At 71.8% G+C, this 57671-nt stretch carries 49 protein-coding genes and 4 pseudogenes (1 of these 53 running past the window's edge); 25 read left to right on the top strand and 28 right to left on the bottom strand.

The window, feature by feature from the left end; genetic code table 11:
- Positions 1-139 carry the 5' portion of a TetR/AcrR family transcriptional regulator gene (locus tag B073_RS0106535; RefSeq protein ID WP_037811099.1) on the bottom strand. Its footprint begins 353 nt before the window's first position, so only the first 139 of its 492 coding nucleotides appear in the window; it begins with the start codon at positions 137-139; its stop codon lies off the left edge, out of view.
- A gap of 84 nt (positions 140-223) precedes the next feature.
- Between B073_RS0106535 and B073_RS0106530 the strand changes: the two genes are divergently transcribed.
- Complete coding sequence (locus B073_RS0106530; protein WP_018537283.1) at positions 224-1297, top strand: FAD-dependent monooxygenase; 1074 nt, start codon at positions 224-226, stop codon at positions 1295-1297.
- Positions 1298-1315: 18 nt separating this feature from the next.
- A pseudogene (locus B073_RS49235) lies at positions 1316-1636 on the top strand (carboxymuconolactone decarboxylase family protein); the annotation flags it as partial.
- Here the strand turns inward: B073_RS49235 and B073_RS0106525 are convergent.
- Positions 1528-3960, bottom strand: coding sequence for an NACHT domain-containing protein (locus B073_RS0106525; protein ID WP_018537282.1), 2433 nt, complete (start codon positions 3958-3960; stop codon positions 1528-1530). The pseudogene B073_RS49235 and the gene B073_RS0106525 sit on opposite strands and share 109 nt — an antisense overlap.
- A 159-nt stretch (positions 3961-4119) precedes the next feature.
- On the opposite strand from B073_RS0106525, the gene B073_RS0106520 reads away from it, so the two are divergent.
- The 5 genes from B073_RS0106520 (at position 4120) to B073_RS0106500 (ending at position 8134) form a co-directional block, all read left to right on the top strand.
- Entirely contained in the window at positions 4120-5181 is a 1062-nt protein-coding gene (locus B073_RS0106520; RefSeq protein WP_018537281.1) for a BTAD domain-containing putative transcriptional regulator, read from the top strand.
- A complete protein-coding gene (locus tag B073_RS0106515; RefSeq protein ID WP_037811071.1) occupies positions 5178-5906 on the top strand; it encodes a DUF6585 family protein in 729 nt (242 codons plus the stop codon). Before B073_RS0106520 ends, B073_RS0106515 begins: the two co-directional genes overlap by 4 nt.
- Before the next feature lie 142 nt (positions 5907-6048).
- On the top strand, positions 6049-6807 hold the full coding sequence (locus tag B073_RS0106510; RefSeq protein WP_018537279.1) for a PE-PPE domain-containing protein: 759 nt from the start codon (positions 6049-6051) through the stop codon (positions 6805-6807).
- Between the two features lie 267 nt (positions 6808-7074).
- Positions 7075-7470, top strand: coding sequence for a hypothetical protein (locus B073_RS0106505; RefSeq protein WP_018537278.1), 396 nt, complete (start codon positions 7075-7077; stop codon positions 7468-7470).
- 19 nt (positions 7471-7489) lie between these two features.
- The gene (locus B073_RS0106500; RefSeq protein WP_018537277.1) at positions 7490-8134 is read left to right on the top strand and encodes a hypothetical protein; all 645 of its coding nucleotides are present in this window, start codon (positions 7490-7492) and stop codon (positions 8132-8134) included.
- Positions 8135-8172: 38 nt separating this feature from the next.
- Here B073_RS0106500 and B073_RS0106495 read toward each other — a convergent pair whose 3' ends face one another.
- The 8 genes from B073_RS0106495 to B073_RS0106460 form a co-directional block, all read right to left on the bottom strand.
- Positions 8173-9306, bottom strand: a complete 1134-nt coding sequence (locus B073_RS0106495; protein WP_026247121.1) for a caspase, EACC1-associated type — start codon at positions 9304-9306, stop codon at positions 8173-8175.
- Complete coding sequence (locus tag B073_RS39280; RefSeq protein ID WP_018537276.1) at positions 9296-9676, bottom strand: effector-associated constant component EACC1; 381 nt, start codon at positions 9674-9676, stop codon at positions 9296-9298. Before B073_RS39280 ends, B073_RS0106495 begins: the two co-directional genes overlap by 11 nt.
- 35 nt (positions 9677-9711) lie before the next feature.
- A complete protein-coding gene (locus tag B073_RS0106485; protein ID WP_018537275.1) occupies positions 9712-10893 on the bottom strand; it encodes a hypothetical protein in 1182 nt (393 codons plus the stop codon).
- Complete coding sequence (locus B073_RS46250) at positions 10890-11852, bottom strand: hypothetical protein (RefSeq protein WP_051093933.1); 963 nt, start codon at positions 11850-11852, stop codon at positions 10890-10892. The genes B073_RS0106485 and B073_RS46250 overlap by 4 nt, the downstream gene beginning before the upstream one ends.
- A gap of 281 nt (positions 11853-12133) precedes the next feature.
- Positions 12134-13057 (bottom strand): SAM-dependent methyltransferase, encoded by a 924-nt coding sequence (locus B073_RS0106475; protein WP_018537274.1) that lies wholly within the window; start codon positions 13055-13057, stop codon positions 12134-12136.
- 121 nt (positions 13058-13178) lie between these two features.
- The gene (locus tag B073_RS0106470; RefSeq protein WP_018537273.1) at positions 13179-13535 is read right to left on the bottom strand and encodes a darcynin family protein; all 357 of its coding nucleotides are present in this window, start codon (positions 13533-13535) and stop codon (positions 13179-13181) included.
- A gap of 66 nt (positions 13536-13601) precedes the next feature.
- On the bottom strand, positions 13602-14681 hold the full coding sequence (locus tag B073_RS0106465; protein WP_018537272.1) for a bile acid:sodium symporter family protein: 1080 nt from the start codon (positions 14679-14681) through the stop codon (positions 13602-13604).
- Positions 14682-14909: 228 nt separating this feature from the next.
- The gene (locus tag B073_RS0106460; protein ID WP_018537271.1) at positions 14910-15773 is read right to left on the bottom strand and encodes an isocitrate lyase/PEP mutase family protein; all 864 of its coding nucleotides are present in this window, start codon (positions 15771-15773) and stop codon (positions 14910-14912) included.
- 377 nt (positions 15774-16150) lie between these two features.
- On the opposite strand from B073_RS0106460, the gene B073_RS0106455 reads away from it, so the two are divergent.
- From B073_RS0106455 to B073_RS0106445, 3 genes are read left to right on the top strand one after another with little or no spacing between them, the layout of a single operon-like run.
- Positions 16151-16903, top strand: coding sequence for an ABC transporter ATP-binding protein (locus tag B073_RS0106455; protein WP_018537270.1), 753 nt, complete (start codon positions 16151-16153; stop codon positions 16901-16903).
- A gap of 5 nt (positions 16904-16908) precedes the next feature.
- Positions 16909-18333, top strand: a complete 1425-nt coding sequence (locus B073_RS0106450; protein WP_018537269.1) for an FtsX-like permease family protein — start codon at positions 16909-16911, stop codon at positions 18331-18333.
- On the top strand, positions 18320-19558 hold the full coding sequence (locus tag B073_RS0106445; RefSeq protein WP_018537268.1) for a sensor histidine kinase: 1239 nt from the start codon (positions 18320-18322) through the stop codon (positions 19556-19558). The genes B073_RS0106450 and B073_RS0106445 overlap by 14 nt, the downstream gene beginning before the upstream one ends.
- A 31-nt stretch (positions 19559-19589) precedes the next feature.
- Here the strand turns inward: B073_RS0106445 and B073_RS0106440 are convergent, their stop codons facing one another.
- Positions 19590-20255, bottom strand: a complete 666-nt coding sequence (locus B073_RS0106440; protein ID WP_018537267.1) for a response regulator transcription factor — start codon at positions 20253-20255, stop codon at positions 19590-19592.
- Positions 20256-20366: 111 nt separating this feature from the next.
- Between B073_RS0106440 and B073_RS0106435 the strand changes: the two genes are divergently transcribed.
- On the top strand, positions 20367-21164 hold the full coding sequence (locus B073_RS0106435; protein ID WP_018537266.1) for an aminotransferase class IV family protein: 798 nt from the start codon (positions 20367-20369) through the stop codon (positions 21162-21164).
- Positions 21165-21263: 99 nt separating this feature from the next.
- Here B073_RS0106435 and B073_RS0106430 read toward each other — a convergent pair whose 3' ends face one another.
- From B073_RS0106430 to B073_RS0106420, 3 genes are all read right to left on the bottom strand, one after another.
- Positions 21264-22019, bottom strand: coding sequence for a Pr6Pr family membrane protein (locus B073_RS0106430; protein WP_018537265.1), 756 nt, complete (start codon positions 22017-22019; stop codon positions 21264-21266).
- A 53-nt stretch (positions 22020-22072) separates the two neighbouring features.
- The gene (locus B073_RS0106425; protein ID WP_018537264.1) at positions 22073-23887 is read right to left on the bottom strand and encodes a TIGR03767 family metallophosphoesterase; all 1815 of its coding nucleotides are present in this window, start codon (positions 23885-23887) and stop codon (positions 22073-22075) included.
- 151 nt (positions 23888-24038) lie between these two features.
- Complete coding sequence (locus tag B073_RS0106420) at positions 24039-24521, bottom strand: MarR family winged helix-turn-helix transcriptional regulator (protein ID WP_026247119.1); 483 nt, start codon at positions 24519-24521, stop codon at positions 24039-24041.
- Positions 24522-24633: 112 nt separating this feature from the next.
- Here B073_RS0106420 and B073_RS0106415 point away from each other — a divergent pair, with 112 nt between their 5' ends.
- Positions 24634-25386, top strand: a complete 753-nt coding sequence (locus B073_RS0106415) for a dienelactone hydrolase family protein (RefSeq protein WP_037811068.1) — start codon at positions 24634-24636, stop codon at positions 25384-25386.
- A 31-nt stretch (positions 25387-25417) separates the two neighbouring features.
- Here the strand turns inward: B073_RS0106415 and B073_RS0106410 are convergent, their stop codons facing one another.
- Positions 25418-31252, bottom strand: a complete 5835-nt coding sequence (locus B073_RS0106410; RefSeq protein WP_018537261.1) for a TIR domain-containing protein — start codon at positions 31250-31252, stop codon at positions 25418-25420.
- A 128-nt stretch (positions 31253-31380) separates the two neighbouring features.
- On the opposite strand from B073_RS0106410, the gene B073_RS0106405 reads away from it, so the two are divergent.
- Positions 31381-32568, top strand: coding sequence for an SLC13 family permease (locus tag B073_RS0106405; RefSeq protein WP_018537260.1), 1188 nt, complete (start codon positions 31381-31383; stop codon positions 32566-32568).
- 16 nt (positions 32569-32584) lie between these two features.
- Here the strand turns inward: B073_RS0106405 and B073_RS0106400 are convergent, their stop codons facing one another.
- The 3 genes from B073_RS0106400 to B073_RS0106390 are packed head-to-tail and all read right to left on the bottom strand — an operon-like array spanning position 32585 to position 35037.
- Positions 32585-33427: an inositol monophosphatase family protein gene (locus B073_RS0106400; protein ID WP_018537259.1), complete on the bottom strand. Its 843-nt coding sequence runs from the start codon at positions 33425-33427 to the stop codon at positions 32585-32587.
- Positions 33408-34067, bottom strand: coding sequence for a hypothetical protein (locus tag B073_RS0106395; protein ID WP_018537258.1), 660 nt, complete (start codon positions 34065-34067; stop codon positions 33408-33410). The genes B073_RS0106400 and B073_RS0106395 overlap by 20 nt, the downstream gene beginning before the upstream one ends.
- Before the next feature lie 19 nt (positions 34068-34086).
- A complete protein-coding gene (locus B073_RS0106390) occupies positions 34087-35037 on the bottom strand; it encodes a hypothetical protein (RefSeq protein WP_234025006.1) in 951 nt (316 codons plus the stop codon).
- 370 nt (positions 35038-35407) lie between these two features.
- Between B073_RS0106390 and B073_RS0106385 the strand changes: the two genes are divergently transcribed.
- The gene (locus B073_RS0106385; protein WP_018537256.1) at positions 35408-36931 is read left to right on the top strand and encodes a glycosyl hydrolase family 18 protein; all 1524 of its coding nucleotides are present in this window, start codon (positions 35408-35410) and stop codon (positions 36929-36931) included.
- Between the two features lie 306 nt (positions 36932-37237).
- Positions 37238-39931, top strand: coding sequence for a SpoIIE family protein phosphatase/ATP-binding protein (locus B073_RS39270; protein WP_018537255.1), 2694 nt, complete (start codon positions 37238-37240; stop codon positions 39929-39931).
- Positions 39932-40064: 133 nt separating this feature from the next.
- Here B073_RS39270 and B073_RS0106375 read toward each other — a convergent pair whose 3' ends face one another.
- From B073_RS0106375 to B073_RS46245, 3 genes and pseudogenes are all read right to left on the bottom strand, one after another.
- Positions 40065-41189, bottom strand: coding sequence for a hypothetical protein (locus B073_RS0106375; protein WP_018537254.1), 1125 nt, complete (start codon positions 41187-41189; stop codon positions 40065-40067).
- A 164-nt stretch (positions 41190-41353) separates the two neighbouring features.
- Positions 41354-41521: pseudogene (locus tag B073_RS47565) on the bottom strand (TetR/AcrR family transcriptional regulator); the annotation flags it as partial.
- 71 nt (positions 41522-41592) lie between these two features.
- A complete protein-coding gene (locus B073_RS46245; protein ID WP_158690095.1) occupies positions 41593-41988 on the bottom strand; it encodes a hypothetical protein in 396 nt (131 codons plus the stop codon).
- A gap of 345 nt (positions 41989-42333) precedes the next feature.
- On the opposite strand from B073_RS46245, the gene B073_RS0106360 reads away from it, so the two are divergent.
- From B073_RS0106360 to B073_RS0106325, 7 genes and pseudogenes are all read left to right on the top strand, one after another.
- A complete protein-coding gene (locus B073_RS0106360; protein WP_158690094.1) occupies positions 42334-42612 on the top strand; it encodes a hypothetical protein in 279 nt (92 codons plus the stop codon).
- 536 nt (positions 42613-43148) lie between these two features.
- Complete coding sequence (locus B073_RS0106350; RefSeq protein ID WP_018537249.1) at positions 43149-43328, top strand: hypothetical protein; 180 nt, start codon at positions 43149-43151, stop codon at positions 43326-43328.
- Positions 43329-43635: 307 nt separating this feature from the next.
- Complete coding sequence (locus B073_RS0106345) at positions 43636-44229, top strand: hypothetical protein (protein WP_018537248.1); 594 nt, start codon at positions 43636-43638, stop codon at positions 44227-44229.
- Between the two features lie 550 nt (positions 44230-44779).
- Positions 44780-45133 (top strand): annotated as a pseudogene (locus B073_RS47560) (IS110 family transposase); the annotation flags it as partial.
- A gap of 4 nt (positions 45134-45137) precedes the next feature.
- On the top strand, positions 45138-45695 hold the full coding sequence (locus B073_RS39265) for a hypothetical protein (protein WP_018537246.1): 558 nt from the start codon (positions 45138-45140) through the stop codon (positions 45693-45695).
- A 109-nt stretch (positions 45696-45804) separates the two neighbouring features.
- Entirely contained in the window at positions 45805-47445 is a 1641-nt protein-coding gene (locus tag B073_RS0106330) for an amidohydrolase (protein ID WP_018537245.1), read from the top strand.
- 354 nt (positions 47446-47799) lie between these two features.
- Positions 47800-48414 carry a GOLPH3/VPS74 family protein gene (locus tag B073_RS0106325; RefSeq protein ID WP_018537244.1) on the top strand — a complete coding sequence of 205 codons (615 nt, stop codon included), beginning with the start codon at positions 47800-47802 and terminating at the stop codon, positions 48412-48414.
- A gap of 153 nt (positions 48415-48567) precedes the next feature.
- Here B073_RS0106325 and B073_RS0106320 read toward each other — a convergent pair whose 3' ends face one another.
- Positions 48568-48978, bottom strand: coding sequence for a VOC family protein (locus tag B073_RS0106320; protein WP_018537243.1), 411 nt, complete (start codon positions 48976-48978; stop codon positions 48568-48570).
- Between the two features lie 99 nt (positions 48979-49077).
- Positions 49078-49470, bottom strand: a complete 393-nt coding sequence (locus tag B073_RS0106315; protein ID WP_199788110.1) for a helix-turn-helix domain-containing protein — start codon at positions 49468-49470, stop codon at positions 49078-49080.
- Between the two features lie 291 nt (positions 49471-49761).
- Here B073_RS0106315 and B073_RS0106310 point away from each other — a divergent pair, with 291 nt between their 5' ends.
- Positions 49762-50553 carry an SDR family NAD(P)-dependent oxidoreductase gene (locus tag B073_RS0106310; protein ID WP_018537241.1) on the top strand — a complete coding sequence of 264 codons (792 nt, stop codon included), beginning with the start codon at positions 49762-49764 and terminating at the stop codon, positions 50551-50553.
- 85 nt (positions 50554-50638) lie between these two features.
- Here the strand turns inward: B073_RS0106310 and B073_RS0106305 are convergent, their stop codons facing one another.
- Together B073_RS0106305 and B073_RS0106300 are read right to left on the bottom strand one after the other, a co-directional pair.
- On the bottom strand, positions 50639-51694 hold the full coding sequence (locus tag B073_RS0106305) for a RimK family alpha-L-glutamate ligase (RefSeq protein WP_018537240.1): 1056 nt from the start codon (positions 51692-51694) through the stop codon (positions 50639-50641).
- A gap of 990 nt (positions 51695-52684) precedes the next feature.
- On the bottom strand, positions 52685-53164 hold the full coding sequence (locus tag B073_RS0106300; RefSeq protein ID WP_037811065.1) for a DUF3574 domain-containing protein: 480 nt from the start codon (positions 53162-53164) through the stop codon (positions 52685-52687).
- Positions 53165-53628: 464 nt separating this feature from the next.
- On the opposite strand from B073_RS0106300, the gene B073_RS0106295 reads away from it, so the two are divergent.
- Positions 53629-54492 carry an LLM class flavin-dependent oxidoreductase gene (locus B073_RS0106295; protein WP_018537238.1) on the top strand — a complete coding sequence of 288 codons (864 nt, stop codon included), beginning with the start codon at positions 53629-53631 and terminating at the stop codon, positions 54490-54492.
- Between the two features lie 67 nt (positions 54493-54559).
- Here the strand turns inward: B073_RS0106295 and B073_RS0106290 are convergent, their stop codons facing one another.
- Positions 54560-54949, bottom strand: coding sequence for a VOC family protein (locus tag B073_RS0106290; RefSeq protein WP_018537237.1), 390 nt, complete (start codon positions 54947-54949; stop codon positions 54560-54562).
- Positions 54950-55154: 205 nt separating this feature from the next.
- Here B073_RS0106290 and B073_RS0106285 point away from each other — a divergent pair, with 205 nt between their 5' ends.
- On the top strand, positions 55155-56042 hold the full coding sequence (locus B073_RS0106285; RefSeq protein WP_018537236.1) for a LysR family transcriptional regulator: 888 nt from the start codon (positions 55155-55157) through the stop codon (positions 56040-56042).
- A gap of 150 nt (positions 56043-56192) precedes the next feature.
- On the opposite strand, the gene B073_RS0106280 is transcribed toward B073_RS0106285, so the two are convergent.
- The gene (locus tag B073_RS0106280) at positions 56193-56591 is read right to left on the bottom strand and encodes a GNAT family N-acetyltransferase (protein ID WP_026247116.1); all 399 of its coding nucleotides are present in this window, start codon (positions 56589-56591) and stop codon (positions 56193-56195) included.
- Between the two features lie 871 nt (positions 56592-57462).
- Positions 57463-57671 (bottom strand): annotated as a pseudogene (locus B073_RS39260) (IS110 family transposase); the annotation flags it as partial.

Genomic DNA, 57671 nt, shown 5'->3' with positions numbered 1-57671 from the left:
CCTTGGAGCCGAAGTGGTAGCCGATGGCGGCATGACTGACCCCGGCGGCCTTGGCGATGTCCCGGACGGTGGTGCGGGCCCAGCCGCGTTCGATCAGGCACTGCTTGGCCCCGGCCAGGAGATCCTCTCGGTTTCCCATGCCGCTCAGCATAGCGAAGGCTTGTCCAATCGGTTCATCCAAATGGTTTGACCAAATGGACAAGACCCGGCTACGGTCGTTCCCATGACGACGACAAAGGTTCTGATCTCGGGCGCCAGCGTGGCCGGTCCGGCCCTGGCCTACTTCCTGCGGCGCGACGGCCACGAGGTGACCGTGGTCGAGCGCGCACCGGACCTCCGGGACACCGGGTACGCGGTCGACTTCCGCGGCGCGGCGTTCGACGTGCTGGAGGAGATGGGCATCCTCGGCGAGATCCGCGGGCACGACACGCAGATGCGCGGCACGACCCTGGTCGACGCGACGGGCACCGAGACCGGGCGGCTCCCCGCCGAGGTGTTCGCCGGCGAGCTCGAAGTCCCGAAACGGGAACTGACCCGGATCCTGCACCGGGTGACCGCGGCCGATGTGGAGTATGTCTTCGACGACTCGATCAGTGCGCTCAGCCAGGACGACACCGGTGTCGCGGTCGAGTTCGAGCGGTCCGCGGCCCGGCGCTTCGACCTCGTCATCGGCGCGGACGGGGTCTATTCGAAGGTCCGCCGGCTCGCCTTCGGCCCGCACGCGGACACCCTGCGGCACCTGGGCATGTCCGGCGCCGGGTTCACCACGGCCAACCACCTCGGCCTCGACCGCAGCGGAGTGCTGTGCCAGGCGGGAAGCACGGCGATCTACGCGTTCAGCGCCGGCGATCCGGACACCCTGGCGGTCAGCCTGTCCTTCGCCACCGCCTCACCCGAACTGGACCGGCGGGGCCGTGAGGCGCAGGAACGGGCCGTACGGGAGGCGTTCGCCGGGCACGGCTGGGAAGCACCGCGCCTGCTGGCGGCGATGAGCGCGGCGGACGACTTCTACTTCTCCTCCACCTGCCAGATCCACCTCGACAGGTGGTCGCGGGGCCGGATCGCGCTGCTCGGCGACGCGGGGTACTGCGCCGCGCCCACCAGCGGCATGGGCACCTCCCAGGCACTGATCGGCGCCCGCACGCTGGCCCGGCAGCTGGCCCTGGCGGGCGGCGACCACCCGGCCGCGTTCGCCGCCTACGAGGCGGAGCTGCGGCCCTATGTCGCCGAGAACCAGGCAAAGGGCCGGGAGGGCGCGGTGGCGTTCGGAGGTGGGGAGATACCGGCGGGTGCGTAGGTCGCCTGGGCGTTCGGCGAGATGTACGCGCGGCGCGAGCTGCCCCCGCGTGAGCGGCAGTTGGTGACCCTGGGCGTGCTCGCCGCGCTCGGGGGCTGCGAGAGCGAGCTGGAGGCGCACCTCAACGCGGCGCTCAACGTCGGCCTGGCCGCCACCTGGGCTGACCGCCCCGACGCCGGTGCCGCGGCACGTCGTTGTGCCCGGTCCGGCGTCGGGGTTTCATCGGGATTTCACCGCGTTCCGCCAGGGTCGGCCTGTTCGCCGGGCTTGTCGGGGGACTCGGCGGGCCCGGGGGTCGCCGGGGCCCGGTCCGCGGGGTCGGGCCGCTGTGGGCGGTAGGCCGCGGCGAGGTGGTGTTGGAGGCGGGCGTGGCGGAACTGGTAGACGGCGCCGGCCTGGCGGAGGACACCTCGTTGGTAGGCGTCCTCCAGGAAGGCGACCACGGACCAGGGCAGGCGGCCGGTCAGTGGCAGCCAGATGCGGGAGAAGACCGTCCACTGGCCCCAGGACGTCAGGCTGAAGAGGTAGCCGAGGGCGCCGCCGAGTCCGCTGATGACGCCGAGTTTGAGTGCGGCGGTGAGGTTCCAGACGACCGGCCCCAGGAGCACCGACAGGGGTCGCATCACCAGCATGGAACCGAAGCCGACGAGGAGGCCGAAGGTCGGGGCCCAGATGAGGAGCTGGGTGGCGACGGTGCGGCCGTTGGTCCGCAGCAGGCTGACGGGATTGACGGCGGACCGGATGTCGAGGGGGGTTTCGAAGAGCGTCAGCAGACCGAAGGTGGGGCCGGCTGCCAGCGCGAACATCAGGCCGTAGATGAGGCCGTCGCCGAGGCTGCCGGCCAGGACGACCGGGAGGCTGATGTGGCGCAGGGCGCCGTTGATCACCCCGCGGACGAAGCCGTAGCCGGCGCCGAACACCAGGCCGCAGAGCAGCCCGATCGCCAGGCGGCGGAGGGGGCTCCGGCCGGTTCTGGCCTCCCGGCCGAATATCTTCATGCGGACGCCGGACGGCTGCACGGCCGCGTTCCTGGCCGCGACCATGAACCAGTACGCGATCCCGAACATCAGCCCGGAGAGGAGCCCGGCCACCAGGCCGTCCACGATTTGGAACGTGAAGGAGTCGAAGAGCGTGCCGACGACGCCGTCGACGAGCGCGATGGCCAGGCAGATCACCAACGCCGTCACCAGGGTGCGGGTGGTGCGGCGCATGCCGTGGCCGAGGCGCCACCATTCCAGGTTGGGGGTGTCGAGCCGGTTCAGGTGGTGGGCCAGGTAGCCGAGCCAGTACCGGGCGCGTTCCGGGTCCCAGGTGCGGAGCGGCCCGCTGCCGGGCTGGGGGTCGGGCCGTGGGCGGTAGACGGTGGTGGTGAAGTTGTCGAGGAGGTGGTCCTCCAGTTCCTCGGGGGTGCCGAAGCGCCGGGTGTCCAGCAGCGAGGACGGGTCGTGGTCCGGGGTGTTGCTGTAGACGGCGCGGGCGAGGGTGACCATCAGCGGGGTGGTCAGCACCGCGGCGAGGTTGGCGCCGGCCCGGCTGTCCGGGCGCTCGCGCAGTTCGTTCAGCACGGGGTCCCAGGCGGAGGCCGAGCGGTTCCGGCCGCGGGCCTTGCGGGTGGTGCGCGGCAGGTAGTCGGCCAGGTCGTCGAGGGTGAGGTCGGTCAGTTCCACCGCGGCGGCGGAGGTGAGCACGTCGGTCTCGGCGACCGCGGCGGCGTACTCGGACGGACGGCTGGTCAGCAGCAGCGGCAGCGTGGTGGCGTTGAGGGCTTCCAGTGCGGGGCGGCGCAGGCCGTCGGCGATCTCGTCGAAGCCGTCGAGTACGGGGAGGATGCGGCCGGTCTCGACGAGGGCGGCGGCCAGGCTCGGCCCGCCGGGGCCCGGGGCGGCGAGGCCGGGATGATCCCGCGTCAGCTGCATGGCCAGCCAGTCCCGGAGCGTGATGGCGGTCGGGTCCCATGAGCCGATGCTGAAGATCACCGGTACGGCATCGGCCCGGCCCCTGGACTTCAGGTGGTCCAGGACGAACCGCACGGTGAGGATCGTCTTCCCGGAGCCCGAGCGGCCCAGCACGACCAGCCGCCCGGACGGGATGCGCCGGTAGACGTCCACGATCGCGTCCAGTTGCCCGCTCAGGTCCAGCGGGTCATGGGTGCTCCCGGGCGGCATCCGGCGGATGTTGGCCCAGTGATCGGTCAGTTCCTCGGCGACCGGCCGCCAGCGCACCGGCAGTGGATAGGGGTCGTGGACCTGCCGCTGCTCCTCCTCGCGGCGCCAGCGGGCGGCCACCGTCTGGGCGACCTGTTCGGCGACATCGGCCAGGGTCTCGTGCAGCGGCGAAACCGATGGGCCCGCGGCGGCCAGTTCGGCGGGGGCGGCCGGCTCGGCGAAGGCCGCCGCTTCTACCGGAGGGTCGACTTCTTCCGGAGGGCCGGCGTCCGCGGTTCGGTGGACGGCGGACGCCAGTAGCCGCTCGCGTTCCTCGGGGCGCAGCCCGAGCGCGTCGGCGAGGAGCCGCACCGTGGTCACGCGAGGGTCGGCGCGCTCGCCGGTCTCCAGCCCACGGATGGTGCGGACGCCCACTCCGGCGCGCTCCGCCAACGCCTCCTGCGTCAGGTTCGCCTCACGCCGCAGTCTTTTCAACAGCGTGCTGAACTCACTGGTCACGAGTCACGGCCTTCCCCCGGCAATGTGTGTTTCCCCAGGTGAGGGACTCTAGCGCGGCCACCGGCCGGATACGGCCGGTCTGCTGGCCTGTCCGTTTCACCGCCCGGGGACCAGCGTCGACGGCAACTGCCCGACCGACTCACGTCTGGAGAGCCCGCAATGCCGACGACCGCGACCCTCGGTCGACCGACCGTCACCACGCTCACCCTTGAGGAGCGTGAGGTGCTCCAGGCGGTGGGCTACGGCCTGACGGACGGCGAGATCGCCTCCGCGCTCGCCCTCGCCGAGAACGCGGTCGACGCCCACCTCGCCCGGATCCTCGCCAAACTCGAACTGCGCGACCGGGCCGCCGCCATCGTCCATGCGTTCGACTGCGGGTTGGTCGAGCCCGGCCGGGGCCCCCGCGTGGCGGCCATCCCGAAGCAGCGGACCGCCGCCCGCCGGGCACGCGAGCCGCGGGTGCGGATCTCCGTCCTCGGGCCGCTGCGGGCATGGCGCGACGGCCAGCCGGTGGATCTGGGGCATCTGCGCCAGCAGGCCGTGCTGGCGGCACTGGCGCTGTGCCCGGACCGGACGGTCAGCCAGGAGGAACTGCTCGACGGGGTGTGGGGGATGGAACCACCGCTCACAAAAGTGGTGCCGGTGTACATCTACCGGCTGCGGAAGGTCCTCCAGGTCGAGCACGGCACGGAGTCGGTGATCCAGCGCGACCGGTGCGGCTACCGCCTCGCCCCCGGCGCGGTCGAGGTGGACGCGGCGCGCATGGAAGAGCTGGTCACCGCCGCCGGTGCGGCCGAGCGGGCCGGTGAACTGACCGAGGCGGTCCACGTCTGCACCCAGGCGCTGGACCTGTTCCGCGGGGAGCTGCTGGCCGGGCTGCCGGGGCCGTTCGCGGAACTGGAACGGCTGCGGCTCGCCGAGCGCCGGATCACCCTCGTACAGCGGAAGCTGGACTGGCAGCTGCGGCTGGGCCGGCACGCCGAGGCGGTCGGCGAGCTGTGGGCCCTGGCCGCGGCGCAGCCGTTGAACGAACCGATCGCCGCGATGCTGATGCGGGCGCTGTACCTCAGCGGACGGCAGGCGGAGGCGCTGACCGTGTTCGGCCGCACCCGCCGCCGGCTGGCCGACGAGCTGGGCGTGCTGCCGAGTCGGCTGCTGAGGCGGACGCACGAGATGATCGTGCGCGGGTCCGACGCCGGCCTCGCCGGGACCACGTCGTGACCCCACCGACGCCGCGTACCCGCGGTGAGGAACTGCTGTTGGCCCGGATCTCCGCGGCGGCCGGCCGTGCGCACCTCGGCAGGCGGCTGGCCACCTATACGGCGGCCGCGTACCGCTTCCGCGGACGGAACAGCCCGTTCCGGGCGATCCGGTACCTGACGGCCCTCGTGCGGTACCGCCGCCCCGGCCTGGCGAGGGCGGGCGCGGGCGCGCGACTGGATCTGTACGAGCGCGGCATGACCGTCGCCGTGAAGGGACGGATCCATGTCGTCCGCTACGACACCACCTCGGTGTTCCCGCACCGCACCCGGCCGCCGCACGACGCGCCCCGCCTCGGCATCACCCTCACCTACACGCTCACCGACATCGACCGGAAGCGGTTCGTGCTGGAGGGCAAACCGGGGCACGGGGACGCGGAGGCATGGGAACGCGAGATCCGACAGGCCGTCACCCGTGCCCAACTCCCTGCGGCCCTGGCCGCGCTCGACAGGGGCGAACGCCTCACTTTCGGGGACATCTGGTTGACCTCGGAGCAGATCGGGTCCGGAGAGCTGTCCGTGCCCTGGCCGCAGGTGCAGCGGATCGAGCGGGGGGATCCGGAGGAGACTCTCGTGATCAGCCTTGGCGGAAAGCGGCACAGACTGGGACCAGCACTGTCCAAAATGCCGAATCCGTTTGTTTTCTGGGCAGTTGTCGAGTGCTTGCGTGCTGAGGGCGGGGGCTGATCGGCCGCGCCTTCGGCCAGCGCCGCCCGGGGGCGCCCAGGGACGTCCAGGCATGCGTTTCATTGTCATTCCAACGACCGTCGCTAACCTCATTTCCTCACCCGGCAGTTGTTACGGAACCACCTCAAGGAGAAACAGAGCGATGACCCTGCGCACCAGATGGAAGAAGGCGATCGGCGCGGCCGGGGCGGCAATGGCCACCGTGGCCCTCACCGCCGCCACACCCACCGTCGCCCACGCCGCTCCGGTGCACCACTACTACCTGGAGGTCGGCGGCACGGGCTCGGCGGCGCCCGCGCCCGACTGCACCTCCACCTACGCCTACGCCAACAAGCACCTCAACGGCGGCATTCCGGTGCCGGTCTGCTATCCGGCGAGCGCCGGTCCCTGGCTCAACGGCCACAATGCTCCGGACGTCACCGCGCCGAGCTTCGACGCCAGCGTCCGCGAGGGGTACCGCAACCTGCTGGCCGCCGCCGAGGACACCTACCACCGCGACCCGAACGGCCGGTTCACCCTCGTCGGCTACTCGCAGGGCGCGCAGGTGGCCGACCAGGTGCTCCAGACGATCGCCGCCGGCCGCACGGACATACCCCGCTCGAAGGTGAACGGCATGCTCTACGCCGATCCGATGCAGCCGGGCACGGGTGTCTGGGCGCGGGTTCCGAAGGGCTGGAGCGCCCTGGGCTTCACTTCCACGGGCGCCGGCCCGGCGAAGTTCGACGGCGTCCCGGTGCAGCGCTTCTGCATCCGCACCGACCTGGCGTGCGACGCGACCTCGATCCAGTCCGTCCCCGGCTTCCTGCAGCAGCACCCCAAGTACTGGCAGGAAGGCAACGTCATGACGCAGACCATCGGCCACGACGGCGGTGACGGCGTCACCTGGTACGACGCCCGATAAGGCGGCAAACCACCCACACTGCGGGGTAGTCGGCGCAAGGGATTCCTCTTGCGCCGACTGCCCCGCAGCGGCGCTCCGTAGCCCGTCTCGAAACCTCCGGCCCCGCACCTCATCGGCATCCGGTCCCGCACCTCATCGAGGTTTCATCGTCATTTCAGTACCTCCCACCACAGTGAGCCGCACAGGCGTCGCACCGCCGGTCGCGCGCCTGCCAGTCCCCTACGCGTGTCCGCGGGTACGCGTCCTCAGTGAGTGAACGGTGTCGCTGTGAACGATCTCTTGCACAAACTGGTCTCCGCCGTCATCACCGGAGCACTGATCGCCCTGGTGGGATACCTCAGCGTGACCGTCCGCAGGCGGCGGGTCGCCCGCGAGGAGGCCGCGGCGCCGGCCCCGGTCGAAGATCGCACGCAGAGCCTGCTGCGCCAGGCCCAACAGGCGGACGCCGCCCGTGATGTGCTGGCCACCCAGGGCCGGCACGCGGACGCACTGGTATCGGCCAGGGAGGCCGCCGATGCCTGGCGCGCGCTCATCCGGGCCCGGCCGGGGCGGTTCCACGCGGAACGCCGGGCGTCGCTGGACTGCCTGAGCGAACTCCTGGACGCCGTGGGCGAGGAGCAGCAGGCCGCCCAGGTCCGCCAGGAAGCCGCCGGCCTGTCCTGACGAAGCGAGGAGACCGCATATGCCCGCCGCGACCTGGACCGGCCGGAAAGCCACTGCCGAGGAGGCCGCCGCCGACATCTCCGCAGCCCTGGGAACCGAACTCGGGCTGTCCGAGCCGCCGTTGGCCGCGACCCTGCCGGCCGAGAGCAACGGCGTGCCGGCCGGGAGCCTGCTCCCACCGCGCGAACGGTTCAGCGGAATGCCGGCGCCGACGCACTGCTTCGTCTACGTCGACGCCCAGACACCCAGGACCTTCGAACTCCGTGCCGCGGTGCTGAGCGGACGCTCGGGAATCCGTCGCAGCCTCGGACTGGGCCACCTTCTCTACGCGGTGCCCCTGACGATACGCCCCGTCGCCTCCCCCGTCGCACTGAGTACGACCAGCGGCTCCACCCCCGCCCGCTTCGAAGGAGACCCCGCGCCCACGAACCGCCTGAACAACGACACCCACCTGCTCGAAACGGCCCGTGCGCTGACACCCGCCACGGCCGGGCCCGACCGCCACCACACCTGGCAGGTGGCCCGACGGCTGACCATCGAACCACTCCCCCACGGTGCGGTCCTGCTCGCCCAGACCCTGCACCGTCCCACCGCCCGCGCCTGGTCCCTCGGCGCCGCCAGGGTGCTGGACTTCGCCGCCGGGGTGGAAGCGGCGCTCGGGTAGCGGGACGGGCGCGACCTCTCTTTCGGGCCGGCCACGTCCTACGCCCCGGTCTCGCCGGCCGCGGCGGCAGGGGGCGCGGCACCGGCCCGCTCCCGCCAGACATCCAGGCTCGCGCGGGCCGCCGCCAGTCCCGGGTCGTCGGGCGGGACCGTCGGCTCCCAGTCGGCGACCGCCGCGCTCAGCAGGGCGTACGCCCGCCGCGGCTCGCCGGCCGCGCCGGTCGCCGAGGCGTGCGCGTGGCGGTAACGCAGGGTGTCGGGGTCCGTCGGGCCGAGGTGGGCGGCGGCATCGGACGCGATCGCCCCGAAGAGGGCCGCCGCGTGCCGCAGTCGGCGCTGACCACCGGCGGCGGCCGTTGCCTTGAGCCGTGCGGCGAAGCGGGCGCGGGCAAGCAGGCCCCGGCGGGTGACCGCCGTGCCATGGGCGCGGTTCCGGAAGAGGGCGACGTCGCCGCTGTCGCCGAACGCCCGTTGCAGGGGCCGGGGAAGGCCGGCCGCGGGGAGGGCGACCTCAAGGTGACGGTAGAGGGTCGTCAGGTCGAGGTGTTCGGGGCCGTCGGGCACTCCCTCGGCCAACAGCCTCAACAGGGTGGCGGTGAAGCCGGTCTGCGGGTAACCCTCCGGGGTACGCGCCCGCTTCGTACGGCCGGCAGCCGCCAGAAGGTGGACATCGGCCGCCTTGGGCGAGTCCAGCGCACGACCGGCGAAGCAGCAGTCCAGGACCACGACCTTGTGCCGAGCCGGGACGGACTCCAGTGCCTGGAAGACGGTGGCGACCGGCAGCGAGGTGTGCTCCGCGCTGCTCCCGTCGTCCACCGTGCCTGGCAGGGCCAGACACAACCGGGCACCCGGGCCCAGCACACCATGGCCGGAGAAGTGGAACAGCAGCAGGTCGAGCCGGTCCCCGCCGGGTGCGGGCAGCAGCCGCAGCACCTCGGTGGGGGTGGGCGGATCGACCCTGCAATGCACGGTGCTGGGGTCGAAGAGGCCGTACGGGCCGGTGAGTTCGGCGGTGAGCGCCAGGACAGCGGCCGCCGCCTGCGGGAGCTGGGGCAGGGTGCTGGGCACGACCTGGGTGGCGGTGCCGATCAGTACGGCGGCCGATCGTCCCGGCGCGGGGACGATCGGCGGCCAGGGCGGGACGTGCGCCGGGGAGTGCTGTTCAGTTGGCATCGCCGGGGCCCGGCTCCAGGAAGCGGCGCAGCTGTTCCTCCACCGCGGCGGCGTCCCGCGGATCGGCCGCCGACAGCTCGATGTGGGTGCCGTCCGGCCGGGTCACCTTCAGGCTGACGCCACGGTTGCGGAACCGCTGGCCCACCCATACGCCGACGGCGGCGACCAGCGCGGACAGCACCGGCCCCGCGGCGTTCAGCACCTCGGCCGCGTCCGCGAGCCCGCCCTGCTCGCCTGGGGCGGGCGGGACCATCCGCAACCGGGCCGCGCCAGTAAGGTCCTCGTCGTCATTGAGCCATCGGGCGAGGGAGCGGGCCAGGTCGTCGGTCTCGTCGGCCGGAGCGTCGAAGGTGAACGTGAGGGGCTGCACAGTGTTTCTCCAAGTGGTGGGAATTCAGGGCGTGTTCAGAAGTTGGGGGCGTAGGGGTCGGGGCCGGGGGTGGCAGGGGCGCTGCCCGTGGCCGGGGGCGCGGCGCTCCGCCGGGCGGTGGCGAACAGCGGTGGGCGGCCGGGGATCTCGTACGGGAAGCGGAAGGCCGCCGCGGCCTGCGGCATGTCGACGAGATCGGCGAGGATCTTCTCCCGTTCGCCGAGCGGCTGGGGCACCTCCTGGCGGTAGGTGGTGTCCAGCCATGTGCGGTGCAGGCCGGTGAGGTTGGTCCAGGCATCCGCCGTCTCGTGTGGCGCCACCGCCCGGGCCACCGCGGCGCCCGGGCTCGCGGTGGGCGGTGCGAGGGTGGCGGCGATCTGCTCGGCGAGCGGGAGAACGGCGTCACCAGTACAGGCACCGGCACCGGCGCTGGCGCTCGCACCGGCCAGCGAGACCCGCAGACGGTACGCGCGGCCCGAGAGGGCGGCCAGCGCCTCCTGGTACAGCGGCGCCGCGCGCAGTGCGAACGGGTCGGGCGGAATGTACTGCGTGAACACCGGGTTGGGCCGGCCGGGCCGGCAGAGCCGGCCGTACTCGCGGGCCAAGTACCCGAGATAGGCGAGGAGTTCCGGCGACGGCGCGTAGGGCTCCAGGCAGATCGCGACCACGGTGGGGGCGCCGGCGCGGGCCAGTGCCTCCCACACCGGTTCCCAGCTCACCGCCTCCCCGACCAGCGGGAGGACGGCCACACCCAGCCGGAAATCGATGTCCGGCCGCTGCAGCCACGCCCAGGAGAGCCGTTTGCGGACCTCGGCGAGACGGGGCGGTACCTGGCCGAACGGAACCAGCGCGGCGTGCAGTTCCCCGACGTCCTCGATCGGCTCGGCCCGTACGTGCCGGGGGCAGTCGCCCAGCGCGTCCCGCAGGGCGAGCGCCGCGGCGGACGCCGTCCGGCCGTCGGGGCCAGGCATCCGGCACAGCAGGGTGCAGGCCACGGCGGAGCCGGGTGCGGTGGTGTAGCGCAGTTCAAAGGCGCGGCCGTCGGGCTGCCAGTGCCGCGACAGCCAGACCTGTTCGAGGTCGGCCGCCTCGCGGCGGCGCTGGGCCTCGGGCAGCCCGACGTGGGCGCCGTTCTCGTAGATCGCCGGTTCCGGTGCGAGCCGGAGCCCGGCCCAGGCCCAGGCTCCGGCGGGCCCGGCGTGGGCCAGGACACTCATCCCTCGGGACCGGCCTCGCCACCGTGCCGGGACCGCTGTTCCTGCGACTGTTGTTCCGGGGCCAGGGCCGGGGCCGGGGCCTGCCCCTGGTGCTCGTGCGGCTGCGGCGGCACGGCGGGTACGGGCGGGACGGCAGGCGGAGCCGCGGGCGGCGGCGGGGCGACGCCCGGGGACGGCGCGGCCGGGGCGGGACCACCGGCCGTCGGCACCGTGTGTGCCTCGACCGCGACCATCAGCCCCTCACGGCAGGCAAGGTGGACGGCCTCGCGCATGGCGCGGGCACCCTCGCTGCGCAGCATCTGCCGCTCGATACTGTTGTCGCCCTTGAGGGCACGGAAGAAATCGCCGAGGAACTGGGCCATCAGTTCCGTACCGCGGCGCGAACGCCACATCATCCAGCCGAGGTAGAGGCTGCTGCCGTAGTTGAACACCGAGACATAGGCGGTGTACGGGTGGTTGTTGAGCGTGATGCGGGGGCCGAACGGCTGGGGAGCGAGGGGGTAGCCGCGGCTGCCGAGCGTCCGGAGGATCGTCGCGTACACCGTCTCCGCGCGGTCGGGGCGATCGGGCAGCAACACCCGCCATTCGCCGACGGGTTCGGGCAGCCGGGTCATGAGCAGGACGATCAGGAACACCACGAACGAGACAAGGTAGGCGAAGACGAACCAGCCGGCCCCGGCCGTGCCGTCACTGCTGGACTCGTCGCCGTACAGCGAGGACGAGTGACTGGACGACCCCAGGTCGGACACCCACGAGAGAAACCCGATCCAGGTGGGGATCACGCCCGCCAGGAGCCCTGCGACGGCCGCCCGCAACCACAGGTAGAAGATGGTCTTGCCGGGAACGCTCTCGTTGAGGGCCAGTTCGACGGGCTGGTAGCGCAGGGTCTTGTCCAGATAGGCGGCATTGCCGTCGCCGCCGCGCCACCCCGGGAGCGGCGTCGCGTTTCCAGTGATCATGTCTCCCCTGATGAGCAACGCGAATCGAAGCGGACCCGCGACATGCGCCGGGCCCGCGCCTCTTACTCTGGCACAACACTCCCCCGACGTTCCGTCACTTTGCTAACTATCAGTGGCGGTTGACGCAACAAGTGCTCCCCATCGACTCGGTACGGAGCCAGCCGATACACCGCCCTCGGCGGCGTCCTGGGCAACGGCCGTCAGGACATCGAGGACCTCCAGGAAACCCGCGCCGCCCAGGTGACCGCGCCCCAGGCAGCGGCCGCCGACCGCAGGCCGGTTCAGACCATGGTGCGGCGGGCATGGAAGAGGCCCCAGCGCAGCAGGCCGCGGCGGGTGATGTCGGCCCACAGGGGGAGGTTGGCCAGCAGGTCGTCGACATAGGCCGGGCTGATGACGGTGCGCAGCTCGGCCGCGCGGCGGTGCACCTCCTCGTCGAGGCGCGCGTAGTGGGTGGCGACGTCACCGGTGCGGTCCTCGAAGCGGGCCTTCAGGCCGAGTTGCGCCAGGCTCTCCAGGTAGTCGAACGGTGTCGCCAGGTGCTGGGTGACGAGCCGGGACAGCGCGGGCCACAGGACCTCCGGGGGCGCCTGTTCGTCCGCCATGATGTCCGAGAAGACCAGTCCGCCGCCCGGTTTCATTACCCGTACGGCCTCGGCCAGCGCTCCCTTCTTGTCCTCGACGTGGCTGAGCACTTCCAGGGACCAGACGACGTCGAAGCGCCCCGCCTCGTAGGGGAGGTCGGCGAGGGAGCCGGTGACGACCTCGATCAGGCCGTCCAGGCCGCGCCGGGCGTTGGCCGCGCGGTGCCGGTGGTTGTGCTGCTCGCTGACGTCGAGGGCGACGACGCGACAGCCGAACCGCTCGGCGAGCGCGCGGGCCGAACCGCCGTACCCCGAGCCGAGGTCGAGCACGGTGGCGTGCGGGCCGAGCAGGTCCGCAACCTGGTCCGCGGCGTACCGCACGGTGCGTTGCGAGGCGTCCGCGACCGGCTCCTGCGTATGGGCGTAGATGCCGATGTGGATGTCCTCGCCGCCCCAGACGGCGTCGTAGAAGCCGTCGACGTCGCCGGTCTCGTAGTAGCGACGGGTGGTCTCTTCGCGCTTCTCCGGCGCGCCGGTGCCAACCGTGGTGGCGTCGGCCCCGATCTCGTCAGCCGTGATGTCGTCAGCTCTGGTGTAGTCAGCCCTCGCGTTGTCTGCCATGGCGGGTGGATTCCCCACCGACCGAAGGTCGATTCGCCCGGAGCCGTTGGCATCGGTGACTATCCGCCAGATGGCCGCTACGGAAGCCGGCCATCGTTTCCTGCCGCGGCAGACGTTCTACTCAGTCACGCTGACCTGTCCGGCGCTCGTAGTCCTCGAAGCCGTCCTCGACCGTCGGCAGGACCAACTCCACCTGGAAGTAGGGCACGCTCCACAGGGGGCTGTCGCGCAGGCCCTCGAACAGGTCGGACCACGCGGTCAGGTCGTTCGTCGTGGCGACCAGGACATCGGACGGGGACGCGGCCCAGGCTTCGGCGTCGAACCAGCGGACCTGGACGGCGGCGTGCTTGTCCAACAACGGCTGCACATGTTCGGCGATGATCTGCCGGCGCTCGGCGCGGCCCAGCGCCAACCACGAGGGCAGCGCCGTGAGGTGGACGAATATCGTGAACTGCGGCTGCGAAGGTGCGTTGCTCATGCGCGTCATTATCGACCCACAACCCCGGTGCCAGTCACGCCACTGCGCATACGGGCACCAGCCGTCCTAGTTCACCGACGCTGTCGCCGACGCCGTGGTGGCCGTTTCCGGTGGGGTGGGGGCGGGCGAGGGGGGCGGCCAGCGGCGGGCGAGGTAGGCACAGAGCACCAGCTGGAGGGTGTGGTAGAGCATCAGCGGCAGGACCATGATGCCGATCCGGTCCGGTGCGAACAGGACGGTGGCCATGGGCAGTCCGCTGGCCAGGCTCTTGTTGGAACCGCAGAAGACGGCGGTGACCCGGTCGGCGCGGGGCAGGCGGATCAGGCGTGCGGTGCCGTTGGCCAGGAGCAGGGCCAGGCCGAGCAGTGCCAGGCAGACCGCGGTCAGCAGGAGCAGTCGCGACGGTGGGACGCGGTGCCAGATGCCTGCGGTCATGCCGTGGCTGAAGGCCGAGTAGACCACGAGCAGGATCGAGCCGCGGTCGCAGAGGGTGGTCAGTGCCCGGTGCCGGCTCAGCCAGTCGGCGATCCAGCGGCGCAGTGCCTGGCCGGCGAGGAAGGGCACGAGGAGTTGGCCGGCGATGTCGGTGAGTTGGGTCGGGGTGATGGGGAGACTGCCTGGGCCGGCGGCGGGGCCGGTTCCGGTGTGCTGGATGAGGCTGACGGCGAGCAGTGGGGTGAGCACCACGCCGAGGACGGTGGAGAACGACGCCGAGCAGATGGCGGCGGCCACGTTGCCGCGGGCCATCGAGGTGAAGGCGATGGCGGACTGGACGGTGGAGGGCAGCACCGTCAAGTAGATGACCCCGGCGGCCAGTTCGGCGCTGAGGACCGACTCGGGCAGCAGCCCGGCCGCCAGTCCGGCTGCCGGGAAGACCAGGAAGGTGAGGGCGAGGACGGGGAGGTGCAGCCGCCAGTGCCGTACGCCGTCCAGGGCCGCTCGGGGCGAGAGCCGGGCGCCGTAGAGGAAGAAGAGCAGGCCGACCGCCAGGCGGGCGGTGAGCGAGACGCCCTCGGCGGCGGCTCCGTCGGCCGGCGCGAGTGCGGCCAGGCCGATGACGCAGAAGAGCGCGACGATGTACCAGTCGACGCGGTGCAGCAGGCCGGACAGGGCCGGGCGGGTGGTTCCGGGGGAACGGTGCGGCACGGTTTCCTCCGGGAGGGCAGCGGTGTGCGGCGGGGAGGTTGTGGCGGGTGGGGAGGATATCGGGGGTGGGACAAGGGACCGCGCCGGCCGGCAAGTCGTGGTGCGAGATCTGCCGGATGTGCCGGCGCGGCCCCCTGCCCCCGGACAGGCCGTACGCGTAGCGGATGCCTGGGACTCAGGCCGTACGCGTCGGGGTGCCTGGGCTGGTGGCGGTGCGCTGGGTGGGGGTCAGTGCGTGGCCTCGGCCGGGGTCCGGTCGTGGTGGCGGCTGATGTTCTGCTCCAGCAGTGCCAGGCACTCGCTGACGCCGACGGCGCCCGGAACGTGCTCGGGCAGGCGTCCGTCGGCCTGCTTCAGCTGGGCCAGTGCCTGGTCGATGGCGGTCTGGGCGGCGAAGAGGCAGGGCGTGCTGTAGATCGCAACGTCGACACCGAGCTGCTCCAGCTCGGTCAGTGACAGCCGGGGCGACTTGCCGCCCGCGATCTGGTTGAACAGCAGCGGTTTGTCACCGATGACGCGGCGCACCTTGTGGATCCAGTCGACGCTGCGGACGCCGTCCACGAGGATGACATCGGCGTCGGTGGCGGCCAGTGCCTTGGCGCGGCGCAGGATCTCCTCTTCCTCGGTGGCGTCGGTGCGGGCGACGACGACCAGGTCCCGCCGGGAGCTCAGGACCAGGTCGAGCTTGGCGAGGTACTCGTCCAGCGGCAGTACCCGCTTGCCGTCGACGTGGCCGCAGCGCCGGGGCCGCTGCTGGTCCTCCAGGATCACCCCGGAGGCGCCGCCGGCCTCCAGCTGCTGGATGACGTGGCAGGCGGTCTCCGGATCGACGTAGCCGTCGTCGATGTCGACCAGCAGATGCTGCCGGGGGAAGGCCAGTCGGAGGCGCTGGACGAAGGCGACGATGTCGGGCCAGGCGATGAAGCCGATGTCCGGCAGACCGTAGTGGGACGCCGCGAAGCCGAAGCCCGAGATGAACATCCCGTCGTAGTGACGCGCCGCCAGGGACGCGGAGAACATGTCGAAGACGCCGATCAGCGGGGTGGTGCCGGCCGCCTGGATCGCGGCTCTTAATCGGTTGGGGTGGTTCACGGTACCCTCCGATGCGTGGTCGCGTGGACTGCGCGTCGCGGCCGACCCGTTGCCTGCCAAAGCCGGTGGTCGGTGCGATGCGTCACGGGCCGCATCAGCCGGGGGCACGCCAGAGCAGCGTGCCCCCGGCTTTGTCATGCCTGAACTGGCCCGTGCGGCGGGCGACTTCTGCGCCCTCCGCACCAGCAGGTTAGGAAAAGGATTGGTCATGGCACAACCATGAGTTGGTAATGAGCGCTGGTGAGCGTCGCTTTTGAGCCGTCCGGTCCGAGCCGCCCCCAGTCCCTCTCACGCCCACCACCGGGGCGGTTTTCCGAACCCCGGATTCGGGGGGCGGCCCGATCGATCTCCGCGCCCCGCCCGCCGAGGATGAAGGCATGGCTGAGATGACGAGGGATATCGGGCTGGGAACCGCCGCCCGGACGGCGGACCTGCACCGGGAGTACGGGCGCGGAACCGCCGCCGTGCGGGCGTTGCGCGGGGTGTCGGTGGCCCTGGCGTCCGGGACGTTCACGGCCGTGATGGGGCCGTCCGGCTCCGGCAAGACCACCTTGCTGCACTGCCTGGCGGGGATGGACCGGCCCACTCGGGGCTCGGTCTGGTGGGGCGGCACCGAGGTGTCCCGGCTGCCCGAACGGCGCCTGGCCGAACTGCGGCGCAGCCGGGTGGGATTCGTCTTCCAGGCGTTCAACCTGATGCCGGCGATGACGGTCGCGCAGAACGTCGAGTTGCCGGGCCGGTTGGCCGGAAAGCGGCCGGACCGAGAGCGGGTGCGGGAGGCGCTCGCCCAGGTCGGACTGGCCGGGCGTGAGCGGCACCGGCCCGGGCAGTTGTCCGGTGGGCAGCAGCAGCGGGTCGCGATCGCCCGGGCGCTGGTCTCCCGTCCTGAGGTGCTGTTCGCCGACGAGCCGACCGGCGCGCTCGACCGGGCCACCGGCCACGAGATCCTCGCGCTGCTGCGCGCAGGGGTGGACCGGGACCGGCAGACCTGTGTGATGGTGACCCACGACCCGGTGGCCGCCGGTTACGCGGACCGGGTGTTGCTGCTCGCCGACGGCCTGGTGGTGGACGAGCTGGACCGGCCCACCGCCGCCCAGGTCGGCGACCGTCTTAGCCGGCTGGGCGGGTGAGTGCGATGGCTTCGATCGCCCTCGGGCAGCTGCGTCGGCGGCCGGCGGCCTTCGTCGGCCTGGCGGCCGCGCTCTTCCTCGCCATCGCCACCGTGACGCTGTTCGGCTCGCTCGTCGCCGCCGAGGTCGGCGCCCCCACGGACGCCCGGAAGGCGCCCGCCGGGCCCGGCCTGATGGTGATCGCCGGTGCCTTCGCCGAGATCGCCGTGCTGGTCGCGCTCTTCGTCGTGGTCAACGCGTTGGGCTTTGCGCTCCGTCAGCAGCACCGTGAGCTGGCGCTGCTGCGCACCGTCGCGGCGACGCCCCGGCAGGCGCGGCGGCTGGTGCGTGGCCAGGTCGTCGCGACCGCGTTGCTGGTGGCTGCGCCTGGCTGGGTGGTTGGCGCGATGGCGGCCCGTGGCTTCCTCGCGGAGTTGCAGCGGCGAGGGATGGCGGCGCCTGGCGTGCGGGTGCCGGGGACGCCGGTGCCGATGCTGGTCGCGTTGGCCGTCGCGCTCGTCGTAGGTCTGGCGGCCTCGGCCGTCGCGGCCCGGCGGATCTCCCGGATCGCGCCCGCAGCTGCCCTCACGGCGAGCGCGACCGAACACGGGCGGACGGGCGCGCTTCGCCTGCTCGTCGGAATCGGCGCGCTGGTGGGCGGCGGTCTGCTGCTGCGACTGGCCGCGACCCGGCCGGCGGAGCAGTTGGACAAGGCGGGGCAGGCGGCGTTGTTCGGTGCGTTGGTGCTGCTGGTCGCGGTCGCGCTGGCGGGGCCGCTCGCGGCGCGCGTCCTGGCGGTGGTCCTAGGCGCGCCGGTACGGGCGCTGGCACCCGGTACGGGGTGGCTGGCCGACGCCAACCTGCGCGGATACGCGCGGCGGCTGTCGTCCGCCGTGGTGCCGGTCGCGCTGCTCGTGGGCTTGTCGGGCACCATGTCGATCATGACACGGACCGCCGAGTACGCCGCGAGCGTGACAGCGACAGCCACGGCCATGGCCACGGGCGCAGGTACGGGCACAGGCACGGCAACAGCGACCGGTGTCACGTCCGGCACGGATGTCTGGCTGCGGCAGGCCGAGTTGGCGCTGCTGGTCTGCTTCGCCGCTGTCTCCACCGTCAACACCCTGGTCGCCGTGACCGCCGACCGGCGCCGCGAGTTCGCGCTACTGCGGCTGGTCGGCGCGACCCGGGCGCAGCTGCTGCGGATGCTGACCGCGGAGGCGGTGCTGACGACGGCGGTGGGTGTCCTGCTCGGCGCCGCCGTCGCAGGCGCCGCGTCGGCGGCGTTCAGCACGGCGGTGACCGGCTCGGCGGTGCCGGCCGTCCCGGCGGCCGCGTGCGGGTGGATCGTCGCCGGCGCGGCGGCGCTGACGATCCCGGGCATCCTGGGCACGGGCCTGCGGACGGTTCGCGGCCCGGCGACGGAGGTGGTGGGCGGTGGCCGTGACTGAACGGAGCAGCGGTGGGACGGCCGGCGACCTCCGATCCGGCGAATGGATCTTCGCCGTCGTCGGACTGCCGCTCGCGCTGCTCGGCGGCGGCTACGCCCTCGCCGTCCTGTATGCGGGCGCGCTGCTCTCACTCACCGTGTTCGGCCTGCCGTTCGTGGTCGTCGCGCTGCTGGGCGCGCGTGGTGCCGGCACGCTGCACCGGCGACTGGTCGGCCGGCTGCTCGGCGAACGCATCGAGGCGCCGGCCAGGCTGCCCCGCCCGGCGGGCCTGGTCGCCCGTGGCCGTGTCGTGCTGACCGACCCCGTCGCCTGGCGGACGCTGCTCTATCTGGTGCTGCGGTTGCCACTCGGCGTCCTCGGCTTCGTCGCCGCCGTGGTACTTCCCCTGGGGTGCGGCTGGCTGATCGGCTTTCCGCTCTGGATCCGGCTGCTGGAACCGGGGCCGCGGCCCGCCGGTTGGCTGGATGCCGCCTCTGTTGTGCCGGGCCTGGTTGTCCTGTTCGCAGTGCCTGGCTCGATCCGCGCGCTGACCGCGGCGAACCGAGGGCTCGCCCGGCTGCTGCTCGGCCCGGCCCGTGCCCAACAGCGTGTCCGGGAGCTGGAGGCCGCACGCGCCACCCTGCTCGCGGAGAACACCGACCAGCTCCGCCGCCTGGAACGCGATCTGCACGACGGCACCCAGGCCCGGCTGGTCGCCCTGGCCATCACCCTCTCGCTGACCGACGACGCGCTCGCTCCCGACGCCGAGCCGGACACCGGGCGGCTGCGCACCCTGGTGGAGCGTGCCCGTGGCCAGACCGACGACGCCATCGCCGAACTGCGGCGACTCACCCGGGGCATCCACCCGGTGGCGCTGGACGGCGGCCTGGGCGAGGCGTTGCCCGGGCTCACCGCCACCTCGCCGGTACCGGTCACCGTCCGCCTGGACCTGCCGGAACGCCCGGACCCCGTGGTCGAACGGGCCCTCTACTTCTGCGCCGCCGAGTTGCTCACGAACGTCGCCAAGCACAGCGGCGCCCGCTCGGCCGAACTCACGGCGAGCGCGACCGACGACCGCATTCGCCTGACCATACGGGACGACGGCCGCGGCGGCGCGGCCCTCGGCACCGGCACCGGCCTGACCGGTCTGGCCGAGCGACTGGCGGCGGTCGACGGCGTCCTGAAGGTCGACAGTCCCCCCGGAGGCCCCACCATGATCACCGCCGAGCTACCGACGCGTCTGTGACGGCGCGAGCCCACGCTCCCCCTCCCTGGCCCTACCGCCCACTCTCCGCCAGATAGGCCAGGACGGCCTTCACCCGCCGGTTGTCGGTTTCCGTCGCTCGCAGGTCGAACTTGGTGAAGACGGCGGCGACATGCTTCTCCACCGCCCGCTCCGACACCACCAGCAGCGCGGCGATGGAGCGGTTGGAGTGGCCCTGGGCCATCAGCTCCAGCACCTCGCGCTCGCGCGGCGTCAAGGTGTCCACCCGGCTGCGCTGTCCGCCACGCATCAGCTGGGTGACCACCTCCGGGTCGAGCGCCGTGCCCCCGTCGGCGACGCGGTGCAGCGCGTCCACGAACTCGGAGGTGCGGGCGACGCGTTCCTTCAGCAGGTACCCGACGCCGCCCGCGCCGTCCGCCAGCAGCCGGGACGCCCAGGCGGTCTCGACGTGCTGGGAGAAGACCAGGATGCCGACCTCCGGTGTCCTCGCCCGGATCTCGACGGCGGCGCGGATGCCCTCGTCGGTGTGGGTGGGCGGCATCCGGATGTCCACCACGGCGACGTCCGGCAGGTGCTCGGCCACCGCGGCGAGCAGCTCGGGCCCCGTCCCGGCGGTGGCGACCACCTCGCATCCACGGGCACCGAGCAGCTCGACCATCCCGTCACGCAGCACGACGGAGTCCTCGGCGAGTACGACGCGCAGGTTCCTTTTGATCACAACGCCATTATCGGGCTCCGGGCCCGGAGCCGTAGCCGGAGCCGGAGCCGGAGCCGTTAGCCACAGCCGGTATACCGCCGAAGGGGAGCCCCCGGATGGCAGGCTGGCCGCATGACAGAACGCGACGGAGAATTCGGTGGCGAACTCAACGGAGAACCGGTCGGGTCGGCTCAGCTCCGGGCGCTGGCGCTGACCAACTACGGCCACTTCACGACCATGCGGGTCGACGACGGACGCGTACGCGGTCTGTCCTTGCACCTGAACCGGCTGCGGCGGGACTGCCGGACGCTGTTCGCCGCCGACCTCGACGTGGAGCGCGTGCGGGAGCTGGCCCGCCGGGCCGCTCCCGCCACCGGAACGACCGTGATCCGCGTCACGGTCTTCGACCCGCACCTCGATCTCGGCCACCCGAGCACGGCCGACGACCCGCAGGTGCTGGTGACCGCATGGCCGGCCGGGGCGCTTCCGGTCCCGCCGCTCAGGGTGCGGTCCGTCCGCTACGTACGTGACGTCCCGAGCGTGAAGAGCGTCGGTCTCTTCGCCAGTCTCCATCACCGGCGCCAGGCGCAGCTGGGCGGGTTCGACGACGCCCTCTTCGTGGATCACGACGGTGTCGTCTCGGAGGGCGGCACCTGGAACGTCGGCTTCTTCGACGGAGCCCGGGTCGTCTGGCCCGACGCCGACTGTCTGGCCGGGGTGACGAGGGAACTCCTGAAAGGGTCCGTCGATCACGACATGCGGCCGGTCCGGCTGACCGGTCTGTCGCACATGCAGGCCGCCTTCGCCACCAACGCGGCGATCGGCGTCCGCGCCGTCACGGCCGTCGACGGCGTCGAGCTACCCGCCTCCCACCCGGTCATCGACGCGCTGGAGGAGGCGTACCGGGAGATCGAGGGTGAGGTGTTGTAGCTGCCCTGTCGGACTCAGATCCCCACCACCGTCGTACCGGCGAACCGCGGCCCGGCAACGGCGACATCCGCCGGTCTCCTGGCCGGCCCCTGGTCCGGCTCAGGTCCGCCCGCGCAGGCGGGGACGTATGCGGTCGAGGAGGACGAGGGCGAGGGACAGGCCGTAGAAGGCCAGGGCGAAGACGACGGCGTTGGTGGCGATGCCCGCGTAGCCGTGGAGGTCGACGTCGAGGAAGGGGTAGGGGTAGCGGCCCTCGGTGCCGGGGGCGAGCAGGGCGCCGCGGATGAGGGCGAAGGGGAGGTAGAGGATGGGGTACCCGAGCCACTGCCAGGCATATCTGAGCGGGTAGCCGCCGGGGGCCGTGAGGACGAGCCAGTCGAGGACGGCGGCGAGGGGGGTCGCGGTGTGGAGGAGCTGACTGGCCGCCGTTTCGAGGGGGGTGCGGTGGCTGGTCATGGCGAAGCCGCTGGAGTCGTTCGACAGGACGAAGTGGAAGACGAGCCCGGTGATGCAGATGTAGAGCAGTGCTGCGCCGGTGATGCGCGGGGAGAGGGCGGGGCGCCCGGTCCAGGCGCGGCCGGCGGACCAGGCGAAGACGACGACCAGCAGGATGTTGGACTGGATCGTGAAGTAGCTGAAGAGCCGGCCCAGGTCCTGGGAGGCGGTGATGTCCAGGGCGATGCCCGTGACGCCGGTCAGGGCCGCGAGCGCGCGGAAGGCCGCCGCGACGGGGCGGCGGCCCTCGGCGACGGAGAGTGCGGGGACGGCCGCCGCCTGGGGCAGGCCGGCCGGGGCCGTGGTCTCGCTGGCGGCAGCCGGAGCCGCGGAGGTGGTGGGGGGTGTCGGATCTGGCATTGGCCCACCTTACGGCCCGGCCCCGCGACAGCTCCCCGAGGCTCCGGGGATCGCTACGCCCGCCGGACCAGGAGTTCGGTGTTGCGGTCCGCCGGTCTGCCGGCCATCTCCTCGTAGGCGCCGCTGCCTGTCCTGGCGGCGAGGCCGGGTGCGTTGTAGGCGAGTTCGCGGTAGAGGGAGGCGAGGCCGACCGCGGAGAGGTCGTGGAAGTCCGCCCGGTGCGGGGCGGCGGACTCCACCAGCGTGGTGAACAGCGACAGGGTGCCGTCCTGGTTGTCGACGAGTTCGAGGAGCCGGGCGTGCTGGGGGTAGTCCACGTGGGAGGCGGTGTTGACCTCCCAGAAGGAGCGGGCCGGGGTCGGGTGGGCGTGCGGGGTGATGCGGTTGATGTGACTGTGCCCGTTGATCCAGGCGACGACGTTCGGGAAGCGGCTCAGCAGGGCGATCACCTCCGCGCCGTCGTGCCGGACCTCGTCGGTGCGGGCCGCGTCGGGGCGCCTGGTCATGCTGGGGCTGTGGTGGTGGCTGAAGACGAGGAGGTGGGCGTCGTCGGCGGAGGCGTTGCGCACCGGGCGCCCGTCGGCGTCGTAGTGGCGCGCACTGTGGGCGGCCAACGTCTGCTCCAGCCACCGGAGTTGCTCGGTCCCGAGCGAGCCCTCGTAGTGGCCGCTGCGGTAGGTGGTATCGATGCTGATACCGAGGACGCCGTCCGCGATGGGGAAGGTGTAGTACATCCGCTCGCCGTCCAGGTTGTTCTCGGTGTAGCCGTGGCCGACCGGGCCCGCGCCGGCGTAGGCCGGGTCGAGGTGCGCCCTGAGGTAGTCGTGCGGGGTGGCCAGGCGGCGGCGCGGGTCGGGGGTGACGCTCCGGGCCCGGCGTGCGTTGCTGTGCAGGATCTCCTTCAGGACGGTGCTCTTGGGGTCGTCGCCGGAGTCCAGCACCTTGGCGAAGGCGGCCACATCGGCGTCCGGTACGGAGAACAGCTTGCGCGCCCCGGTGATGTAGTCGCTCAGGAAGGGGTCCTGCGGAGCCAGGCAACCGCCCGGCAGGTCGTCGTGGTTGCCCGGTGTCGAGTACCAGGGGATATGCAGGCCCGGGCTGGTGACGGGGCGTATCGCGGCCTCCAGGTAGCCGGGAATCCGTGGCATTCCGCGCAGTTTGTCCTGGTCGCGCAGGCCGGTGTCGGGGTGCCAGTACAGCGGGAGGCCGCAGTTCTGCACCCCCTCGTACGCGGCCGGGTCGCCGGTGTTGGGAGTGATCCGGCCGCCGCTCATCAGCGTCAGGAACCACTCCAGTTCCACCATCGAGTGGTTGTCGATGTTGTCGCCGGTCGACATCACGAAGGCCGGGGGCCGGCTGGTGTGGGGACCGGCGCCGAGCGCGTTGACCTGCTCGACCAATGAGACCGCGCCGGCGACCGACAGCGCCTCCTGGCCGCGCCACGACCCGGGCGATCCGGCGCGCAGGTACTCGGTCCGCAACGGGCTCTGGACGTCGGCGACATGCAGGTCGGTGAGCTGGACGAAGCAGGCCAGCGCCGTCCGGCGGTCCTCGCGTCCGCCGCGGGCGGTGGCGAGTTCACCCCGGACGACCAGGGGCCATCCGGGGCCGGAGGTGAGGTGTCGGTAGCCTCCGCTGCCGGTGAGCCGGGCGGTGGTCTGGAGCGTGGTGGCGCCGTACGGTGCGGCCCGCCCCACGGCGGGGCGGGCGGGGAGCGCGCCGGTGTCGGCCGCCGCGGGGCGGGCGAGCGCGGGCGGGTTGCCGCCGCGTGGGCCCGGGAGTGCGTAGGCGGCGCCGGCCGCTGCGACGGCGGCACCGGAGCTGAGGAGGAATCGACGGCGGTCGGTGAGGGGTGCGGTTCCGGCCATGGGGCCCTCCGTGCGGTGGCGGGCGCGCCCGGCCACCGGGGTGTCACCAATCGGAATCTCTCGTTCCAAAGAGTGCGCAGTGTGCGTGGCCGGTAGTTGAACGCGTCCGGAACGCGGAACGCCGATCCGCCGTCGGATGCCCCGCGCGGGGTCAGGAGGGGCGGGAGTGGTGGTCCAGCAGGCGGCCGAGCAGCTGCGCGAGCTGGTCGCGTTCGGCCGGGCCCAGCGGTTCGAGCAGCTCGTCGTGGAGGTCGTCCAGGACCTTGTCGAGGCGGCGCAGGTGCCGGCGGCCCCGGGCGGAGATCGTGACGACGTTGCGGCGCCGGTCGTCGGGGTCCGGCGCCCGCTCCACGAGGTCGCGCTCGGCCAGTTCGTTGAGCACGCCGACCAGGTCGCTGCGGTAGATGCCGGTGCGGCGGCTCAGCACGGCCTGGCTGCCCGGTCCGAAGTCCTGCAGCGAGGCGAGCACGGCGTAGTGCCACTTACGGGCGTCGACCCGGGCCAGGCCGTCGTTGATCAGCCGGTCCGACCGGGCGGTCAGCTGCGACAGCAGCCGGCTCGTCCGTCGACGCAGCCGGTCGGGCGTCCTGGGCGCGTCGTCGTCGGGCCGGTCCGCGGCTTCGGCACTGGTCATGACGCCCATCTTATCCATTGCGTTAGTCCCACTAACGATGTACCTTCGCTCCCGCCGACACCGTTAGTGGGACTAACGGAAGTCGAGTCGACTCCAGGAAGGAAGATCCGCCATTCCCCTCCAGACACTGCAGATTCCCACCCCCGACGGTCAGGCCGACGCGTTCGCCGCCTTCCCCGACCACGGCGAGCGGCACCCGGGGGTGCTGATGTACGCGGACGGCTTCGGCCTCCGGCCCGTGCTGCGGGAGATGGCCCGCGAACTGGCCGGGCACGGGTACTACGTGCTCGTCCCGAACCTCTTCTACCGGCACGGCCCGGCACCGCTGATCGAACTCCCCGAGCACATCGGAGAAGAGTCCCGCCCCGCGCTCATGGCCCGGCTGATGCCCTTGATCGAGGCGCACACCGCCGACCGGGTCCTGCGCGACGCCGACGCCTACCTCGGGTTCCTCACCACCCGGCCCGAGGTCGGCGCCGGACCGGTGGCGGTGACCGGCTACTGCATAGGCGGCCTCCTGGCGATGCGCACCGCCGCGGCCCACCCCGGCCAGGTGGCCGCCGTCGCCGGATTCCACGGCCCGGTGGCCGCCGACGGGCCCGGCCTCCTCGCCGAGATCACCGCCCGGGTCCACCTCGGCCACGCCGAGTCCGACATCTCGCCCGAGGCCCTCGGCGAGCTCAACCAGGCCCTGGACGCCGCGGGTGTCGACCACACCTCCGAGATCTACCCCGGCACCGTCCACGGCTTCACCATGTCCGACACCGACGCCTTCAACTCCTCCGGCCTGCAGCGCCATTGGGACCGTCTGCTCACCCTCCTCGACGGCACTCTGACCAACGGGGCCGACGGGGCCACCGGCTGAGGCGCAGGGGCGGAGCCGTCGCGGGCCGGTGTCACAGCTCCGCGTCGAGTGGCAGGCGGTGGACGCCGGGGACGTACTCGTCCAGTTCGCCGGGGGTGAAGCGGGCCATGCCGACGACGTGCCAGAACTCGCCGACCACCTCGCCCTCGTACTTGTAGCCGCCCTCGGGGGTGAGCGCCGCCCAGCCGCCGGGGACGCCGATGAGGGTGGCGTGCGGGGTGGGCGGCCCGTCCGGTGCGGGAATGCTCCACAGGCGGACCGTGCCGTCCTCGCCGCCGCTGGCCAGGCGGGTGCCGTCGGGACTGAAGGCGAGCGAGAACACCCGCCCCGTGTGACCGGTGAGGCGGGCGGTGCGGGTGCCGGTGCGGGTGTCCCAGAGGCAGATGACGCGGTCGTCGCCGGCGGTGGCGAGCAGCGGCAGCCGGGGGTGGGCGACGGCCGCCCAGAGCCGTCCCTGGTGTCCGGTCAGGATGTGGCGGGGAGCGCCGTCGCGCCAGACGATGGCGGTGCCGTCCCAGGAGGCGCTGGCCAGCCAGTCGCCGTCGGCGTCGCCGGAGTCGTGGCAGCCGAAGGCGACGGCGTAGACGCGGTCGCCGTGGCCGTCGAGTTCGGCCGTCAGATGGCCGCTCTCCTGGTCCCAGAGGCGGACCCGGCCGTCGTCGCAGCCGGTGGCGAGGGTGGCGCCGTCGCCACGGAAGGCGATGGACCGCACCCGGCCGCGGTGCTCGGCGAGGGTGGCGACATGGGCGCCGGTGGCGCGCCACCACAGCCGGACCGAGTCGTCGTCGTTGGCGGTGGCGAGCAGCGTGCCGTCGGTGCTGAACGCCTCGGCCCAGGTGTGGTCGGTCTCCACGTCCATCTCGCGGAGGTACTCGCCGGTGACGGCGTTCCAGAGGTAGACGTCGCCGTCGTTGCTGGCGGTGCCGAGTATCGGGCCGGCGGGGCTGAAGACCGCGGAGATCAACCGGTCGCCGCGGCCGGTGAGTTCGGCGGTGCGGCGGCCGGTGCGGGCGTCCCAGAGGCGGACGATTCCGTCGTTGCCGCTGGTGGCCAGGCGGGCGCCGTCGGCGCTGAAGGCGACGGTGTTGACCCGGCGGCCGTGGCCGCGCAGGATGCGCTGGCCCTGGCCGGTGTCGGCGTTCCAGATCTGGGCGCCGCCGTCGTTGCCGACGGTGACGAGCTGGCTGTCGTGCGGGCGGAAGCGGCAGGCCCAGGCAGAGCCGCGGTGCTCGACGGGCTGCTGGCGCAGCAGGCTGATCGCGCGGTGGCCGCCGGAGAGGGCGACGCGCCACAGGCGGACGGTGCCGTCGCTGTCGCAGGCGGCGAGGAGCCCTCCGGCGCTGCCGAACAGGACTTGGTAGACGGCGCCGGTGCAGCGCTCCAGCGCGCCGGCGGGGGCGCCGACGACCGGGTCCCACAGGCGGACCTGGCCGTCGGTGTCGCCGCTGACGAGGAGGTTGCCCTCGGGGTGGAAGTCGAGGGTGTAGACGCGGCCGGTGTGGCCCGTGAAGGTGTGCAGCAGGCGGCGCTCGGCCAGCTGCCAGACCCGGACCGTGCCGTGGTCGTCGGCGCCCTGGTCGCCGGTGGCCAGCAGGGTGCCGTCCGGGCTGAACCGGGCGCGGTACACGGCGCCTTCGTGGCCGTCGAGGCTACCGGTGCACGCTCCCGTGCGGGTGTTCCAGATGCGGAGGTTGGCGGCGGCGTCGCCGGTGACGAGGGTGCGTCCGTCGGCGCTGAAGACCGCGGTGTAGACGGGGGCGGTGTGGCCGGGGAGCCGGTGCAGCGGTTCGCCGGTGGCGGCGTCCCAGAGGGTCACCAGGCCGTCGGCGTCGCCGGTGGCGACGAGGGTCCCGGCGTCGTCGAGGGAGACCGGCCAGACACCGCCGGGGTGGATGTCCAGGCAGTGCAGCTGGCGTCCGGAGACCGGGTCCCACAGGCGGACGGTGCCGTCGGAGCTGCCGGTGGCGAGGATCCGGGAGCGGAACTTCACGGCGTAGACGCGGCCTTCGTGGCCGTGCAGGGTGCGCAGCGCGCGGCCGGTCTCGGCGGCACAGACCAGTACGCCGCCGTCCTCGCTGCCCACGGCGAGGAGTTCGCCCTCGGGGCTGTACGAGAGGGGTTCGGGCAGCCGGCTGGTGCGCATGTCGAAGCCGTAGGGGACGCCGACGGCGGCCGGGCGGAAGCCGACCTCGACCGGCATGCCGGGGGCGAGGGCGGCGGTGCGCAGCTCGGGGGCGGCGCGGACCTGCGGGTCGGTGAGCGGGTCGATGAGCGCGGCGCGCTGCCAGCGGCTGCGGGTCAGGCGGGCGCCGCGCAGATCGGTGCGGGTCAGGCGGGTGCCGCGCAGATCGGCGCCGGTGACGTCGGCGCCGGAGAGGTCGGCGTGGTCGAGGCGGGCGCCGTTGAGGCGGGCGTCGCGCAGCACGGCGCCGGAGAGGTCGGCGCCGATGAGGCGGGTGTCGGTGAGGTCGGCGCCGGTGAGATCGACGCCGGAGAAGTCCCGCCCGGAGAGGTCCTCGCCGGAGAGCCGGGCGCCGCGCAGGTCGGCGCCGGCGGGGACCCGCAGCCGGTCGATGACGCGGACGGCGTTGGCGCGGGCGGCGTCGCTGACGCCGGGCCCGGGGGCGTTGAGGACGGTGCGGACCCAGGCGGTGCTCAGGTCGTGGTCGGCGAGGTCGCAGAAGAACTCGACGGCGAGGGCGCTCAGCGGGCGGGCGGCGAGCAGGGTGCTGTCGCCGTCGGCGAGGCGGTCGGCGGCCTCGCGGGCGACCAGCCATTCGACGACGGAGCCGTGGATGAACTGGAACAGGCCGTCGTCGGTGCGGATCAGCAGGCTTCCGGCGCCGACGGCCTGGGCGCTCTCCTGGGTGGTGAGGGTGGTGCCGGCGAGCCCGGCGAGGGCGGTGGCGACGGTGTCGGTCAGTTCGTCGAGGTGCAGCGCGGCGCGGCCGGTGTGCCACAGGCGGAGGGCGAGGGCGGTGACGGCGGCCCAGAGGTGGTCGAGGGTGAGGCCGGGGGCGGCGCCGGGGCCGCCCTGGCCGCGGCGTTCCTCGTGGACGAGCCAGGCGGTGAAGACGTCCTCGTAGAGCCGGGCGGGGCTCAGGGCGCGGCCGGCGCCGGCGACGGCGCGCAGCTGGTCGGGGTCGAGGTCGGCGACGAAGCTGAGCAGCCGGGGGTTGGCGCACAGGGCGAGCAGGTCGGGGATGTTGCCGAGGAGTTCGAAGCGGCGGTCGGCGGTGGCCTCGTCGCCGTAGCGGTTGACGAGGTAGGCACGGATCTGCTCGGGGACGAAGCCCTCGACGGAGAGGATGCGGCGCTGCGGGATCAGGCCGACGCGTTCGCCGAGGGCGGTGAGGATCTGGTCCTGCGACTTGAAGTGCTGGGTGCGGCTGCTGACCACGATCTTGGCGTTGTCGACGGCGGCGTTGAGGAGGACCTGGAGGTGGTCGGCGGCGCGGTCGTAGCTGACGCGGTTGACCAGTTCGTCGAAGCCGTCGAAGAGCAGGACGACGCGGCCCTGGCCGAGCATGTAGCGCAGCGCGCGCAGGTCGATGGTGTCGACGTCGTGGCCGGCGAGGTGGGCGGCGACCAGCCCTTCGAGGCTGTGGGCGCGGTCGAGGGTGTGCAGCGGGATCAGCAGCGGCGTGAGGTGCGGGAGGCGCTCGGGGAGGCGGCGGGCCAGCTCGCGCAGGGCGAAGGTCTTGCCGTGCCCGAAGTCGCCGAGGAGCAGCATGAAGCGGCCGTGGTCGGTCTCCAGGAGCTGGAGCATGGCCTCGACGAGGTGGCCGCGCTCGTCGGCGTCGGGGCGTTCGGCGTCGCGGTAGCGCTGCGGGAGGTAGAGGTCGGGGGCGTAGCGGTCGTCGTTGCTCAGCCGGGCGGTCTGGGCGGTGACGTAGCCGCGCAGGTCGAGGAGGCCCTGGAACTCCAGGAAGCTGCGGACGCGGACGCCACGGCGCCCGGCGCGTTCGCGCAGGGACTGCTCGGGCGGCGGGCCGTCGTGGACCAGCTCGGCCTCGGATCCGGTGTCGGTGGCGTGGGCCTGGGCGAGGAAGCGGTCGAGTTCGGCGTCGGTGGGGGTGCCGGGGTGGACGGCGATGCGCTGCTGGCGTACGACGCCCTCGTCGCTCCAGGTGACCATGATCTGGGCGAGGTCGTCGGGGGCCGCACGGGGGACGTCGCGCAGGCGGACGCCTTCCTGGCGGGCGCGGCAGACCTCCTTGACGCGTTCGGCGAGGGAGTCGGCGGGCTCGTCGACGGCGCGGTTGTCGGCGGTCGGGACGGCGGCGGGCGGGGCGGCGGGCTCGCCGGGCAGCGCGAAGAGCCGTCCGGCGCCGTGCCAGGTGACGGGGATGACGGTCGGTTGGGTGCCGCCGGCGCCGGTCCAGCGGGTGACGCCGTCGGCGGTGACGCGCAGCAGCTCGAACCCGGCGGGGGCGGCCGAACCGTACAGCGGCAGGGTGCCGTTCTGGAGCGGGAGGTGGTCGTGGGACGGCTCGCCGCCGGTGGTGCGGGGGCCACCGCTGGGGCCGTGCAGGACGAAGTGGAGGCGGGGCGCGGCGAGTCGGGTGAAGGTGTCGACGTCGCGGAGCGTGCCGGGGCCGCCGGCGGCGTCCTGGGGGCGGCGGCGGCCGGTGAGCGGGTGGCGCAGCGCGCCGATGCGCAGCCAGCCCTCCTCCTCGTAGCCGCGCAGCGCCTCGGCGAACCAGGCGGCCTGGTCGCGGCCGAGGAAGCCGTACTGGTCGTCGGGGCGGTGGCTGGCGGCGATCGAGGAGTTGAACCCGGCGACGACGGTGTGGAGTTCGGGGACCGGGAAGAGGGTCCAGGGCTGGTCGCTGTCGAAGACGGTGTCCAGTCCCTCGTACAGGCCGCGGAACAGGCGGGTGTAGTGGCGCCACTTGGGCCAGTACGGCGGCTGCGGCGGGATCTCGTCGGCCTCGCAGGTGTGGAAGTACCCGCGGCAGGCGGCCTGGCTGACGTCCTGGTTGCCGGGGACGACGATGACGCGCTGCGGCGGCAGGTCGAGCTGGGAGCGCAGCCCGGTGAGGAAGCTGAGCGCCTGGTCGCACTCGCGGGGGCTGCCGGAGGCGGTGAGGTCGCCGGTGACGACGAGGAGGTCGGGTGCGGGGGCGCCGGCGTCCTTCAGCTCGACGAGGTCGCCGCGGATCTCCCGGCGTAGTGCTTCCGGTTCGCGGCCGCGGCCGAAGTCCGGGCCGGCGAGGTGCAGGACGGTCAGCGCGCCCTGGTCGCGGACCGCGTCGGGGACCTGCGGGTACCGGGGCGCGCGGGCCGGGCGGCGGCGGCCGGACCAGCCGGTGCGGCCGAGCGGACGCTGCCGGCCGTCGGCGGTGGCGGGTCCGGGCAGCTCGAAGGAGCCGCTGGACGTCACGGAGCCGGGGTAGCCGGGGCGGCGGCCGGGCCGGGCGTGGCCCTCGACGGCCTGGCCGACGCGGGTGAGCAGCAGGCTGCGGGCGGCCTCGGCGTCGGTGACGCCGACGAGGTCGACGTAGGTGATGGTGGCGAGGAGGCCCTCGATGGGGATGTCCTCGACGCGGACGGTGAGCAGCTTGCGCTCGGGCTCCTCCGGTTCGGCGCGGAGCGCGGCCTGCCATTCCATCCGGCCGTAGGTGGAGCGGCCGTAGTGCCCGGAGAGGACGGCGATGACGGCGACGGACTCGCTGACGCCGCGGTCCATGAAGTCGATGAAGTTGGTGCCGGCGACGAAGTCCCACGCCTGGATGACGGTGCGGTACCCGGCTTCCTCCAGGGTCCAGGCGATCCAGGACGCCCATTGCTCGTCGGCGGGCGAATAGCTGATGAAGAAGTCCAAGTCGCGCGTCCGGCCGAGCAGTTCCCCGTCAGTCACCATGGTCCCATCGTAGGAGGCCGGGGGCGGCGGGTCAGGTGGTTTGCGCCCTCGATCCGCCCCGTCGGCCCGCCCCTCTGCTCCCCTCTCTCCCCCCGCTCCGCCCGGCCCCGTGTGCGACCCTGTCGGGCGTGCGATTTCTCAAGCGTCTGCATCCCCTGGACTGGCTCGCCGCCGGGCTGCTCGCCTGCGGCCTGGTGTGTGTGGCCACGGGACTGTTGCCGACCGCGCCCGCCGGGGACGCGATGGCGCGGATCGGCCCGCTGCTGGTGTTCCTGGCGACGGTCATCGTGATGGCCGAACTGACCGGCCGCGCCGAGGTGTTCGACGCGGTGGCGTCCTGGGTGGCGCGGACCGGGCGGGGCAGCTATCCGCGGCTGTTCGGGCTGTGTGTGCTCTTCGCGTCGGTCACCACCATCGCGCTGAACCTGGACACCACGGCGGTGCTGCTGACGCCGGTGATGCTGGCGCTGGCCGGGCGGGTGGGCATCGCGCCGGTGCCGCTGGCGATGACGACGGTCTGGCTCGCCAACACCGCGAGCCTGCTGCTGCCGGTGTCGAACCTGACGAACCTGCTGGCGTCCAACCGCGTCGGGCTCTCCCCCGTCGAGATGGCCGCCACGATGGGCCTGTCCCAACTGGCCGCGATCGCCGTGACGATGGCGTGCCTGTGGGGCTTCTACTGGCGGCGCGGACGGCGGGGCTCCGACCGGTACGTACCGCCGGAGCGGCGGGCGCCGGCCGATCCGGTGCTGTTCCGGGTGTGTGCGCTGGCCTGTGCCGGTTTCCTGCTGGCGATCCTGCTGGCGGACGTGCCGCTGTGGTCGGCGTCGCTGACCACGATGCTGATCGTGGTGGTCGCGTTCGCGGTGCGGCGCCCCGCCGAGCTGCGGTTGTCGCTGGTGCCGTGGCGGCTGCTGGTGCTGGTGCCGGGGATGTTCCTGGTCGTCGAGACGGTCGACGCGCACGGACTGCACACGCTGCTGACGGCGGCGATCGGGCCGGACGGCGGCCTCGGCGGCATGCTCCGCTCGGCGGGCGTGGGCGCGGGCCTGTCCAACGTCCTCAACAACCTCCCGGTCTACATGGCGGGCGAGGCGGCGGTGCCGGTCGACAACCACCACCAGCTGCTGGCGCTGCTCATCGGCACGAACGTCGGCCCGCTGGTCACGCCGTGGGCCTCGCTGGCGACGCTGCTGTGGTTCGAGCGCTGCCGCGGCCAGGGCACGGTCATCCCGCTGCGGCGCTTCATGGGGACGGGGTTCGTCCTGGCCGTGACGGCGACGCTGGCGGCGACGGCGGCCCTGGCGGTGGGGTGAACGGCCGGAGCCCCGCTCAGGCCGCCCGGGTGCGGGCGACCACGTCGAGCAGGTACGCCAGGGTGTCGCCGCGGGCGGCGACGAAGCTGCGGTCGGTGTCCGGGCCGGCCGAGCCCACCGTGAAGGGGCCGCCGGCCAGGGTGCGGAACTCCACGCCCGTCTCGGTGGCCAGCAGGGCGCCGGCGGGGAAGTCGATGCCCTCCGCGCGGTAGCCGACGAACCCGTCGATCGCACCGCGCGCCAGCATGCTCCAGCCCAGCAGCGGCGCCCACAGCTGGAGCACCCGCCGGGTGCAGCGCTCCAGCTGGCCCCGCAGCCCCGCGGCCACCCGGTCGGCCCGGCCCACCGCGTGGCCCTGGGTCCAGGCCACCACCGGCCCGCTGCGCGGCACCGCGCCGGACGGGCCCGGCAGGCGGTCGGGCCCGCAGGAGGCACCCTGGCCGCTGACCGCCCGCCAGGTGGAGCCGGTGACCGGTTCATGCACCACGCCGACGACCGGCGCACCGTCCACGCACAGCCCGATGCCGACGGCGTACGCGGTCAGGCCGATCGCGACGTTGTTGCTGCCGTCGAGCGGATCCACCAACCAGGTGCGGCGGCCGACGGCGTCCAGGAGCCCGGCCTCCTCGGACAGGATCCGGTCGTGCGGGAAGTGCGTCTGGAGGCGGTCCAGGATGAGCTTCTCCGCGGCCAGGTCGAGGTCGGTGACGAGGTCGCCCTCGGCATCCTTGACGCCCACCGTCCGCGCCGCGCCGAAGCGGCCGCGCAGCAGGACCCCCGCCTCCTCCGCCGCGGCGACGGCCACCCGTGTCTCGCTGGCGTACGGTGCGGCGTCCCGGTCACTCGCGCTGCTCGGCATGGATCCTCCTGAGTGCTGTGCGGACGGTCCGCTCGGTGTGTTCCGCGCTGCACAGCCGGCGCACCGTACGGTGGCCGCGGCCGTGCAGGGGGCCCAGGGAGAGGTCGGTGTGGCCGGGCAGCGACCGGCCGAGCACCAGGGTGGCGGCGGGCCGGCCGCGGGGGACGACGGTGGCGTGGAACTCCCCGGCCGGCAGGCTGTAGGTCTCGCCGCTGCCGCTGGAGGCGGCGGGGCCCGGCGCGCAGTGCACCAGGCGGGAGGTGGGCCGGAGTTCGTCGACGCCCGACGGGGAGCTGAAGACCTCGAAGATCCGGTGGGTGGGGGTGCGGGCCCCGTCCATCACGGTCACCGGGAGGTTGCCGACCCGGCCGTAGAGGACATAGCTGCGCAGTTCCCAGCTGTGGGCGTGCATGGGGTCGGCGATGGGGTCGGCGGGGACGCCGGTGCCGAAGAGGTGGACGCAGACGCCGCGGGCGCCGTCGCGGACGAGCGGCAGGCACAGGAAGCCGAGCGGGTGGTGGACCGCGCGTAACTCCCTTTTGCCGCAGGCGATGTCCTCCAGGGCGCCGGTGACGCCGGCGCGGGGTGCGCCCTGCGGGATGCCGGGCCGGAGCAGTCGGTCGAGCGTGTCGTAGTCCATGAGCCGCGCCCGAGGCGTCTCACCTCCGGTAGGGGTCCTCAGCGTGCAGGGCTTTCTCGACGATCTCCGCGACGTCGGCGTCGCTGAACACCGAGGGCAGCGGGAGGTCGACGTCGTCGAAGACCGCGCGGACCTCGTCGACGGTCGGCTCGTCGCCGAGGGAGGCGACGCCGCGCAGGTCGAGGCGGACGGCCTGTTCGCGGCTCTGGTGCAGCTCGGTGACGTAGTAGTCGTAGAGCGGTTGGTCGCGGGTCACCAGGAGGTTGACGCGGTTCGGGTCGTCCTGGGTGATGATCAGGCAGGTCTCGGAGAGGTCGAAGCGGAGGGTGGGGACGCCCGAGGAGAGGTGGACGCTGATCTCCAGGGTGTCGAGCCGCTGGCGGAACCAGCAGGCAGCCAGGACTGTGGCGTACGCCTCCTTGCGGGTGCGGTCGGCGGTCCAGGCGTCCGCCGCCTCGTCGTTGTGGCGGCGGGCGAAGGTCTGGCGGAAGCGGGCGTAGGCGGCGCAGGTCTGCTCGTCCGCCGGGTTGATGATGTCTATCTTGACGCTGAGCTGGGCGCGCTGGCGGGTGGCGGCCTCGACGCAGCGGGGCAGCGTGACGGCGCGCAGGTAGGTGCCGGTGCCGCCCTTGAAATACCAGACGTTGGTCTGGGCGCGGGCCCGTTCCAGTGCGTCGCCGACCTGGTGGCCCGTGAGGGAGCGGACCATGGCGAGGTCCTCCAGGGCGCGGCGGGTCTCCGCGGACGCCTCCTCGATGTCGGCCTTGCGGCGCAGCCGCTCCGTCATCGTGCCGACCGCGAGCGCGCCGAGCACCAGCAGCGTCGCGCCGGACGACACCTTGTCGCTGATGACGTCGCCGAGGACGTCCATCAGGCCGATCGTCAGGCCGAGCCCCACGGCGACGAGCCCGTCGAGGTTTCTGATCGCCCAGGCAACGACGAACTCCACCCGCCCCACGCGCTGTGCCACGTCGAGTCCCCCTCCTCGCTCCCTGGCATCGTAGGAGCAACGGGCGGCCGCTGGCCAGGGCTGCCGGGCGGCGACAAGATCCTCGGTCCGCCCTAGCGGGCACGGGAATTGACTGTCCGTCAAGACAGGACCGGCACCACGTCCGGTGCGGCCCGTCGGGCGGGGAGGCGTGCACGGGCTGGTCCAGGGTGCCGCGGTGGGGCTGGTCAGGGCGGCGGCCGACGCCGGGCCGGATTGGTCCAGTCCAAACTTGGTCCAGTCCATTGACTTGTTCCCGACCCCGGGGCTATCCCATATCCCACACCGCTGCGCACAACAGGCTGCGCACACAGGGGAATTGGCGGTCGACCTCCTCACCCTCGGGACAGACATGAGACGCAGGCGCTCCCTCCGTGCAGTACTCACCGCTACCGTCACCGCCGTGGCCACGGCCGGTCTGACCGCGTTGGGCGGGGGTGCCGCCCACGCGGCGACCCCGCTCCCGGCCCATGTGTTCGCTCCCTACTTCGAGTCGTGGACGGGCCAGAGCCCCGCCGCACTGTCCGCCCAGGCCGGCGTCAGGCACCTGACGATGGCGTTCGTCCAGACCGCCTCCAAGGGCTCCTGCACCGCCCTGTGGAACGGCAGCACCGACACCCCCATCTCCCCGGCGTCGTTCGGCGACGACATCAAGACCATCCAGGCGAAGGGGGGTGACGTCATCCCGTCGTTCGGCGGCTACACCGCGGACACCACCGGTACCGAGATCGCCGACAGCTGTACCGACGTCAGCCAGATCGCCGCCGCGTACGAGAAGGTGATCACGACCTACGACGTCTCGCGCCTCGACATGGACATCGAGGCCGACTCGCTGGACGACTCCGCCGCCGTCGACCGGCGGAACAAGGCCATCAAGCTCGTCCAGGACTGGGCGGCCGCCAACGGCCGTACGGTCGAGATCTCGTACACCCTGCCCACCACGACCCACGGCCTCGCCGACAACGGCGTCGCCCTGCTGCGGAACGCGGTGAGCAACGGCGCCCGGGTGGACGTCGCCAACATCATGACGTTCGACTACTACGACAACGCCACGCACGACATGGCCCAGGACACCCAGACCGCCGCCCAGGGACTGTACGACCAGCTCAAGCCGCTCTACCCGGGCAAGTCCGCGGCACAGCTGTGGGGCATGATCGGCATCATCGAGATGCCCGGCGTCGACGACTTCGGCCCGGCCGAGACCTTCTCCCTGGCCAACGCCCACCAGGTCTACGACTGGGCGGTGGCCAAGGGCATCGACACGCTGTCGTTCTGGGCACTCCAGCGGGACAACGGCAGCTGCCCCGGCGCCCCGTCCGGCGACAGCTGCTCCAGCATCCCGCAGAACACCTGGGACTTCAGCCATGTCTTCGCGCCGTTCACCGGCGGCGGCGCGGCACCGGTCAACGACTTCTCGGTGACGGCCAGCCCGGCCGCCGCCTCGGTGCCGGCGGGCGGCCGGACCACCGCCACGGTGCGGACGGCGGTCACGGCAGGCGCGGCGCAGCAGGTGGAGCTCACCGTCAGCGGGGCGCCCGCCGGGGTGACCGCGGCACTCAGCCCCACGTCCGTGGCGGCCGGCGGCTCGTCCACGCTCACCGTGTCCACGACCCCGGCGGTGGCCAACGGCACCTATCACCTCGACGTGACCGGAACCAGCCCCTCCGGCACGCACACCGCGTCCTACGCCCTGACCGTCACCGGCGGCAGCGGCAACCGGTGCACGGCCGGCCCATGGAACAGCGGCAGCGTCTACACCGGCGGCCAGCAGGTCTCCTACAAGGGGCACACCTGGAAGGCCAAGTGGTGGACGACCGGCGAGGAGCCCGGAACCACCGGCGAATGGGGTGTCTGGCAGGATCTCGGCGCCTGCTGACCGCGCGGGCCGGTACCGCATACGCGGCGCGGCCGACGCCGTCCTCCCGCTGGTCGTCGTCCGGGACGCCGCCCGCCACGGGTGGATGTGCCGCGCCCTCGCCGGCCTCACCGCGGCCCGGCCGGACGCGGTGGTGGTCGAGGTGGGGCTGCCGGGCGACGCCCTGCCCGGAGCCGGCCGGGCCGCGGCATCGCGCCGGTCACCGGGTAGCCGGGCACCCACCCGCAGCAACCGCGGCACCGGCGCCGGGCGGACACGGCCGACGGCAGGGCAGCGCTCCGGGCCGGGGAGTGTTAGAAATAGCGCATGGCCGCAGGGTCCGGCCGATATCGGCGCGCAACGGTAAGGGCACTGACCGAACGACGCCCGCAGAGTCTCGCGGGGCAGGTCTTCCTGCTGCAACTCACGGTCGGGCTGCTGCTCGTCCTGGGTGCGCTGGCGGCGCTCCTGGTGACCTCGCGCAACGACGCCGAGGCAGAGGCCCGCAGCCGCTCGATCGCCGTCGCGCAGACCTTCGCCTACTCCCCCGGCGTCCGGGCCGCGCTGCGGGCCCCGGACCCGGCGAAGATCCTGCAGCCGCTCACCGAGGAGGCCCGCAGGCACGCGGGCGTCGACTTCATCGTGGTGATGAACACCCACGGCATCCGGTACACGCACCCCAGGCCGGAGGAGATCGGCAAGCGCTTCGTCGGCACCATCGGCCCCTCGCTGGCCGGCCACGTCCACGTCGAGAGCGTGAACGGGCCGCTCGGCCACGAGGTGCAGGCCATCGTCCCGGTCACCGATCGGGGGTCGGTGGTGGGCCTGGTGTCCGCGGGGATGAAGGTGGCGAGCGTGAGCCGCGCCATCGCCGGGCACCTCCCGGTGATCTTCGGCATCAGCGGCGTGGCACTGGCCCTGGCCACGGCCGCCACGGCGGTGATCACCACCCGGCTGCGGCGGCAGACCCGCGGGCTGGGGTCCGCCGAGATGAGCCGCATGTACGAGCACCACGAGGCGGTGCTGCACGCGGTGCGGGAGGGTGTGGTCATCGTCAGTGACGACGGCCGGCTGCTGCTGGCCAACGACGAGGCCAGGCGGCTGCTGGCGCTGCCCGAGGACGCCGAGGGGCAGCAGGTCGCCCAGTTGCCCGGCCTCGCCCCGGAACTCGCCGGCCTGCTGTCCTCGGGCCGGCCCGCCGCCGACGAGATCCACCAGGCGGGCGGCCGGCTGCTGGCGGTGAACCAGCGGCGCACCGACCGGCACGCCGCCGGCATGGGGACGGTCGCCACCATCCGCGACTCCACGGAGCTGCGGCTGCTCTCCGGCCGCGCCGAGGTCGCCCACGAGCGCCTGCGGCTGCTCTACGAGGCCGGGGTGAGCGTCGGCACCACCCTCGACGTCGCCCGCACGGCGGAGGAGCTGGCCGAGGTCGCGGTCCCGCGGCTCGCCGACTTCGTCACCGTGGACCTGGCGGCGCCCGTCCTGCGCGGTGACGAGCCAGCCGGCAGCGGCGCCCAGCAGATGCGGCGCACCGCCGTGCACGGCATCCTCGACGAGCTGCCCTTCCACCCGCCCGGCACGCTGATCACGTTCCTGGACGGCACGCCCCAGGCACGCGGTATGGACACCGGCCGCTCCCAGGTGGTGTCCGACCTCTCCGCCACCCACACCTGGCAGCTGCAGGACCCGGAGCGGGCTCGCCGCGTCCTGGCGTGCGGCATCCACTCGCTGATCACCACACCGCTCAACGCCCGCGGCAACGTCCTGGGCGTCGCCAACTTCTGGCGGTCGCAGAAGCCCGAGCCCTTCGACGAAGAGGACCAGTCACTGGCCGAGGAGCTGGTCGCCCGCGCCGCGCTGAGCATCGACAACGCCCGGCGGTACACCCGGGAGCACGCGCTGGCCGTGACCCTGCAGCGCAGTCTGCTGCCGCGCACGCTGCCCGAGCAGAGCGCCATGGACGTGGCCCACCGCTATCTGCCGGCCCAGTCTGGGGTGAGCGGTGACTGGTTCGACGTCATCCCGCTGTCCGGCAGCCGGGTCGCGCTGGTCGTCGGCGATGTCGTCGGCCACGGTCTGCACGCCGCGGCCACGATGGGGCGGCTGCGCACGGCGGTGCACACCTTCTCCACCCTCGACCTGACGCCGGACGAGCTGCTGGGCCATCTCAACGACCTCGTCGACCAGATCGACCAGGAGGAGGCGGACACCTCCGACGGCACCGGCATCACCGGCGCCACCTGCCTGTACGCGATCTACGACCCGGTCTCGCGGCGCTGCGACATGGCCCGCGCCGGTCATCCGCCGCCGGCGCTGGTCCACCCCGACGGCACCGTGGAGTTCCCCGAGCTGCCGGCCTGCCCGCCCCTGGGGCTGGGCGGTGTGCCCTTCGAGACCACGGAGCTGCACCTGCCCGAGGGCACCCAGATCGTCCTCTACACCGACGGGCTGGTCGAGGAGCGCACCCGAGACCTCGACGTGGGCATGGAGCTGCTGCGCGGCGCGCTGTCCCAACCAGGCCGCTCCCCGGAGGAGAACTGCCGGGCGGTCCTGGACCGGCTGCTGCCGGACCGGCCGCGCGACGACGTGGCGCTGCTGATCGCCCGCACCCGGGTGCTCGGGCCGGACCGGGTCGCTGCCTGGGAGGTGCCGTTCGACCCGGCCGCGGTCGCGCGGATGCGCTCCAGCATCTCCGACAAGCTCACCGAGTGGGGCCTCGACGAACTCGCCTTCGCGACGGAGGTGGTGGTCAGCGAGCTGGTCACCAACGCGCTCCGCTACGGCTCGCCGCCGGTGAAGGCCCGGCTGCTGCGGGACCGCAGTCTGGTGTGCGAGGTGGCCGACGGCAGCAACACCTCGCCCCATCTGCGGTACGCCGCGACGACGGACGAGGGCGGCCGCGGCCTGTTCCTGGTGGCCCAGCTCACCGAGCGCTGGGGCACCCGCTACACCCCCCAGGGCAAGGTCATCTGGGCCGAACAGCAACTACCTCCGGAGGCCAACCCCCCTTCCACATAGGCGAGTTGATCCATCCGTAGACGAGTTCACCGCTCGTACTCGTAGGTACTCGTAGGTAGTCGTAGGTAGTCGTAGGAGAGTTGGCCGCCCTTCCGCAGACATCCCGATGACGGCCCGGCCCGTGGTGGGCCGGTCAGCGGCGCAGCAGGCGGGCGAAGAACGGAGTGCGCTCCGGGCCGGCGTACCGCAACAAGGCGCCCAGTCCGTCGTCCAACGGAAGTTGGTGCCGCGGCACCACGACCAGTCCGGCGCCCGTGCGCACCGCGGCCCGGATCACCGCGGCGGGTGCGGGGTTGCCACGGAAGACCAGCGCGCCGTACGGCCCCAGGTCCGCGTCGGGCAGGTCGTTCGGCGCCGCCCCCGCGGCCGCGTAGAGCTGCCTGACGAAGGCCAGTGGGACGTTGAGCAGCAGCGTGCCGACCTGGGACCGGCGCAACGCGGCCATGACGTGCGGCAGTCCCTCGACGGCGCCGTGCCGACTGGTCCGCCGTGCCTGGAACAGGTCCAGGCGGACCCGGTCGGTCCCGCACAGCTGCCCCCGGAACACCGTGGTGAGTTCGCGCTCCATCAACGCCCGGCCGGGCGGCGCCGGCCGTCCGTTGCCGCTGCTGGTGACGAGGCGTCTGCGCCAGCGGGCGGCGAGGCGGTCGGCCAGCGTGTCACGGGCCCAGACGATCCCGCCCAGCACGATGGTCTCGGCGTCGGTGTCGTGGGCCAGTCCGGCGATGCTGTCGGCGACCACGCAGGCACCGCCGAGCCAGTCGGCGACGGGGCCGCTCATCCGGTGGCAGGCGCTCGGCGCGACGGCGCTGCTGGGCCACGTTCCTGCCTGGAACGCGACCTCCAGTTCGTCCGCGGGGTCCGCCGGCGGGCGGGGCGGGCCGTGCACGGTCGCGGCGACGTAGCGGATGTCCGGCGCGCGCTGGACCGCCAGCGGCATCAGGTCCGGCAGCGCGGCGAACATGGCCTCGTCGTGTGCCGGCGGCTCGGGGAGCTCCTCGGTCAGGACCACCTCGCCGTGACTGGCGACGATCGCCTGACCGTGGCGGCCGGCGATCTCCCGGTCACCGCCCGCGACGGACGCCAGCGCGTCCACCGTCGCGGCATCGGCACCCTGTGCCACCAGCTCCTCGCAGACCTGCCGCCTGCGGAGTGCCAGCATCCGGTCCGGCTCCTCGGTGTCCCGTGAGGTGTCCAGATACGCCCAGGCGTACGGGCCCCCGTACGTGTACACCGCATTCAGGAAGGCCAGTTCCACGATGCCTCCACGCACTGCGATGGTCGGCCTGTCACCGTTCTTCTTCCAGTACAGCCCCAAGGCACCGGGCTCGCGCGCCGAGGCCGGAGGGGCCCGGCGGACAGGCACGTCCGCGGTCCGTTGCGGCCTGGCGTCAGGCCCGCTCGCCCGGTCCGGGACAACCGGGCCGCGGCGGCCGCGTCCAGCGCAGCGAACCCCAGACTCTGGTCGACGAAGGCGTGATAGACGCGCACCACTTCCGGATCCGGGAAACCCACCCGGCGGAGCACACCGAGGATCGCCTCGACGGCCCGGATCTCGTGCGTGCGGCCGGTGGTCCGGTGGGCGGCCAGCGGTCGTGGATTGTCGGCGGTGTCCGGCGGTGTTTCTACGGGAGGATGCGGTTGCGGCGTGAACGTGGCTTCTAGCCGAGGATGTTCACGTTCGGGTTGTTGAGGTTGTTGCGGACTGCCTCGCAGAGCAGGTTTTGCCCAAGGTTGGTGGCACCGATCATGGATCCTGGCTCGGATGACGCTCCCGAGTCTGTGCAGTTGCGGGATAGAGGCAGTTCGGCGCCGCCGCAGTGGTTGAGCGGGGTGTCGGCCGGGATGGCGGCCGACAGTCCGCCTGCAGTCCCTCTTCCGTGGACGGTGTCGGCGTTGGCGTTGGCTGCGGCGTGTTGGTTGGCGCAGCTGTTGTCGAACGACGGTGACAGGATTACACCGATCCCGCCGGCGGATGCGGGTGCGGCGGCTGCGAGTCCGGCTCCGAGTGTGGCGGCGGTGAGTCCGACGGCCGTGAGGGTTCGACGCGTGGTCATGCTCGACCAACGACGGTGCGCTGCGCAGGCGGCGCGAGTTCACCCGTATGCCCCAAGCGAGCAGAACTGCGCACGGCGGCGTGCCGGGCATCCGTTGCGGATGCGCGGGCGTTGTGGGCGCGGTCGTGGATTCGTCGGCGGTGCCCGGCGACGTTTCCGCGGGAGGACGCGGTCGCGGTGTGAGCTACTCGCGTACAGCGCCTCGCCCGGAAGGGCGGGGCTCCTCGCCTCTGTGTGCTGCGAGTTGGTGCGTTCGCGCCATGCCGCGGTGAGGCTTCGATGAACATGGACTGGCACCTTGACCACCGACCGATAGAACGTGCTTTCTACTCAAGGGGGATTCTCATGCGTAAGGCCGTGCGCCGCATAGTGGCAGCCACCGGAGTACTGATGGCAGGCGCTGCGCTGCCGCTCGTCGTCACCGCGCCTGCCCATGCCGCTCCGCAGCACTGCGTGGCCTACTTGAAAAACCATTACACCGTCGGACCGAAGGTGCGTGACGCCTGCAAGGCTGCCGGGCGCGGCGACGGGGCCAGCGGGATCAAGCTTTGTGAAAACATGTTGCACGTGATCGGCGTCAGTGCCTACCACGCCAAGGCCGGCTGCAACCTCGCGGACCACTGACAATCCTGCCCTTGGTAGCACAACCATGAAGGCCCCGCCGGTTGACGGGGCCTTTGCGATGCCGCGGGGCGCTGTGTTGCCGAGGGGGTCGGGGCAGGCGGCTTGAAGGGCGACGGTGAGTGCTGCACCGGCGGCCGGCGGGAATTGGTCGTGGAGGGTTTCGGCGGGAGGCATATGCCATAGGCATGCACCAACCCAGCATGGCGTAACCGTGCAGGTCAGACGCCCGTTCCTGAGATCACGAACGAATCAGAGGACACATCCTGCACCTCGTCGAAGGCGTCACGCAGCGCCTCCCGATAGTGACCCTGCGCGAGGCACGCGCCACGATCCAGCTCCTGCAACGGGTGGCAGCAGGGCCCGGCGACGCGGCTTTCGCGGCACGGCACCTCGCCGGCAACCTGGGCCGTCGACTGCCTGCCGCAGATTGAGGGGACGAACCGCGGGATGGCCGCCAGGTGGAGGAGGTTCGGGTGGCGGGGCGACAGGCGGCGAATGATCCTGCCGGAAAGTCGCCTTCACCAGCGGAGGTCCCCGTGAAGCACTTGACCGTTCTCGCGACAGCAGTCGCAGCCGCAGCACTGATCATCCTCGGAGCCGGCGCCGCCACCGCCGACGACGGCTACGAGGGCGATGTCGGAGTCGCTCCTCAGCTCGGAACTACCTCGCTCACCGACGGCCTCCAAAGAGTCGGCTCCTGGCTCCTCGGCGTCTGAGTTCCTCCCAACGAGCGGTTAGGAGCTGTCCGGCCGACCATACGACCACTCCGTGCGCGGGTCGTCGATGTGGGCACGGGCGGGGTGATCTGAGTGACGCCGGGTCGCGACTGACGGGAACCCCAAAAGCGTCCCTGATCCCGCCCAGGCGGCTCCCGCACAGCCCACCCGTCCCTTCGCACCTCGCCCGCCCCTGCAGCAACTCCCCTGCGTGCAGCCAGTTTTCACTGTTTTCGGATCCGGCTGACAGGGAGCTTTCCCCTGTGGCACTTTCGTGGTTCGCCATGACGGCAAGGGGGGCACTCACATGCCGAAGAACGACTATGCCAAGTCGGCCGAAGAGGCCGAGGCGGAGCTGAAGACGTACTGCGAGGCCATCTCGTTCGACCACGAGTGGATCAGCGCGCCGCAGTGGGACGCAACGATCAGGATCGCCCAGGACAAGAAGACGGGGTACACCGAGGCGTTCAAGAGCATCGACGCGGACAAAGACGAGCTGTTCAGGGCTGGCGCCCGGGACGCGCGTCAGGCCCAGCTCGATGGGGACGCCGCGCAGCTCCTTGCGACGGCGGCGAAGCACTACTCGCTGAAGACGACGGTGGCCGGCATCCTCCAGCAGCTCGCCGGCGCATACGTCGACGGCCACCGCGTATATCTGACCCTCGGTGGCCAGCCCATGGACGCCACGCGCTACGCGGATCTGCGCGACGAATGGGACGAAGCGGCCCAGCTCGCCGCAGGTGGGGTCTTCACGGGGTTCGTGAGCCACCCACCGCAGAACAAGCTGGCGGTGAACAAGGGCAATGTGGGCGACACGAAGGAAACGCGCAAGGTGCAAGGTGACCTGCTGGTGAAGATCGGCGGGGTCCGTTTCAACATGCACGTCAACATCGCCGACTAGTGTCCTGAGTCGGGGTACACAGCTGGCCCGTCACGTGGCCGCGTTGGCCAGGCGGGCGAGCATGCTGGCCTGGCCCCCGCTGCGGGTGACCCAAGCGCCGCCGGGCCCGTAGGCGGTGGTGCGGGTCGGCAGAAAACTCTGCTGGTGGCCGTCCGGGGGGATGAGCAGGGATCCGCGGAACGCGTCGTCGCAGGGGTGTCGCCGGCGTAGAGAGCGAGGTGGAGTAGGCCGCTGCTGTCGGTGCCGAGGACGAGGACGTGCCCGTCGGGTGTGGTGTCGTCGGTGCCGGTCCAGCGGATGTTCAGGCCGGCGAGTCGGATAGCGGTCCTTACCTTGGTCATCGGTTTGGTCCAGCCATTCGTAGGGTTGGGGCATCCGAGGGGTGCGAGGTGTGGCTTTTAGTGGTCTGCCGACCGTGGCTTCCTATGACTGGCCGCCTCGCACCCCGCGACGACTCGGCCGCTGATTGGGATGTGCGAACAGATCACTGTGTAAGGACCTGCCGGCGAGGTCGTCTGCGGACACGACAGGCACGAGCGCCGGAGGGGCGATGGGCCGCGTACGGGCCGGGGTGGACATCGGCAAGACGCACCACCACTGCGTGGTGATCGACGCGGAGGGCAGGCACCTCCTGTCTCGCCGGGTGGCCAACGATGAACCCGAGCTGCTCGCCCTGATCGCCGCTGTCCTTGGCCTCGGCCATGAGACGACCTGGGCCGTGGACGTCACGCACGGTGGTGCCGTCCTGCCGCTGGGGCTCCTGGCCAACCATGGCCAGCCCGTGTTCTAACTACCCGGACTGGCCGTCAACCGGGCAACAGCCGGCTACCGCGGCCAGGGAAAGACCGACGCCCGGGACGCGGCGATCATCGCCGACCAGGCCCGGATGCGCCGCGACCTGGAGCCGGGTGCGGCCCGACGCAGAGGCCATCCCCACGGCCCGCGGGATGTACGCGATGGGCCGCGACGGCACCCTCGGCCGGGTGTGGACCCGGCTCCACCCGCGCCATCGCATCCCGGCCGCCGGCACCCTGCTGATCACCGCGATCGCCGTCGTCCTCGCCGCGCTGTCGCTGGTCATCACCACCGTCGGCGCGCTGATCTCCGCCGCGGTCAACGCCATCGGGATCGTGGTCGCGCTGTACTACGCGCTCACCGCCGTCGCCGCCGCGGTCCGCTTCCGCCCACTGCTGCGCACCGCGCCCGTCGAGGCGCTGCGGGTGGTCGTCGCACCGCTGCTCGGCGCGCTCGTCCTGCTCGCCGTCGGCGGCTGTCGCGCCTGGGACTTCTACCGTTCGGCGGGCCACTTCGAACTCGCCGCAGACAACGGCTGGTTCGAGCTGTCGGCGGTCGCGTTCATAATCGTCTCCGGTCTGCCGGCCGCCGCATGGGCCCGCTGGCACCGGCGCGCCCCGTACTTCCTGCCACGGACCGGCGAGGATCTTCCTGTACCCCCGAGCGACTGACCACCCACCGACCCCGCCCCACCGACCGCCCCACACGCCATATCTGCCCCGCCAACCGCCCCACACGCCACACTCGCACCGTCCCGCCAACCCGACTGGAGAACCCCTCATGCCCAAGGCCGACCTGGTCTTCACCCACGGCCCCGTACACACCGGAGACCCCGCCCGCACCCGGGCGAGCAGCCTCGCCGTCACCGGCGAGCGGATCACCGCCGTCGGCCACGACGAGGTCCGGGAACTGATCGGCCCCGGAACCGAAGTCGTCGACCTCAGTGGCAAGTTGCTGCTGCCCGGCTTCCAGGACGCCCATGTCCACGCCGTCTTCGGCGGCCTGGAACTCGCCGAGTGCGACCTCACCGGAACGACCGGCGTCGAGGCGTACCTGCGGCGGATCCGCGAGTTCGCCGACGCCCACCCCGAGCGGAGCTGGATCACCGGCGGCGGCTGGTCCCTGGAGAGCTTCGCCGGCGGCCTGCCGACCCGCCAACTCCTCGACTCCGTGGTGTCCGACCGCCCCGTCTACCTCCCCAACCGCGACCACCACGGCGCCTGGGTCAACACCCGCGCGCTAGAACTGGCCGGCCTCACCAAGGACACCCCCGACCCGTCCGACGGCCGGATCGAGCGCGAGAGCGACGGCACCCCCAGCGGCGTCCTCCAGGAAGGCGCCACCGCCCTGATCACCGGGCTGATGCCGCAGCGCACCGCCGACGACCGGCTGGCCGGCCTGCTGCGCGCCCAGGAACTGCTGCACTCCCTGGGCATCACCGGCTGGCAGGACGCCCTGCTCGGCACCTTCCACGGGCAGTCCGACCCGTCGGACGCCTATCTGGCCGCCGCCCGCGCGGGCACGCTGACCGCCCGCGTCACCGGCGCGCTCTGGTGGGACCGCGCCCGCGGCGCCGAACAGACCCCCGAACTGACCGCTCGGCGTGCAGAGTTGACCCACGGCCGGTTCCGCGCCGGCTCGGTCAAGATCATGCAGGACGGCATCGCCGAGAACTTCACCGCCGCCATGACCAGCCCCTACCTCGACGCCTGCGGCTGCGCCACCACCAACACCGGCCTGAGCTTCGTCGACCCGACGGCACTGCGCGAGCACGTCACCGCACTCGACGCACTGGACTTCCAGGTCCACTTCCACGCCCTCGGCGACCGCGCGGTCCGCGAGGCCCTGGACGCCGTCGAGGCGGCCCGCACGGCCAACGGCCGCCGCACCGCCCGGCACCACCTCGCCCACCTCCAGGTCGTCCACCCCGACGACCTGCCCCGTTTCGCCCGGCTCGGCGCCATCGCCAACATCCAGCCGCTCTGGGCCGCCCACGAACCGCAGATGGACGAGCTGACCATCCCCTTCCTCGGCCCCGAACGCGCCGCCTGGCAGTACCCGTTCGCCTCCCTGCTCCGGGCCGGCGCCACCCTCGCGGCCGGCAGCGACTGGCCCGTCAGCAGCCCCGATCCACTCGCCGGTCTGCACGTCGCCGTCAACCGCAGGGAGCCCGACGCCACCGACGACCGGATCTTCCTCCCCGAGCAGCGCCTCGACCTGGCCACCGCCGTCGCCGCCTACACGGCCGGCTCCGCCCACGTCAACGGCCACGACGACACCGGCACACTCCAGCCCGGCCACCTCGCCGACCTGGTGGTCCTCGACCGCGACATCTTCACCGCCCCGCCCGAGGAAATCGCCCGGGCGAAGGTCCTCCAGACATACGTCGGCGGAATCCGCGTCTTCACGGCAACCGACTGACCCCGAACGGCACCGGCTGCCGGCCCCGCCCCTGCCACCCGGCAGCCACGCCCCTCCCCTTTCCCTCCCCCTCATCCCTTCGACAGGCACGATCGGCCCGGAACTGCTCTGCTGGATTGCGGGGACCATCGCGCCCCACGCGGGAGTGATCGACATGCCGACACACCGAAATCCGCAGGTCAGCACCGATATGCGGGGCAGCGCTCAGATGCCGGTCAGCCCGAATATTCGGGTCAGCGCCGATATTCGGGGCACCGCTGAGACGCGCGTCGCCGCCGGCGGCAGACCGCCGGAATCACATGCCGTGACCGCCCCCGCCCCCTCCCTCACTCTCGATCGCCCCGGACCTGACCCATGACCACCGCACGGGACCTGATGCTCACCGCGTTGGACGTGGCGCCCGGCCGCCCCCCGGAACAAGGCAACCTGTCCCTCGCGCTCGCCGGCGCCGAGGTCATCGACCTCCTCGAAGCCCAGGCCGTCACCCTGGACGACGAGCGCATCCTGCCGGGCTACCACCCCACCACGGACGACCCCCTGCTGGACCAGGCCGCGGCATCACTGCGCCGCGAGCCGCCGTACGAGTCGGTCGACGACTGGCTGTGGCGCCGGGGCCGCGGCCTGTCCGGGGCCTATCTGGCGACACTGGAGGCCGAAGGGCTGCTCAGCCGCGAGCGCCGGCGCGGGATCCCCTTCCGGGGCGGCCACATCCTGCTGGCCGACTCCCCGGCCCGGCGCGCCGCGGCCGGGCGCCTGACCTCGGAGGAGCCCGTCCTGACGGCCCTCGCCACCGCCCTCGGGCTCGGCAGAGCGGACACGGGCGCCACCGCCGACTCCCCCAGCGTGGACGACAACGGCGTGGACACCGTAGTCGCCGCCGTCCACAACGCCCTGATGCAACTGGAGGGCCTCCGCCAACGACGCGCCATCGAGCAGGCCGCCTTCGACAACATCTGGCGAGGCGACTGAACCGAGGCTGCGGTCCGGGTCCGTCTACGCGGGACGAACCCGGACCGCAATTGCCCACGCCCCGGCTGCAGCCCCAAGGCCAGTCCGATTGGGCCGGGCCGTTGCGGATCAGGATGTGCCCGACAGGCCAGTCAGCCACCCAGCGAACGCTGTCTAAGCCCGCGGCTGCGTGAAGCGAATACGGTTGCCGAAGGGGTCGCGAAGGCCACAGTCGGTTCCGTAGGGACGGTCGGTGGGCTCCTCGGTGAACTCCACGCCCCGGCCCAGCAGCGTCTCGTAGGTCTTGCGGCAGTCGTCCGTGGTGAAGATGAGCCAGCCGCCCATCGCCCCCTTGGTCACCAGCTCCCGGACCTGCTCCGCCGTCTCCTCGGACATCGCCGGCGCACCCGGCTTCTCCAGCAGGATCTGGCGCTCGGGGTGTCCGGGGACGCTGACGGACAGCCAGCGCATGAAGCCCATGTCGACGTCGGCGGCAACCTCCAGGCCGAGCTTGCCGACGTAGAAATCGAGGGCCTCGTCCTGGTCCAGGACGTATATCTGCGAGTGCGTGATGGCGTTGAACATGTCCCTCACGCTACCGAGCACACTGGACGAAAACTTATCCAAAACTGATCACTAGTCGGCGCACGCTCCGCACACAGGGCCCACGGCCGACCCGGACGGTTACGAACTCGGCCGCGTCCACGCCATCGTGAAACAGGTAGGCACGCCCATCGCCGGCGTCTGCTTGCGGTACTCCCTCGGCGACCGGCCGACGATGGCGTGGAAGGTGCGGCTGAAGGTCCCGGGACTGTTGAAGCCCACCTCGAAGCTGATGTCGGTCACACGGCGATCGGTCTCCCGCAGCAGGAACATCGCGCGTTCGACCCGACGACGCTGCAGGTAGCGGTGAGGCGTCTCACCGAACGTGGCCCGAAAGACGCGCGAGAAGTGCGCCTCGGACACATGGGCGATCCTGGCCAGGGCCGTCACGTCCAGCGGCTGGGCATAGGCACGGTCCATCGCATCCCGCGCCCGAAGCATGCGACGGTTGCTCTCCTCTACAGCGCGACTCACGACGGCCATCACACCACAGCCCTGCAACTACGAAGCACGGGGCCGTAACCGCTCCCCTCGGACGAGCCCCTCGACTGCGCCACCGAGCGCGACGAAGACCAGCAAAGCCTGCCCCGAGCGCGTACCGTCAGCAGCTCCACGGATGCCGTCAAGCGGACAAACGGGCAGTTCGGCGGATACAGCCGCCTCGGCGAGGTGCACGGCAACCGCCCCCCGTGATCCCATGCGCCCTGTCGTCCCGGGCTGGCTGTGGTGTACGTTCTTTGCCCGACCGAGCAGGGGAGATCACCTATGGCTGACCGACCCTATCCCTACCGATCCGCGCTGATCACCGGCGCTTCCAGTGGTATCGGCAGCGCCATGGCGCGGCAGTTGGCCGCCCGCGGCGTCACCCTGACGCTCGTCGCCCGCCGAGAAACCCTCTTACGGGGCCTCGCCGAGGAACTACGGCAGGCCCACGGCATCAAGGTGGACGTACTGCCGGCCGACCTCACCGACCCCGAACAGCTGGCACAGGTGGAGTCTCGCCTCACCGATACCGACAGACCGATCGAGCTTCTGGTCAACAACGCCGGTTCGGGCGGCGCCGGCGTCTTCGCCAACCTTCCGATGGAACGGGAGGAGACCACCCTCCGCCTGAACAACGAGGCAGCGCTGCGGCTCACCAGGTGCGTCCTGCCGCTCATGCGCGGCGAAGGCCATGGCGGCATCCTCAACGTCTCTTCCCTGACCGGTGAGTTGCCCTCGCCGTCGCTCGCCACCTACGCCGCGACCAAGGCGTTCCTGACCCACTTCTCGGAGACCCTCGCCATCGAGAACCGCGGCTCGGACATCCACATCACCGCACTCCTGCCGGGCCTGACCAAGACCGACTACTTCGCGTCGAACGACCTGGCCGCCGCCCCGGTGCCGGGCTTCTTCTGGTTGGAGGCGGACAAGGTCGCCGCCGCCGGCCTCAAGGCCGTCGCGGCAGGCACCAGGCGATGTGTGCCCGGCGTCCCGTACAAGGCCGCGGCCGCCCTCCTCCACATCACTCCCCCACCCCTCAAACGCAGCCTCGGCCGCTACCTGTGGCACCGGTGAGACCAGCCCGCTCGACCGAACGCCTGGGACGGACTCATTCCTTGTGCGATCCCCACGCCCCGGCGACCGTCCACACCCCAACCCCTCAGGCGGTCGTCTGTGCGTCGCCGGCCGGGCCTGACCGCCGTCGCCGCTGTTCCTCCATGTCGACCGCCGCGCCAGTCTCCGTGCTGGCACCCGCACCGGTGCCCGCACCGGCGTCGACACCGGCATCGGCGTCGGCATTGGCCCCGGCCAGGATGCTTTCAATGGCTGCGGTGATCGCGGGGACGACCGTGGTCATCCGGGGGCGCCAACCAGGCACCGCATTGACTTCGCAAACCGTGTGGCCACCGTCGGCGGTGAAGAGCAGATCGACCCCGGCAAGGGTCAGCCCGAGCGTCCTGGCCGCCCGGACTGCCAGGGCCTCCCCCTCCGGATAGCGGCCCAGGCACAGTTCGGCAGCGGCGCCCCGGGCGAGATTGGACGTCAGGGACCCGTCGCGGGAGGAGCGGACCTGCGCCGCAACCGGCTCCCCGTCCACGACGATCACCCGCAGATCCCGGCCGTGGGACGCGGCTACGTACTCCTGCACGATGAGCGGCACGTCCTGGGCGAGGCTGCCCGACAGCGACGTCAACATCCCCTTGTCGGGGACGAGGAACACATGGGCACCGTTCCGCCCGTTGACGGTCTTCAGTACGCACGGCGCCTCCACCTGAGGACTGCGCACCACACCCCCGAACGGCGCGGTGGCGTACGACAGGGAATCGGGCACCGGCAGTCCGGCCGCGGCCAGCTCCTGGAACTGCCAGATCTTGTTGCCGCACAGCTGGTGGGCGTCCGCCGAGTTGATCAGTACGGCGCCCATGTGCTCCAGGTGCCGAAGCAGGGTCAGCTCACGGTGCTGCGCCATGGAACCAGGCGTCTGCCGCACCACAACCACCTTGGGCGGCGGAACGTCCTGTCCCCCCAACGTCTGGAGCACCAACCGACCGTCCCGCACCCCGAAGACGAACTCATCGGAATGCCACACGGCGAACCGCGGCCCGTACGTCCGCTCCAGGGCTTCGCTCAGAGCCTGCGTCGCCCGCATCAACGGCGCAGGGTGTTCCCGTGCCAGCACCCAGACCTCTGCTGGTGCGTCGATCACCGACGGCATCCCTGCTCCTCTTCCTCCGCACTACCTTCAGCGCCTGCACTACCTTGACTGGCCTGAGCGCCCTCGCTGCCTTCAGCGCCTGGCTGTCCTCGGTGCCTTGCTGTGATCAGCAGCTTGGTGACTTCAGTGCCTTTGATGACTTCAGTTCGTTTGGTGACTTCAGTGCTTTGCTGTCTTTCGTGTCCAGCCGGCCGACCGTTGGGAGCCGGAAAGATCCTCTCCCTCGCTCGAACGGCGAAAACCCGAACCGGCCACAGGCACCCGACCGTGACGACTGCGACAACTGCGACGTCTCCGAGAGTATCGGTGGACGCCGCCCCGCGTGGCCTGGCATGACCTGGCGTGCCCTACCTGCCCATGAACCCTCACACCCACACCCGCGTGGGCCGGCGGCGACGTCAGGCATCCTGCGAGGCAGCAGCCTGTTCTCTCGCGGCAACGGCCTGCCTCGAGGTCAGCCGGCTCCGCGTCAACTCCTCTGCTCAGCGGACGAGTTGGTCACTAGTCGTCATCGCGCAACGTCCGGACCTGCGACCGTATTCCCCACCCGCGTACCGGGTCGGCGCACCCCCTCGGGAGTACCCCTCCCGCGGCCCCCCTACGACCCTATGACTGATATGCCGCGGAAATCTGGCCGACCAAGGCCGCGAACGGCATGCCGAGGGCAGCGTAATGATCACCCGCCTCAGGTGCAGCGTTGCCGGGCCAGGGCCTCGACCAGATCTACCCCTCCGAACGCGGCCTGCTCAAGATGGAGGCCGCCGCTACACGTCTGCGCGTCTGCACGTCTCACCAGGCGCTCCACAGAGGATCCTCCTCACACGAGGAACGATCCTTCGTCGGAGCGCCAGGCAAGCAAGCCCTGCACCAACACGGCAAGTGACCACCGGCCATAGGGCGCCTCCCACCCCGATGCAGCTCTCGTTCCCAGAGTTCCGCTACGAACACGATGACGAAGACGATGCCGCCGCCCGGAGCACGAGGGCCTGATCAGAAGTCGACGCGCTCGCTGTCGTCGATGCGGGCCACGGACTCCTGCTGGAACCGCTTGTCGTATGCGGCGCGGATTTCCTGGATCTTGCTGTTGTTGCGGCGCGCCTCACCCGTCGGGTAGAGGAGCGTGACCTTGTACGAGCGCTCACGCTCGATCTTCCCATGCGAGTCGCGGTACTGGCCGTAGCTGTTCTCGACCGTGAGGCCGGCGGGAAAGCGCGGCGTGATGAAGGTGTCCACGAAGGCACGGAACTCCTTGTCGGTCACCGGCGCGCCGCCGTTCGGCTTGGCGGTGCCGAAGAGGAGCTCGGTCTTGATATACGGCTTGCCCACGGCGGCCACGGATGCCGATGCCTGGGACGGACTTGTGCTCTGGTCATCCAGGGCTGCGTACGCAACGGAGCCGCTCGCGCCGAGGAGCGTGGCAAGGAGTGCGACAACCACAATGCGGGTGCGGGAGGCGAACTTGAGAGACACGGACACGATTCCTTCCGATCCTATTTCCTCTTGACAAGGCTTCAGGACCGTAACGAACGGGCGCGCCCAACGCACCGCGTCCGACGGCCATTTCACCCTGCAGTGTCCGGATGGAGGCGCTTGCATCCCCACTTGGTTCGGCGAGCAGCCGAACGAGTTGCCAGTCTTCGCCACCCAATTGCCTGGGCGGGCCGTGTGGTCAATCGCGCATGGGTAGGGCGAGAAGCGGGCTGAGTTCCGTATGGTGACGACGGTCCCGAAAGCGTAGACGCCCACGGCCCAGACCCAGCGGCCGCGCATCCGGCGGGCAAGCGGGGCGAACGGGGCGGCGGCGACGGCGAAGCCCGCCAGGTGGTCGCTGGTCGACAGGTACGTGGTCGGTGGTCGGTGGTCGTCCACCACTCGTGAGGCCGACTGCGCCGAATCCCATTGCCATGGCACCGGCGCGCGCGCATCCTGCTGGAATGCGCTTCTCCCTCAACATCCCGAACTTCGGCGACTTCGCCGACCCCCGCACCGTCGCGACCGTGGCCACCGCCGCCGAAGAAGCCGGCTGGGACGGGCTCTTCGTCTGGGACCATGTACTGCACCGACAGCACCAGGGACGCCCCTTCGGAGACCCCTGGATGCTGCTGGCCGCTGCCGCACTGGCGACCTCCCGGATCCGGCTCGGCCCCCTGCTGACGCCGGTCCCCCGCTACCGTCCGCAACAACTCGCCCGCCAAGTGGCCACCCTGGACAACCTCAGCGGCGGCCGGGTGATCTTCGCCGCCGGCCTGGGCGGTCCCATCGAGGACGAGTACCGCAGCTTCGGCGACACCGCCGAACCCCGCATCCTCGCCGAGCGGTTGGACGAGGGACTGGAACTGCTACGGCGCTTCTGGTCCGGCGAGCCGGTGAGCCATCACGGTCGGCACTACGACGTTCGAGACGTGACGCTGCTGCCTGCCACGGTGCAGCGGCCCGGCCCGCCGGTGTGGATCGGAGGGTTCTGGCCGCGCCGTTCGCCCATGCGGCGGGCAGCGCGGTGGGACGGCGCGGTGCCGCTGTTCGAGACGGCCAGGCATGGACATGTGCCTGACGTGGCGGAGGTACGGGAACTGGTCGACTACGTACGCAGGCACCGTACGGCCGAGGCCAGCCACCCCTTCGAATTCGTTCTCGGGGGCGTCACGTCACCGGACCCGGCCAAGGCCAGGGACGTGATCGGCCCGCTGCACGACGCCGGCGCCACCTGGTGGGACGAACGTCAGATCCAGACCGGCCCCGACCTGGACCGCCTGGCCCCGGTACTGCGCCGCATCGAAGCAGGCCCGCCGGTGCTCTGACCGTTCGAAGGCGCCCCGGCTCGCCGGTCACAGCGTTCCGATGGGTGGGCCGGCCGCTGTGGGCGGCTCAGGCATCCTGCGGGTACCAGCGCAGTTCCACGGTGTTGCCGTCCGGGTCCTGCACGTAGAGGGAGATGGCGGTGCCGCGGGCGCCGAAGCGTTCACCGGGGCCGTCCACCACGGTGAAGACGCCGGAATCGACGACCTGCTGCCAGTCGAGGGGTTCGACCACCAGGCAGATGTGGTCGACGTTGGAGCCCTGCGACCGCTCGTCGGGTGCCTTGATGAGATCGATGATGGTGGTGGGGCTCACCCGCACGGACGGGAACGGGGCCTTGCCGGCCCGCCATTCCTCCACCCGCACCGGGTCCAGTCCCAGCGGGCCGGTGTAGAACGCCAGCGAGCGCTCGATGTCGGCGACGTTCAGAACGAGGTGGTCGAACGCGATCACACGCATAGGTCTCTCCACAAGGTCGCGGCGCCGGAGCGCCGGTGATGGTCGTACGACGGGCCACGGACGTCAACCTCCCAGGCCCGAGCAAGCCCCCGGTGACTAGCTGCTGGCCGTCACGGTCCGCCGTTGGCTTCAGCATCGCCCGGCAGGCGTCGATCGGTCCAACACATGCTCGTCATCGATATCCATCGTGTTTCATCATGGATCCATGGACCTGCAGCAGATGCGTTACGTCGTCGCGGTGGCGGAAACCGCGAGCTTCACCCGCGCCGCCCAGCGGTGCCACGTCGTCCAGTCCGCGCTCAGCCACCAAGTGGCCCGGCTGGAGAAGGAACTGGGCGCCAGACTCTTCGAGCGGACCAGTCGCCGGGTACAGCTGACCACCGCCGGCGAGGCGTTCCTGCCCGCCGCCCGCCAGTCCCTGGAAGCCGCCGAACGGGCCCGCGCGGAAGTCGCGGCATCCACCGGCGAGATACGAGGCACACTGACCGTCGGCTCGATCCCCACCGTGGCGGCCGTCGACCTCCCCGCAGTACTGCGGGACTACCGCCTGCGCTACCCCCAGGTCCGCATAAGCCTGCGGGCCGGATCCAGCGAACGGCTCATCGAGCGGGTACGCGACGGCCACCTGGACGCGGCCTTCCTCGGCGTACAACCCGGATTCCAACCCCACGGCGTCCATGACCGGGAACTCGCTCACGGACAACACGTCGCCGTGGTCGCCCCCGACCACCCCCTGGCGACCCGACACGAGGTGGACCTGCGTCGCCTCGCCGACGAGACCTTCGTGGACTTCGCCGACGGCAGCGCCGCCCGCGCCCAATCGGACCAGGCATTCACCACCGCCGGCCTGCGACGCGAAGTCGCCTTCGAGGTCTCCGGAGTGGAGCTCATGGCCCGCATGGTCCGCCACGGACTGGGCATCGCCCTCCTGCCCGCAGCCTTCGCCGCCGAACTCCACGGTCTACGAACCGTGCCAGTCACCAACGGACCGCAACGCGTCGAACACCTCATCTGGAGCCGGTTCCCCACCTCACCCGCCGCCTCCGCCTTCCTCACGCTGCTCGGCATCGACACACAATCCTCGACCGCATGACTGCATGCCCGCATGACGCATGACCGCGCGCCGCACGACGCCCGCAGGGACCACCTGACGCACCACCACCGAACCCGGCCCAGGCACAGCACCGGCACCGGCACCGGCACCGGCACCCACCTCAGAGCTGGCGCCCAGCAGCGTAGGTGGTCAGCGCAAGGCGATGAGCCCTGCGTCGGTTGGCCGAAATCCGCAGGCATCGAAGTAGAAGGGACGCAGATGTTCCTCGAAGTCGACATGGAGCCATTCGCAGTCCGCCGCACGGGCCTTTCGCGCCGCCGTCGCCACGAGTTCGGTTCCGACACCGGAATTACGCATCTCCTGAGCAACCATCGCGTCGAGAACGAAGGCATGGACGCCGCCGTCCCAGGCGACGTTCACAAACCCTACGAGCCTGTCGGCTTCCCGCGCGCAAACCCAGCCGAGGCTATGACGGTGCAGCCGTGTCTGCCAATCGACCGGCATCTGGACGTGCCCGAACGCCTCAGCGTGGAGGGCGTTGACGGCCGCGTTTTCAAAATCACCGCGCCACTCGTACGTGATCACCATGCGCCGCATCGTAGGTCGCGCGATGCCGGTCCGGCCTTGCCTTTTCCACCGGCAGCCGTAGCGTCAAATGCGTAGACCGACGAGGGCGCCGAGGTTTGTCTCGTAGCCCCCTCCTTGGTCGGTCTCGGTGCTTGTGTCCGCCGCCGCGGCAGAAGCCGCTCCCAACGAGAACAGGACAGCCAGCAGCGGAACTGCGACGAGCCGAAGGAAGCGGCGACTAGGCATGAAACCTCCTGAAGTGCATGAATAAGCAGAAAAGGAATGCCCATGCTTACACCACACATTTGATGCGCCACGGCTCTTCAGCAGATCGAGTGAAGCGATCGTGTCCTGCGTAGGCCATTGCCCTCGACTGGCCCTCTTCACGGAACACTCCGCCACCTCACGTCACGTCAGGACGTTCAGGCGGCCTTCGTCCGATCCTTTGCTTCGTCACAAGGCCACAGGAAGAGGACGAAGGCCGTAGCAATGAGTGTCGGGGCTCCGCCCGTCCTACGGGACATGTTCGCGGGAGCGCCACGCTTCCGAGTGGAATTGCACGGGCGCCTGACCGCCCGAGGCGACGTGTTGTTCGAATTACGCGAGGTCGTGCCTGCGCCCGTACTCGGAGCCGGGACGGTGGCCGGATCTTTGAGCGGCGCCTGTCGTCGAGGAGCAGCCGTGGCGCGGGATTCGGGGCATCGACAGCCCGGCGAACGGGGCGGCGTTCTGGATGTCGTCGGGGCGGCAAGCGCGCCGTGCCGGGCTCTCCAGCAGCGCATTAGCCATGTGTTAGCGGAACGCCAACCCGGTGCTCGAAGCTCATTGTCGTCCGGGAACGAGACGAGCGAACGACCAGAGCACACCAACGGGAGGAATCTCAATGATTGTGTCAAGCCGCCTGCGTGACCGGTGGGGCGGAGGTGAAGAGCCTCTTGTCGCGCAGCATCGCCCAGAGGACGTCGACCCTGCGGCGGGCGAGTGCGAGCAGGGCCTGGGTGTGCAGCAGTCCTTCGGATCGTTTCTTGAGGTAGTAGTCGCGGGAGGGGCCTGGTCGCATCATTGCCGTCTGGGCGGCCATGTAGAAGATGTGCCGCAGGC

The organism is Streptomyces sp. MspMP-M5, from assembly GCF_000373585.1.
Taxonomy (GTDB): domain Bacteria; phylum Actinomycetota; class Actinomycetes; order Streptomycetales; family Streptomycetaceae; genus Streptomyces.
The sequence above is the reverse complement of the archived record's forward strand: the minus strand, read 5'-3'. Positions and strand labels throughout refer to the sequence as shown.

Bases quoted from the DNA above. Each gene is read 5' to 3' on its own strand.
- B073_RS0106530 (WP_018537283.1), top strand. From the start codon at position 224: ATGACGACGACAAAGGTTCTGATCTCGGGCGCCAGCGTGGCCGGTCCG.
- B073_RS0106520 (WP_018537281.1), top strand. From the start codon at position 4,120: ATGCCGACGACCGCGACCCTCGGTCGACCGACCGTCACCACGCTCACC.
- B073_RS0106510 (WP_018537279.1), top strand. From the start codon at position 6,049: ATGACCCTGCGCACCAGATGGAAGAAGGCGATCGGCGCGGCCGGGGCG.
- B073_RS0106500 (WP_018537277.1), top strand. From the start codon at position 7,490: ATGCCCGCCGCGACCTGGACCGGCCGGAAAGCCACTGCCGAGGAGGCC.
- B073_RS0106495 (WP_026247121.1), bottom strand. From the start codon at position 9,306: ATGCCAACTGAACAGCACTCCCCGGCGCACGTCCCGCCCTGGCCGCCG.
- B073_RS0106485 (WP_018537275.1), bottom strand. From the start codon at position 10,893: ATGAGTGTCCTGGCCCACGCCGGGCCCGCCGGAGCCTGGGCCTGGGCC.
- B073_RS46250 (WP_051093933.1), bottom strand. From the start codon at position 11,852: ATGATCACTGGAAACGCGACGCCGCTCCCGGGGTGGCGCGGCGGCGAC.
- B073_RS0106475 (WP_018537274.1), bottom strand. From the start codon at position 13,057: ATGGCAGACAACGCGAGGGCTGACTACACCAGAGCTGACGACATCACG.
- B073_RS0106470 (WP_018537273.1), bottom strand. From the start codon at position 13,535: ATGAGCAACGCACCTTCGCAGCCGCAGTTCACGATATTCGTCCACCTC.
- B073_RS0106455 (WP_018537270.1), top strand. From the start codon at position 16,151: ATGGCTGAGATGACGAGGGATATCGGGCTGGGAACCGCCGCCCGGACG.
- B073_RS0106450 (WP_018537269.1), top strand. From the start codon at position 16,909: ATGGCTTCGATCGCCCTCGGGCAGCTGCGTCGGCGGCCGGCGGCCTTC.
- B073_RS0106435 (WP_018537266.1), top strand. From the start codon at position 20,367: ATGACAGAACGCGACGGAGAATTCGGTGGCGAACTCAACGGAGAACCG.
- B073_RS0106430 (WP_018537265.1), bottom strand. From the start codon at position 22,019: ATGCCAGATCCGACACCCCCCACCACCTCCGCGGCTCCGGCTGCCGCC.
- B073_RS0106425 (WP_018537264.1), bottom strand. From the start codon at position 23,887: ATGGCCGGAACCGCACCCCTCACCGACCGCCGTCGATTCCTCCTCAGC.
- B073_RS0106420 (WP_026247119.1), bottom strand. From the start codon at position 24,521: ATGACCAGTGCCGAAGCCGCGGACCGGCCCGACGACGACGCGCCCAGG.
- B073_RS0106410 (WP_018537261.1), bottom strand. From the start codon at position 31,252: ATGGTGACTGACGGGGAACTGCTCGGCCGGACGCGCGACTTGGACTTC.
- B073_RS0106400 (WP_018537259.1), bottom strand. From the start codon at position 33,427: ATGCCGAGCAGCGCGAGTGACCGGGACGCCGCACCGTACGCCAGCGAG.
- B073_RS0106395 (WP_018537258.1), bottom strand. From the start codon at position 34,067: ATGGACTACGACACGCTCGACCGACTGCTCCGGCCCGGCATCCCGCAG.
- B073_RS0106385 (WP_018537256.1), top strand. From the start codon at position 35,408: ATGAGACGCAGGCGCTCCCTCCGTGCAGTACTCACCGCTACCGTCACC.
- B073_RS39270 (WP_018537255.1), top strand. From the start codon at position 37,238: ATGGCCGCAGGGTCCGGCCGATATCGGCGCGCAACGGTAAGGGCACTG.
- B073_RS46245 (WP_158690095.1), bottom strand. From the start codon at position 41,988: ATGACCACGCGTCGAACCCTCACGGCCGTCGGACTCACCGCCGCCACA.
- B073_RS0106360 (WP_158690094.1), top strand. From the start codon at position 42,334: ATGCGTAAGGCCGTGCGCCGCATAGTGGCAGCCACCGGAGTACTGATG.
- B073_RS0106345 (WP_018537248.1), top strand. From the start codon at position 43,636: ATGCCGAAGAACGACTATGCCAAGTCGGCCGAAGAGGCCGAGGCGGAG.
- B073_RS0106330 (WP_018537245.1), top strand. From the start codon at position 45,805: ATGCCCAAGGCCGACCTGGTCTTCACCCACGGCCCCGTACACACCGGA.
- B073_RS0106325 (WP_018537244.1), top strand. From the start codon at position 47,800: ATGACCACCGCACGGGACCTGATGCTCACCGCGTTGGACGTGGCGCCC.
- B073_RS0106320 (WP_018537243.1), bottom strand. From the start codon at position 48,978: ATGTTCAACGCCATCACGCACTCGCAGATATACGTCCTGGACCAGGAC.
- B073_RS0106310 (WP_018537241.1), top strand. From the start codon at position 49,762: ATGGCTGACCGACCCTATCCCTACCGATCCGCGCTGATCACCGGCGCT.
- B073_RS0106305 (WP_018537240.1), bottom strand. From the start codon at position 51,694: ATGCCGTCGGTGATCGACGCACCAGCAGAGGTCTGGGTGCTGGCACGG.
- B073_RS0106295 (WP_018537238.1), top strand. From the start codon at position 53,629: ATGCGCTTCTCCCTCAACATCCCGAACTTCGGCGACTTCGCCGACCCC.
- B073_RS0106290 (WP_018537237.1), bottom strand. From the start codon at position 54,949: ATGCGTGTGATCGCGTTCGACCACCTCGTTCTGAACGTCGCCGACATC.
- B073_RS0106285 (WP_018537236.1), top strand. From the start codon at position 55,155: ATGGACCTGCAGCAGATGCGTTACGTCGTCGCGGTGGCGGAAACCGCG.
- B073_RS0106280 (WP_026247116.1), bottom strand. From the start codon at position 56,591: ATGGTGATCACGTACGAGTGGCGCGGTGATTTTGAAAACGCGGCCGTC.